We start from the raw sequence: 57,671 nt of genomic DNA on the forward strand, positions 1-57,671 counted from the left end.
AGCGCAAGCGTCCTCCTGCATCCTGCTGCAAAGCCCGAAAAATGGGCCAGGAAGCAGGAAGAAACGTCTGTGAAATTTTGTAAATCACTCGCCATGCTGGTCGCGCTGGCATGGTCGCTTGGCGGACCGGCGACGCCCGGAATGGCGCAAGCATGGCCGGCCCGGAACGTTACGATCGTGACGTCGTTCGCCGCGGGCAGCGTAACCGACTTGACCGCCCGGATCATCGCCGCCGCCTTGCAGGAAACGCTCGGTCGCACCTTCATTGTCGAAAACAAACCCGGCGCGGGCGGTATGATCGCCGCGCAGTACGTCGCGCATGCGGATCCCGACGGTTACACGCTGCTGCTGACGACCAACTCGACGCATTCGGCCATCAACGCGCTCTACAAGATGGTGCCGTACGATCCGATCAAGGATTTCACGCCGATCGCACGGGTCGGCAGCTTCCCGTCGGTGATCGTGGTCAATCCGTCGGTGAAAGTGAATACGATCCAGGAACTGGTGGCCTATGCCAAGGCCAATCCCGGCAAACTGTCCTACGGTCATGGCAACAGCACGGGTTATATTGTCGGCGAGGCTTTCAAGCATGAAGCAAGTCTGGACATTGTGCGCGTGGCCTACCGGAGCGTTCCGGCCGGTGTGACGGATTTGATCTCCGGGCACATTCCGATTCTGATTCTGGATATTAGCAGCGCGATGCCGCAGATCATCGAGAAGAGCATGCGTCCGCTTGCGGTGTTCACTAAAAAACGCAGTTCCGAATTGCCTGACATTCCCACGCTCGACGAAACCGTGATGCCGGGCTTCGATCTGTTGGCGTGGGTCGGCCTGTTCGGTCCCGCGAAGCTGCCGCCTGAAGTCCTGGCGATCCTGGAACGGGAACTCAAGATCGTATTGGCGAAACCGGAAACTCTGGAAAAATTCAGGAAGTCCGGAATCGAGCCATACTGGGGAGGCTCTGGCGAGTTCAAGGACTTTGTCGGGACCGAGCTCGTGAAGTGGACCACCGTCATCAAGGCGGCAGGGATTGAGCCGGAATAAACGCGCCCCTCAATTCTGTTCATGCCCCCACCGGATTCATCCATTGTACCGTTTCGCCGAACCGTAGAAGTTGGCGGCGAAAGATTTTGAGGCGAAAGATTCTGAGGGCTGACGATGACTGAGATTTTCGTGGCGCGTTCGGCGGACCTGCCGGAAGGAGCGCGTAACACGGTGGAGTACGAAGGCCGGCAGATCGGCGTCGTTCGCGCCAAGGACAAGCTGCACGCCTTTCTCAACATCTGCCCGCATCAGGGTGGTCCGGTCTGCGATGGATTGCTGATCCACCGCGTTGAGGAAATCATCGCGCCCGACAAGACCTATCAAGGCATGCGGTTCAGCGAAACCGATCTGCACATCGTCTGTCCGTGGCACGGCTGGGAATTCAACATCGAAACCGGAAAATGCGCCGGAGACGGCAAGCACGGTCTCAAGCGCTTCAAGACCGTGGAGCGGGATGGAGCGGTTTATGTCGTTGTCTGAACAGAACCTGTCGCGCCCGCGCAACCAGATCGATGCGCTTCCCGAAACCGCTCAAGGTCTGGTCGATACGGCGGAGCGGCTCGCAACATCGTTGAACAGCTTGACCGCAACCGGGCAGGCCGGCGCATTTCCGGACGAGACGATGCGTCAGTTGATGGCGGCATTGGTCAAGCTCTACGCCGCGAAGTTCGATGAAGGCCAGCGCCCGGCGCTGCTTGATGCCGGTGGCGATGTCAGCGCCACCGCGGTTCTGGTCGCCACGTCAGCGCTGATGAAAGCCTCAAATCTCGAAATCTTCGAACTCGGCATGTGGCAATCCTGGTCGGCGACGCGATAGTCAGAGGAAATTTTTATGCAATACCGTTCAAGCACGCCGGAGTTCGACCGCACCATCGAGGGTTTTCACACCGGCGAGCACCTGGTGAATGCAAGGCGGCAGGCCGATGCGCGAAAGCTCGACGATGTTCTGATCGTCGATGTCGATTGTCATCATTACGAGACTGATAATTTCGCAGAGATCATCGAATATATCGAAGACCCCGTCATCAAGCAGGGCGCTGTCAATACCTTCGCCTATAAAGGCTCCGCGGCAATCCTGATGGATCAGCCCGGCTATCAGGACATCGGCGGCCGCGTCTCGCGCTACCTCGAGCGCAAGCACGAGAAGATACCGAAGACCGCCAATCCGCGCGAAGTCGAACAAACCCTGCGCTGGATGAATGCGCTGAGCGTCGATTATGCCTGCCTGTTTCCGACGCCGATGCTGTTCATGGGGCTGCATCCTCAGGCCGAGGTCGAGGTCGCGATGGCGCGGGCCTATAACAGGTGGCTCACTGACAACGTGCTGCCGTCGAATCCCCGCCTGCGGTCGATGCTGTATCTGCCGTTCAACGATCCCGAAGCTACCTATCAGATGGTCAAGGAATATGGCCACAAGCCCGGTGTGATCGGCTTCATGGTGGTGTCGACGCGCTACAAGCCGGTCTACGACAACGCCTTCATGAAGACCTACGCGCTATTGGAAGAACTCGGATTGCCGCTGTCATTCCATGCCTCGTATAACTGGAACGATCAGCTGGTCTCGATGACCAATCGCTTCATCACGGCCCATGCGGTTGGGTTCACGTTCTTCAACGCCGTGCATTGCGCGAACTGGATCGTCAACGGACTGCCGGAACGGTTTCCCAAACTGAAAGTGATCTGGATCGAGTCAGGGCTGGCCTGGATTCCCTGGCTGATGCAGCGGCTCGACAATGATTACCGGATGCGAACCTCCGAGGCGCCCGCGCTCAAGAAGCTGCCCAGCGAGTATATGAGGGATATGTTCTACACCACCCAGCCGATGGAGATGGTGAACAACCACGAGGCGCTTGAGCTGACCTTCAAGATGATCAACGCCGATACGCAATTGCTGTATTCATCGGACTATCCGCACTGGGACATGGACCTGCCGAGCACGATCTGGGACTTGCCGTTCCTGAGCGAAAAATCCAAGCGAAACATCCTGGGCCTCAACGCCAAGCGGATATTCAACCTGGACGTTTCGGATCGTTTTCCTGACGCCAAGGGAAAGTCCGACGGCATGGTCGATACGTTCAAGCAGCAAGTGACCCCGGCCTGATGGCTTCGGGGTAAAGTAGCGAGCTAACTCAGGTCGCTCTGCAGGGCGTCGCTGACCCGCTTGACCAGCCAGTTCTTGAACACTTGAACCTTGCGCATGTCCGATGAGCGCGCCGGCCAGACCACATGATAGGCGAACATCGACCGCGCGCGAATCGAGAATGGCTCGATCAGCCGTCCGGCGGCGAGATCGGGCCCCACGACGCCGGAGCGGCCGAGCGTGACGCCGAGGCCGTCGATCGCCGCCTGCAGCGATGTGATCATGTAGTCGCAGGTGATCTCCGAGCGGAATTGCATCTCGTTGGTCTTTGCGGTCTCGAGCCAGAACGGCCATTCGTCGCGCAGGATCGTCGAAGCGGTCCGAATAATCGTATGCCGTTCGAGATCCCCGGGCGATTTCAGAGGCGGGCCAGCCGCCAGCAGTCCCGGGCTGCAGACCGGAAAAACTTCTTCGTCAGCCAGCCTCTCCGCCGTCATGCCGGCCCAGCCGCCCGCGCCGTGCCAGATCGCGACGTCGAAGTCGTGGTGGAAATTATTCTCGAACGCCTGAATGGTCCGCAGCTTCAGCGAAATCGCCGGATGCTGCGCGCGAAAATCATGCAGATGGGGCAATAACCGCTTGACCGCGAACAGGCCGAGGCACTGAACCGTCAGCATGTTCTCGTCGCTCTGGTCGGTCGCGCGGTCGGTGGCGGCGGAAATTTCCATGATCGCGTTGCGGACCGATCGCAAATAGATTTCGCCGGCCTCAGTCAGCGCAATCATGTTCGCATTGCGTACGAAAAGTTTGACCCGAAGCAGATCCTCCAGGTTCTTGATCTGGTGGCTGATCGCCGTCTGGGTCAAATTGAGTTCAATCGCGGCGCGGGTGAAACTCAAATGACGCGCTGCGGCCTCAAAGGCGCGCAGGCTCATCATGGAAGGCAGATGGTTTCGCATGAATCCGATGGAACAGGTTTTGCGCGCTGCAACATAACCGGCTGCAACATGACAATTTGAAACCATAAGCCAGAAAAGCGATCAGGATGGCAATGGCTTTCCGTGAGGCTTTCCGTCGCTCCGGCAACTGCGTTACCGCAATGTCCACGTAGCCGAACGCATCAGATGCAGCTTGTACGTGTCGCTTCACGCGCCGGTCATTCATGGATGTCTTGGCGAAATTCAAACGTCCAGTTCACGCCCGCAGGAGCAAAATCCAGGTTACCGCTTCCATTGAGCGCGCGAGGTACGATTTGCTCGATCACGACGTGGCCGAAGCCCCGCCGTTGCGGCGGCATAACGGGTGGTCCACCCTTTTCACGCCAATGGATTCGAACCTTGTCTTCCGCCTCGTCGATCTGCCAGCAGATCAGCACATCGCCCTGCTGTCCCGATAACGCGCCGTGCTTTGAAGCGTTGGTCGCCAGCTCGTGCAAGGCCAGGCCCAGATGTTGCGCGGCGTCGGGTTTCAGGATGACCGGGGGACCGGTTGCGTCGATCCGGCCTGCGTTGGTTTCGCCGAAGGGCCGCATCTGCGCTGCTACGAGATCGTGGAGCGAAGCGCCGTGCCAATGGTCCTTGACCAGCAGGTCATGACAATGCGCAAGCGCCTGCAGGCGCTCCGAAAAGCGCATCTGATACTGACGCACGTCACCCGCGTATTGCGCAGTCTGGTTGGCGACCGCCATGACGACCGCAAGCAGATTTTTACTGCGATGTGAAAGCTCATCGATGATGAACCGGATGTGCTCTTCGCGGCGCCGCTGCTCGCTGATATCGATGTGGGTTCCAATCCATCGGTAGACGTTCTGCGTCGCGTCGCGCAGTGGAATCGCCCGGGTCAGGAATGGACGATATTGCCCGTCCCTTCCGAGCAGTGGCAGTTCCATCTCCAGTGCCGTTCCGGTTCGAAGGGACTGCGCCCAGCGGTGGCGCGCATCCGGAAGCGAGGCAGCCGCGAGAAGCGCCTGCCAGTCATGTGCGCTGCCATCTCCGCTTGGCACGCCTGTATATTCGTACCAACCGCTATTGACCCAGAATATCCTCCCGTTGGCCTCCGCCATCCAAACCAGTTGCGGGATGGAATCGGCCAGGGTGTGAAATTGCAGTTCGCTTGCCCGAAGGGCCGCTTCGGCGCGCTTGCGTTCGGTAATCTCCTCGGCTGCGACATTGACACCCACAATCTCGCCAGCCGGATTCCGGACCGGGTGCCAGTAGGTGATCCACGCGCGGTCCTCGACTTGATCAGCGCGCTGCCCGGCGACCTCGATCCCGGTCACCGCTTCGCCGGTCGCCATGATGGAGCGGACAATCGCTTCGACAGACTCGGCCAACGCCGGGACGCACTCTCGCACGGTTCGTCCCAGATGCCCTTCGATGGAAATCCCGCATATTTCGGTGAGGTGCTGGTTGATGTGCACGTAGCGGCAGTCGGGAGACAGGAATGCGAGCCCGATTGGCGCAGTATCGTAGATAAGCTGCAACGCGGGCTGCTGGGTGAACGGCAGGCCGGGCAGGAGGGGTGGCTGATCCGCTTTCGCGCTACGGTCCGCCTCATCCGCCAACAGATGTCTCCCAATCCGCTGTGACATCGATCAGCCTACACGTTTTTTCCAGTCTCGACAGCGCCGGCTTGGAGGATTGCCCCTTTTGAATTCCGGGACGTGGTGGAATCGGCGTGGTGAATCGTGAGCGAAGAAAGTGCGCGCGGCACCGCTTCCGACGATGTCGTCATGGTCGCCGGAGGTTGGACACCGTAGGCGTGAAATTTGTTCACAATACAGCCGAAAGTATGCCTGAAATTCGGCGCCCTGACGTTTTGGAGCATCCCCATGGGCGACTGAAGGTAATGGCCGGCCGGTAAAATGATTTGCGGTGGAACAGATGCGCAGCAGTTATCCCGGAGGCCTGCTTCCTGAGGCTACTTCCCCGCCGCCGCATTCAGGATCGGAAGCAGCCGCGCGGCTTCGCTTCGCATCAGGTCGGCCAGCGGTTTGGGTCCGCGGCGGTCTGGTTCCGCGATCTCGGCGCCGAGCTCGGCAAACCGTTTCTGCACGCCTTCTTCGCTCAACCCCTTGTTCAAGGCGGCCACGTATTTTTCGATGATCGGCTTGGGGGTGCCGACCGGCGCGAACGCCGCATAATTCACGGCGAAGTCGAATTCGGGGAGACCCTGTTCATGAGAGGTCGGCACATCCGGCATCATCGGGCTGCGCTTTTTTGAAGCGATCGCCAGGGCCCTCACCGTGCCGGCGCGCACCTGCGCCAGATTGCCGAGCACCGGGTCGCATTCATAATCGATTTCACCGACCAGCATCGCGTTCAAGACGGGCGCTGTGCCGGTGAACGGGATCAAGGCCGGCTTGATGCCCATCGCCGAGTTGAGCAGCAGGCATCCGATATAGGAGACCGAACCGACCCCGGCGTGCCCGACATTGAGCTTGTTCGGGTTGGCCTTGGCATAGGCGACGAATTCGCTGAGAGTCTTGGCCGGGAACTCTTTGCGGACCACAAGCACTTCGGGATATTCGGCCGTCAGTCCGATCGGCTCAAAGTCCTTTTGCGGGTCGTAAGCGATGTCAGGGTAGAACGCCGGCGCCAGCGCATTGGTGCCGGTGTGGCCGAAAAAGATGGTGTAACCGTCGGCGGGCGCGCGCGCGGCGCGTTGGGCGCCAATCGTGCCGCCGGCGCCGTTGATATTTTCGACGATCACCCGCTGGCCAAGGTGGCGCGTGAAAATGTCGGCGACGATCCGGCCGGTAATATCGGCCGGGCCGCCCACGGCAAAGGGGACGATCATCGTGATCGGCCGAGCCGGAAAATCCTGCGCATGCGCCGGCGCGCCGGTGATGATGCTCGCCGTCAGAATGGCGGCTGCTACCCAATGTTTCGTCACGATCTTCTCCCTGACGTATTTTTCTGTGCGCGTGTTGTGCTCTCGCGCTGTGCGATGTCAAATTTCAGGTCTACCACGGGGGGACCTTCGTGTGTTCCGTTCAACCGGGCGACCAGCATCGCCGCGCTTTGGCGGCCGATCTCCTCGCGCGGAATGCGCAGCGTGGTAATGGTGGGTGCGACGTGGCTTAGCAAGTCGACGTCGTCGAAGCTCGCGATCGCGAGCCGGTCCGGCACCGCCCAGCCCCGGCGCTGGCATTCGAACAAGGCGCCGACCGCCATCACGTCCGCGGCAAAGAAAATGGCGTCGATGTCGGGCGCGCGCTCGATCAGTTGCACGACGGCGCTGACGCCGCCGGCAAAGCCCGGCTCCGATTCGGCGATGATGGCCGGGTCTTCGGGCAGCCCCAGCTCCTTCAGCGCAGCACGATAGCCGCGCCGCCGCTCGACGGAGCGCTCGTTGTCATGCACCGGCAACGTTACAAATCCGATCCGGCGATAGCCGAGGCTGCCTAGATGCATCACCATCGCCTTGGCCGCTTTGAAGCCTGAATAGCTGACGCACAGGTCGAGCGGCGTGCGTGTCAACTGGCCGATCTCGACGGTCGGAATGCCGGCGGCCTTCACCAGCGCCGTTGCCCGGGCGGTGTGCCTTGTGCTGTGCAGGATCAGCGCGCACACGCGCTGCCCGAGGAAGGCGGCGATGGCCGCCTCCTCGGCGGCGGAATCATGGCCGCTGCTGGCGATCAACAGATGCAGCCCGTGCTGGCTGAGCACGTCGGCGATCGCTTGCGCCATCTGGGCATACAAAGAATTGCTGATGCCCGGCACGATCAATCCGACAACGCGCGAGCGCTGCGACGACAGGCTGCCGGCGAGGCGGTTCGGCACGTATCCGGTGTGTTGCATCGCTGCCTGCACCCGGTCCCGCATCGCCTGGGAGACGGCGGCAGGGTCGCGCAATGCGCGCGACACCGTCATCGGCGAAACACCCGCCTGCGCTGCGACGTCCTCCATCCGCAAGGCATCGTTGTTGCGCTTGCGCCCGCGCCCCTGACGCATGAAGCCGTTCCCTCAATGACGATGTTGGCAACCAACTAAGATGGAAACCAGTGTTGGCCAACGCTATCGCGCTTTTTGTGGTAGCGCTACCAAATTTGGCTTGCTGAATGCCGCAGCCACGATAAAGTCCGCGCGCCGGCTCGCGGCAAGTGACCAATTAAGAACCAAGCAAGACAAGCAAGAACAAGAAGCAGGAAAGAGAACAAACTATGCCAGGTGATATCGGATTCGTCGGGTTGGGCCAGATGGGCAGCCGCATGTCGATGCGACTGCTGGATGCCGGTTACAGCCTCACGGTTTTCGACAGAGACGAGGCTGCGATGAAGCCGCTGGTGGCGCGCGGCGCCCGCCGTGCGGCGAGCGCGGCCGAAGTGGCGTCCGCCTCCGATACCGTGCTGGTCAGCCTTCCGACGCCGGATATCGTGCATCAGGTGGTATTCGGGCCCGGCGGTATCGTCGAGGGGAACCGGGCCAGCACGCTAATTGATCTGTCCACGACAGGCCCACGGATGTCCGGCGCTATCGCCGAGGAATTGTCGAAAGGCAAGCGGATCGCGCTGGTCGATGCTCCCGTTAGCGGCGGCACCGGCGGCGCGGAGAAGGGCACGCTCGCGGTGATGGCCGCGTGCGAAAAAGATGTCTTTGAGAGCGTTCAGCCGATCCTGAAAGTCTTCGGCAAGGTGTTCTTTTGCGGCGACAAGCCCGGCATGGGACAGACGCTGAAATTGGCCAACAACATGATCGCGGTTGCGGCGCTGGCGATTTCGTCCGAAGCGATGGCGATGGGCGTCAAGGCGGGGCTCGATCCGCAAACCATGATCGACGTCATCATGGTTTCCAGCGGCGGCAACGTCGCACTGCGCGATAAATTTCCAAAGGCTGTGCTGACCGGCACGTTCGATTTCGGTTTCGCCACCGGGCTTTCCTACAAGGATGTGCGGTTGTGTGTCGATGAGGCCGAGGCGATCGGCGTGCCGATGGTGGTCGGCGCGGCGGTGCGGCAATTGATGGCCGTCACCAACGCAACGTTTGGACCAACGAGCGACTTCACGTCGGTGGCGCGATTGCTGGAAACCTGGTCGGGGGTCGAAATCAGAAGCCGGAAATAGCCGGCGATGGGGCGCAAAACACCGTCAGAGTGTGACGCCCCTCAAAGCATAAAATAAAAGCTCGGGAGAGACGACAATGAGCGGCACGGATGTAGGCCGACGGCTGGATCGCTTGGCGATTTCACGCTTTCACTGGCGCGTGCTTGGCCTGATCGCGGCCGGCATGTTCTTCGATTCGTTCGATCTCTACCTCGCCGGCGGCGTGCTCGGCGCACTGGTACAGTCCGGCGAATCGAATCTCTCGCTCAATGCGTCGTTTATCTCGGCGACCTTCTTCGGCATGATGATCGGCGCCTGGTTCGCCGGCATTCTCGGTGACAGGTTCGGGCGCAAGTTTTCGTATCAGTTCAACCTGATGATATTCGGTCTCGCATCGCTCGCCGGCGCCGCCGCGCCGTCGATGACATGGCTGATTGCGGCGCGCTTTGTCATGGGGCTCGGGCTCGGCGCCGAGATCGTGGTCGGTTACGGCACGCTGAGCGAATTCATCCCCGCGCGCCATCGCGGACGCTTTGCAACCCTTTTGAACCTCATCATCAATTCCAGTCTGTTGATTTCCACGCTGATCGGCTGGGTCGTGATTCCGCAGTTCGGCTGGCGATGGATGTTCGTGATTGTCGCGGTGGGGGCGTTCATCGTCTGGTTCCTGAGGCGCGCGATGCCGGAATCGCCGCGCTGGCTCGCAAGCCAGGGGCGTATCGAGGAAGCAGACGCGATCGTGCGTCAGGCGGAGGCCGAGTCCGAAGTGTTCGAGGAAGCCGCCGCGCCGCCGGCCGGCGCCGAGACGCATTATGTGCTGCGCGACCTGTTCGGGCCGGCACTGCTGCGCCGCACCGTCGTGGCGACAGTCGTCACGGTCTGCCTGCTGACCTTCAATTTTACGTTCGTGAGCTGGGTGCCGACGTTCCTGGTCAAGCAAGGCCACGGCGTCGCCAATTCGCTCGGGCTTTCCGTGCTGATTTTCGCCGGCGGGCCGCTCGGCTCGCTGATTGGATTATTGCTGACCGAACGCATCGGCCGCCGCTGGGGCATTATCTGGTTTTCGCTGATCAGCATCGTCGTCAGCACAGCCTATGTCAGCGTGACGGATTCGGCCTGGGTCGCCGGACTCGGATTTTTCGTGACCTGCCTGATCTACGTGCTCTCGTCGCTGAGCATCGCTTGCTACGTGCCGGAACTGTTTCCCACGGAGGTGCGGCTGCGCGGCAGCGGCATCGCCAATGCGGCCGGGCGCGCGGTCAACATTGTCGTGCCCTATGTGGTCGCGGCCAGCTTCGACGGTTTTGGTCTTTACGGCGTGCTGGGATTGATCGTGATCGCGCTGCTGCTGCAAATCGTCGTTCTGCTGGTGGCGGGAATCGAGACCAAGCAGCGCTCGCTGGAGGAACTCGCGACCAGGAACGATACGGGTGGCTTGCCTGTGGTCGCGGCTATCGAGGCGCACACCCGGGCCTGAACTTGCCCGGCTGTGCGTCACGACGCCGTCAGGTTTTTGCAGCATGACAAAGGAAATTGCGGGCTAACCCGCTGGATAAAGGAGATCGTGGATGGCTGGAGAGCTTCTCGGATTCATCGGCGTTGGCCGCATGGGTGGTCCGATGTGCGGACGCTTGCTTGATGCCGGCTATTCGCTGTGCGTCTATGACCGGGACCCGAATGCGACCGCGCCGCTGGCGGCGCGTGGCGCACGGATCGCCAATTCGCCCGGCGAGGTCGCCTCGGCGGCCGAAATCGTGCTGATCAGCCTGCCGACCCCGGATATCGTCAAGGCGGTTGCGCTCGGCGAGAACGGCATCGCCCACGGCAATCGCGTCCGCACGCTGATCGATCTGTCGACCACCGGCCCGGGGGTCGCAACGATAGTCGCGCGGGGTTTAAGCGATCACAACATCACCTTCGTCGATGCGCCGGTCAGCGGCGGCATCACCGGCGCCAAGGCCGGCACGCTGGCCGTGATGGTGTCCTGTCCCAAGGACGTCTACGCGCCCAAGGTCGAACCGATCCTGAAACATTTCGGCAAGCTGTTTTACACCGGCGAGAAACCGGGCCTCGCGCAAACCGCCAAGCTGGTCAACAATCTGCTGGCCGCCGCGGCGCTGGTGATTTCGTCCGAAGGCATGGCGATGGGCGTCAAAGCTGGCCTCGATCCTAAAATCCTGCTCGACATCATCAACGTTTCCTCCGGCCGCAACAGCGCCACTCAGGATAAATTCCCGCGTTCGGTGCTGCCCGGCACCTTCGATTTCGGCTTCGCCACGGCGTTGTCCTTCAAGGACGTGCGGCTGTGTCTCGAGGAGGGCGAGGCGATGGGCGTTCCGATGATCATGGGTGCCGTGGTGCGCCAGATTCTGGCGCTGACGCAGGCCAAATACGGTCCGGATTCCGATTTCACCTCGATCGCCAAGCTTTCCGAAGAGTGGGCTGGCGTCCAGATCAGGGGATAGGCCGCCGCGGCGGCGCGCGCTTTCACAGCGAGCGGTGCGGCGATTTGCCCGCACTGGACCGCGCCGACGCAATAGAGGAGGCTAGAGGTCTCAAAGGCCGGAACGGGCGGAAAGCCTGACGGTCGCGACATCGGGAGGAACGAAATGAGCGATAGGGGCAGTAGTCTCGGCGCCGCCGCGAGGCCGCGTCGATGACATCGCAGATCATCGAGAACGTATTGCAGGCGCTGATGGCGGGGCTTCTGGCTGGCGCGATCTATGGCCTGATGTGCGTCGGTCTCGGGCTGATCTTCGGCGTGATGCGGGTCATCAATTTCGCCCAGGGCGATTTCATGATGCTCGGCATGTATGTCGCCTATTATCTGTTCCTGTCCGCGGGTATCCAGACTGCTTTCGGCAGTGTGATCGGCCCCTATGTGGCTATCCTTCTCTCTGCCCCGCTGCTGTTTTTGTTCGGCTACTGGATCCACAAGCTGCTGATTGCCCGCGTCACCGGGCGGCGCACCGCGCAGCTTGAGGGCGATGGCCATTTCGCTCAACTGATCCTGACGCTCGGCGTGGCGCTTGTGCTTCAAAATGGCGGCCTGATCGTGTTCGGCTCGGTGCTGGCCTCAATCCGCACGCCGCTGTCGGCGAGCGCCTGGGAAATCGGCCCGCTGTGGAATGACGACCTCGTCAGCGTCTTCATCAATAAGGCCCGCGGTATCGCTGCGCTGATCTCGATCGCCGCGATGATCGGGCTCACCGCGCTGATCACGCGGACCCGGATGGGCAAGGCATTGCGCGCGGCCGCCGATAATCCGGTCGCGGCGACCTATATGGGTATCGACATCGACAAGTCGCACCGTCTCGCCTTCGGGATCGGCGCCGCGGTGACGGCGGTGGCCGGCGGTCTGCTCGCCACCAATTATCCGTTCCATCCCTATATCGGCATCGACTATGTCATCGTGATGTATGCCGGCGTCGTGCTGGGCGGTATGGGCAGCATCACCGGCGCGTTCTGGGGCGGCATGACCATTGGCCTCGTGCAGCAGCTTTCGACGCTGGTGCTGCCGACGCAACTGCAGAACGCGGCGATCTTCGTCGTCTTTCTGCTGATTATTTTTCTGCGTCCGCAGGGATTCTTCGGCCACGTGGTGGAGCGAACCTGATGCCGATGCTGTTGCGCTCGCTTGCCCCGACATTGATTGCAGCGTTGATCTACGCTTGCCTGGCGCTGTTCGTCACCAATTCCTACTATCAGTTGACGCTGACCCTGGTGCTGGTCTGGGCCAGCTTCGGCCTGTCGTGGAATCTGCTGTCCGGCTACACCGGCCTCATCTCGTTCGGCCACGCCGCCTTCTTCGGGCTCGGCGCCTATACGACGGCGCTTGGGCAGATCTATTTCGACATCACGCCGTGGCTGTTGATTCCCGCTGCGGCCGTCATCGGCGGTGTCGCCGGCCTGTTGGTCGGCTTTCCCACCTTCCGGCTGCGCGGGCATTACTTCGCGCTGGCGATGCTGGCCTATCCGCTCGCGCTGCTCTACGTGTTCGAATGGCTCGGCTATCAGGAACTGACACTACCGATCAAGCGCGACAATCCGTTCGCTTACATGCAGTTTTCGGATCCGCGGGTCTACACGCTGGTGGCGCTGGTGATGCTGCTGATGATCGTTGCGATCACCCGTGCGGTGGAACGCTCGCGTTTCGGCATGGCGCTCGTCGCGATCAAGCAGAACGAAGCGGCCGCGGAGGCCGCCGGCATCGATACGCTGACCTGGAAGCTGCGCTCGATCGCGCTGTCCGGCGCGATCGCCGGCGCGGTCGGCGCCTTCTATGCGGTGGTGCTGCTGGTCGTGACGCCGCAGTCGGTGTTTGGCATGCTGGTGTCGGCGCAGGCGTTGACGGTCTCGATGTTCGGCGGCGTCGGCTCGGTCTGGGGGCCGTTGATCGGGGCGGCGGTATTGATCCCGGTCGCCGAAATTCTCAATGCCGAACTGAGCGCGCGGTTGCCGGGAATCCAGGGCGTCATTTTCGGCGTTGCGATCATCATTGTGATCCTGGTGGCGCCGGAAGGCGTGTTCTGGAAGGTCAGGGATCGCTGGATCAAGCGCCGCGCCGCTGCGGTCCCGGCACCGGTTGCCGAACCCGCAAGTGCGCCGCATGTCATTCCCTTCGTGGCTCCGGCGAAACCTGCCACGCGGCCCGACTGGCGCGATGGCAAGATATTGCTCTCGGTCAGGGGCCTGTCGAAATCCTTTGGCGGGTTGAAGGCCGTGCAGGACGTCGGCTTCGAGATTCGCGAGGGCATGATCCTCGGCATCATCGGACCCAACGGCGCCGGCAAGACCACGCTGTTTAATCTGCTGAATGGCTTTTCGCTGCCGAACGCCGGCGGGATTTGGCTCGACGGCGTCAACATGGTCGGGCGCAAGCCGCATGAGCTGTGTCAGGCCGGAGTCGGTCGCACTTTTCAGGTGATGCGACCGTTCGCTCGTATGTCCGTGCGCGACAATGTCCGTGTCGGCGCCTATGTGCGCGCCGCCAACGAGGAAGAAGCACGCACCTTCGCCGACGATGCGGTCGCGCGGGTCGGTTTGACGGCGGTCGCCGGCAAGGTCGCGGCAGAACTCACGACCAAGGAATTGCGGCTGATGGAGTTGGCGCGTGCGCTGGCGGGCAAGCCGCGGTTGCTGCTGCTCGACGAGACGCTGGCAGGCCTCGGCCATGGTGAAGCCGAAGAGGTCGTCGTGGTGGTGCAACGGCTGGCGCGCGAGGGCGTCACCATCGCCATCATCGAGCATACGATGCAGTCGATGGTCCGGCTGGTGGATCGCTTTCTGGTGCTCGATCACGGCGCGGTATTGGCCGATGGCGATCCAGCCAGCGTGACGCGCAATCCCCGGGTGATCGAAGCTTATCTGGGCAAGAAATGGGTGAACCGTGCTCAAGCTTGATGGCATCTGCGCGGGCTATTCGGTCGTCCCCGTGCTCAAGGACGTCTCGCTCACGGTCGAGGCCGGACAGTTCGTCGCGATTGTCGGGCCGAACGGCGCTGGCAAGACCACGCTATTCAAGACCATCTCGGGCATCGTGCAGCCGAGCGCAGGCACGATCATGTTCGAAGGCGTCGATCTCGCCGGCATCCCCGCAGCAAAGCGGCCGCATCTCGGCATCGCCCATGTGCCGGAAGGCCGTCAGGTGTTTCCGTCGCTCTCGGTGATGGAAAATCTCGAAATGGGCGCCTTCACCGATGCCGGCCGTCGCGCCTGGAAACAGAATCTCGAACGTATCTTCGCGCTGCTGCCGGTGCTGGCCGAGCGCCGCGACCAGTTCGCGGGCACGCTGTCCGGCGGCGAGCAGCAGATGGTGGCGATCGGCAGGGGTCTGGCTTCCGCGCCGAAATTATTAATGCTGGACGAACCCTCGATGGGCCTCGCGCCGGCGATCGCGGATTTTATTTTCGAGAAGCTGATCGAGATCCGCGCCGAGACCAAACTCACGATCCTGCTGGTAGAGCAGCGCGTCGCCGAAGCGCTTGATACCGCGGACCGCGGCTATGTGCTCGAAGCGGGCCGCGTGGTGCTCGAAGGCAACAACGCCACGCTGCGGGCCGACGACCGGATCCGGCAGGCCTATCTCGGAATGTGAATCTACCAAACAAAACCAACATCATCTGGAGGGAGACAATCATGAACGAGATTAGCAGACCGACCCTGACGCGACGCGCGATGCTGGCGGCCACCGCGGCAACGCTCACCATTCCCAAGGCCTACGCACAATCGCCTGCGGAGGTGAAGGTGGGATTGCTGGTGCCGTTGTCAGGACTTTACGCCCGGCCCGGCGCGGTCATGAAGATGGGCGGCGAGATGGCGGTCGATCACATCAACAAGGCCGGCGGCGTCAAGGCGCTCGGCGGCGCCAAGCTCAAACTGGTGCTGCTGGACTGCGGTGACACGGTGGAAAAGGCAAAGAACGCCGCGCAGCGCATGGTGGCGCAGGAGCCCGATCTGGTGGTGGCCAGCGCTGCCTATCTCTCCTCTTTCACGCTGGCGGTGACGGAAGTTACCGAGCGCGCGCAGTTGCCGGTGTTGACCCTGTCCTATTCCGATCTGATTACCGATCGCGGCTTCAAATATGTGTTCCAGACCTCGGCGACCGCGGCTTCGCAGGCGCGCCAGTCGCTACCGCTATTGATGAAGCTGGCGCAGAGCGCGTCAGGCAAGCTGCCGAAAACCGTGGCGATCATTACCGATAACACGGGTTCTTCCATCGCGTCGGCCAAGGCGATGCGTGAAGGCCTGCTCAAGGAGAACGGCCTCGACCTCGTGATGGACGAGACTTTCACGCCGCCACTGTCGGATGCGACGCCATTGATTCAGAAGGTGCGCGCCGTCAAGCCCGACCTCTTGTTCTTCCTGCCCACGGTGATCTCCGACGGCAAGCTGGTGCTCGAGAAAATGAACGAGTTCGGCCTCAGTCAGGGCCGTGTCCCCACCATCTCGTTCGGCATCGCGATTGCCGAGCCGGATATCCTGCAGACCATCAATCCGTCGCTGTTGCAGGGCGTCATCACCTGCGTCGGCAGTTGGGCGACCAAGGGCCACGAAGAGCTGATCGCCGAATTGAAGACCCGCTACAACGAACCCTGGATGACCCAGAACGCGATCTCCACCTATGGCGATATGTGGCTGATCAAGGACGCACTGGAAAAAGCCGGGAAGGCCGACAAGGCCGCAGTCGCGGAGGCGCTGCGCACCATGGACGGCGGGCCGTCCAAATACTATCCCGGCGGCATCCTCAAATTCGACGACAAGGGCCGTCGCGTCGATGCCGAAATGACCGTGGTGCAGTGGCAGAACGGAATCCCGGTCACGATCTTCCCGCAGAAGCTCGCGATGGCCGAGCCGCTCTGGCCGAAGCGTTAGCCCCGATCCGCCTGCTTTTCATGCAGACGATGCGGCTCATTCGCGTGGATTGCCTGCCCGCGTCAGGTCGCGGCCGGCTTTGCCTGTCGGTAACGGTTTGTGGCTAGTGATAGCACTGTTATGGGGTCTGGCTTGATTCGATGGGCCGGGCCTGAGTTCGGGCTGAGCGGTGCGATGACATGGTTTCCTCAGATGGGCAGGTCATGACTGCCGGTATGCGGGTGGGCTCGGATCGCTCGGTCGCGATGATGGTGTTCGCTCTGCTGGCGGTCGCGTCGCTCCTACCGGTGCTGCTGACGCCCATTCCGCCGATGGTCGATTATCTCAATCACCTCGCCCGCATGTACATTCTGAGCCGGAACGGCACGCCCGATGCCAACCCGTATTATGAGGTGGCCTGGGCGCTCTATCCCAATCTGGCGATGGATTTGCTGATCCCGCAGATCGCGCGGCTGATCAGCGTCGAAAATGCCACAAGGCTGTTTCTGCTGCTCAGCCAGTTGCTGATCGTCGGCGGCGCGCTGGCGCTGGAGCGGGTCGTGAAGGGACGCGTCCATCTTGCCGGCTTCGCGGCGCTGATGTTCCTCTATTGCCTGCCGTTCACCTGGGGTTTTGTGAATTTCGAATTCGGTCTCGGCGTCGCGCTCTGGGGCATCGCCGTCTATTTGATTTTCGTGGAGCGCGCATCGCCGCTGCGTTTTGCGCTCCACGCGGTTTTCGTCGCGGTATTGTTTACCGCACATTTCTTTGCGCTCGGCGTCTATGGCGCGACGCTGGGGTTCTATGAGCTGTGGCGCGCTCATGACCGGAAGGTGCCGTACCGCGAGGTGATATGGCGGCTTGTGCTGCTCGCCGTCCCGGCAGTGGCCCTGTTCGGGATCATGCAGATAACCGCGGGATCGATCGGCGGCGAAGGCACGACCTGGGCGTTTGAATTCAAGCCGATCTGGCTGTTTCGCATCATGAATGGCTACAATTTGCAGGTGTCGGCGGCCAGTGCGCTGGCGCTGATGGCCGCGCTGTTCGTCGCGGCGCGGCGCGGCTTCCTCAAATTGACGCCGGCCGGAGTGTGGCTCGGAAGCGGCTTTGTGCTGCTTTATCTCGCAATCCCCTCGAGCCTGCTCGGGACTTCATTCGCCGATCTGCGCGTGATCCCCGCCGCGGCCCTGATCCTTCCGGCGTTTGGCTCGCTGTCGTTGCCGGGCCGGCGATGGACCGTGGCGGCACTCGCTATTGTCTGCGCGGTCACATCGGCCAATCTCGCCGTCGTCTATGCGATCTGGCTGCCCTACCGCGCGGACTATGCTTCGATCATCGCGTCGTTCCACAAGATCGACCGCGGTTCGAAGGTGCTCGTCGGAGGCGGCGAGGGCGAGGACCCGCCATTCAACGACCTCACGCAATTTCCGATGTTTTATGCCGCGACGCTGGCGGTCCATTACGCCAATGCCTTTGTGCCCAATTTATTCACCGCGGTGGGCAAGCAGCCGGTGCAGGCGCGCGCCGCGGTCGAGCGCCTTGCGATCCCCTATGGCGGGCCAATGCCGATGCGCGTGCTTGCCGCGATTGCCGCGGGCCGAACATCGCCGGGCATTCCGCCGTTCATCCGCAACTGGACCCGGGATTACGACTACCTCTATGTAGTAGGGTCGCCGGGAGCGAATCCGTTGCCGGACCGGTTAGAGGAGCTGGACCGGTCCGCGCGTTTTGTTCTCTATAAGATCCGCCGCGCGCCTTAGCCGCACCGGAAACTGCCGAAACCGCGCCAAACCAAGCCTTCCTTAACGGTTGCGGCAAGGCCGCCTTAACTATCGGTGTCTAGACTTCCGCCCGTCCAACCCGGGTGGAACCTCTCTTATGGCGACCGATTCCCAGCCGATCAGCTACAGCATCGTGATTCCCGTGTTCAACGAGGAAGCCGTGCTGCCGGTGCTGCTGCGCCGGCTTGACCTGCTGCTCGCCCGGCTCGAAGAACCGGCGGAGGCGATCTTCGTCGATGACGGCAGCAAGGATTCCAGCCCGCTGGTGCTGCAGGACCTCGCCAGGCGCGACCCGCGGTTTCGCTATATCGGCCTGTCGCGTAATTTCGGTCATCAGGTCGCGATCACCGCGGGCATGGACGCCGCGCAGGGCAATGCCATCATCGTGATGGATGCCGACCTGCAGGATCCGCCCGAAATCGTCGAGCAGTTGATCGCGAAATGGAAGGAAGGCTACGACGTCGTCCATGCGCGCCGGCTGTCGCGCGCTGGCGAAAGCCCCTTCAAGCGCGCCACCGCCCATGTGTTCTACCGGCTGCTCGGCAGCATATCCTCGGTCGGCATAAGGGCCGATGTCGGTGACTTCCGCTTGATCGATCGCAAGGTGCTCGACGCGCTGCGCCAGATGCCGGAGCAGGATCGTTTCGTGCGCGGCATGGTCGCCTGGCTCGGCTTCCGCCAGACCGAAGTGACGTTCCATCGCCTGGAGCGCGCCGCCGGCGAAACCAAATATCCGTTGTTCAAGATGGTCCGGCTGGCTTTGAACGCGGCGCTCGGCTTTTCCGACGCGCCGCTGCGGCTGGCAATCTGGTGCGGCCTCGCGGTGTCGGGCCTGGCGGTGCTCTACGGCGGCTGGGTGATGCTGTTATGGCTGACCAACGACAGCCATCTGATCGCCGGCTGGTCTTCGACCATCGTGATCGTGTCGCTGTTGTGCGGCATGAACATGCTGATGACGGGTATTGTCGGATTGTATGTCGGCCGCATCCATGCCGAAGTGAAGCAGCGCCCGCTTTATGTGGTGCAAAAACGATTGGGCTTCGATCGCGAAGAGGCCGTGGCGGCGGGTCCCGCGATCCGCGCCGTGCACGAATAAGCGCGTCATGACCGAGCTCTTCGACAGCTATCGCAGCAACTATCGCGACGTCGTTCAGTCCTCGATCGACTTCTCGGGCCTGCCGCATAGTTTCTTCATGCGCGCCAAGGCCGATTTGTTGCGCGACTTGATCGCGCAGCGGCTCGGGGCGCAAAAGCCCGCGATGCTCGATGTCGGCTGTGGCGTCGGCAGTTTTCATCCCTTGTTGCGCAATATGGTCGGTAGCCTCAGCGGTATCGACGTGTCCTCGGATTGCATTACCCAGGCGCGCATCAATAACTCCGACGTCAACTACCCTGACTTCGACGGCAGGCGTTTTCCCTTCGTGGACGGCCGCTTCGATCTGGTGACCGCGATTTGCGTGATGCACCATGTCGCGCCCGCCGAATGGGCGTATTTCATGAGCGAGATGCGGCGCGTGGTGCGGCCCGGCGGGCTCATCTGCGTCATCGAGCACAATCCGCTCAATCCGCTGACGCGTCTTGCCGTATCGCGCTGTGAATTCGACCGCGACGCCGCCTTGCTCGGCGCCGGCACGGCGCGAAAATTGATGGCGGATGGCGGCTTGCGCGAGATCGGCGCGCGCTATTTCCTGCTGTTGCCCTCGGAGGCGAAGTCCGCGCGCCGCGTCGAAAATGCATTAAGTCGGGTGCCGCTCGGCGCGCAATATGCTGCTTTCGCTACCGTCTAAGCCATTTTCGGCTGAGTTGTTCTCGGCTGAATTGTTCCTGGCTGAATTATTCTCGGGCGCATCGCGCCGCTACGCCGTTGAATGAGGCCGACGATTTCGAGCATCCAGGACATTACCGGGATCGGTGCGCCCCACGGATCGGCTTATTCCGTCAATCCGGGCAAGACGTCGGCCGCGAACCGGCGGCTTGCGATTGGCATAGCCGCCGCGTGTGCAATTGTGGGTCTTGTGCTTCGTTACCTGGTTCGGGAGCACGCCACCAGCGACGCCGTCCAATTTCTGATCCCCTGGTACGCCTTCGCCCGGAATCACGGCATCGAGGCGCTGGGTGAAGCTTTCACCAACTACACGCCGCTCTACAGCTATCTTTTGTTGATCGCAGCCCAATTTGATGGGTTGGGCCAGCCACTCTCCCTGGTGAAGGCGATCTCAGTCGTCTTCGAACTTGGTTGTGCGATCATGGCGGCTCGGATCGTCTGGCAGGCGGCAAAAGTGCCATTACGCGCTGCGCTGGCCTTCTGCGGCGTCTGGCTGGCGCCGACGGTGCTGTTCAACGGCGCCGTGTGGGGACAGGCCGATTCGATCTGGACTTTCTTCACGCTGCTGTCGGTGTCGTTGTTCATGCAGGAGCGAAATGGCGTTCTGCCGTTCGCCGTGGCTTGCGCGGTGAAGGCCCAAGGCGTGTTCCTGGGGCCATTTGTGCTGGGCATGATGTTACGCCGCGGGATTCACTGGGTATGGCTCGCTGCTGTCCCCGTCGTTTATGTGGCCCTCGCTATTCCTGTTTTTCTCGCCGGCAGGCCGTTCGCCTCGGTGTTGCAGGTCTATATGGACCAGGCCGACACCTTTCATCGCCTCACCATGAATGCCCCGAACGTCTGGGTGTTGGCGGCGGGCGTACCGTATCCGGTCGGAATCGTCGTCGGCGTCGTGCTTGCCGCAGCGTGCGGGCTTGCGTTGTCGGTTTTCATTCTGCGTTCCAGACAAGAAGGCCCGGAATTCATCCTGTTGGCCGCGTGCGCCTCTCTCTTGTTCATGCCTTATTTGCTTCCGAAGATGCACGACCGCTACTTCTATGCGTTCGAACTCGCGTCCATCGCGCTGGCCTGTCTCAATCTGCGTTATCTGCCACTCGCGGTGATCGCGCAGGTCGACGGCCTGCTGTGCTATCTCGGGTTCGAGTATGAGATCGTCATGGGCGTGCTGCCGGCCGCGCTCTGCAACACCTTGCTTGGCTTCTATCTTGTGCTTGATCTTTGGCGTGGCGAGCGTGGATTTTGCGTACCGAAGATGGCCTGGCTCGGCTTCGCGGCGTCGATGGCGGGGCTGTTCTCCTATCTGCTCCTCGCCAATCCCGGCGTGGACGCGCCCCCGAGCTTCCTGCTTGTCATGAGTCTTGCCGCAGTCATGGCGCTTACGCTCATGAGCGAGTCACGTCGCGCCCGGGTTTCCGACGCCGTTTGATCCGATCGTTTGCTGGCCTATTTCTGCGGCGCATCGCGCCGCTTGTGCACCACTGCGACGCCATCGCTGTAGACGCGCTGCCAGTCCGGCAGCCGGTCAAGCATCGCGACCGCTGGCGTATTCGGCTCCAGTAGCGTCGCACCGAATTTGTACCGGTCGAGCAATTTGAGCAAATCGTCGAGGTCGGCCAGCGACAAATCGCGATTGTAGCGCTCGATGAATTGGCCGCCATACAATTCGCTGCGGCCGTCGATGAAAGTGGGAATGCCGGCGAAGATCAAATAGCCGCCGAACGAATAATCGTTGAGCACGGGGCCCGCCTTGGTAAGACCGGCGCTGGCCACGGCCGCCGCAGGTGTATTTCGCGGGGCCGGACGTATGTCGCGCACCAGCACGAGCGCGGTCGCCATGATCATCGCACCGAGTACCGCGAGGTTCATGCCTCGCGCCGAGTCGGCGGCGTCCTCGGCCCGTGCGCCGAGCTGCCGCGCCAGCGGTGCCGCGAGATAGAGCGGCGCCAGCATTGCCAGCAGGTCCGCATTGCGTACCTGCGCCAGCGCGAAGTGTATCAGGCCGATTACCACCAGCGCCCGCACCAACGGCAACGTCACCCCGCGCGACAGCGCGAAGATGCCCGCCAGCAGCAGCAACTCGAAGGCGCCGACATGGCCGAAGTCCTGCGGCCGCCATTCCCCGATCCAGCCGAGCGCCTGCCCGGCGCTGAGCGTCGTCAGCGGCATCAGCAGCGGCTCCGGTCCGTAGGGTGTCAGGCAGGACGCCACCAGCGCCAGCGCCGAGAACGGTAGCCAGCGCAATATCACGCGCGGCCATTCGCTACGCTTCTCGTTCAATAGTGACTCGAGCGCGGCGGGCCCAATCAGCCCCAGCCCCAGCACCACGCTACCGTGCAGGTTTGCCCACAGCACCAGCAAGGGAAGCGCCCAATAGGGCGGGGGTGCCCGACGATCCATGCCATGCACCAGCGCCGCGGCCCAGGCCATCATGACAGGCAGTGTCAGCATATGCGGCCGCGCCAGCAGATGCGGCGCCAGCAACACGATCGCCGCAACGACCATCAGCAGCGCCGGAGTCGGCGCCAATTCGCGCAACAAAAAACGCGTCAGCATGCCGATGGCGAGCGCGGCTGCGGCGGCCGCCAGCGCCACGACGCCGGACCAGCCGGCGAGCGTGAACGTCGTCGCATAGATGACTTCCGACAGCCATTCGAACGCGATCCAGGGCTCGCCGGGCATGGAAAAAGAAAAGGGATCGGTGGTCGGCACCGCGCCATGCGCGATGATCCAGCGCCCGACCGCGATATGGGAATAGGTATCGGGATCGTTGAGCAGCCGCGGCCCGAGCGTCAGCAGCAGGACATAGACGCCCGCGCCGGCCAGCCAGGGCAACGCCGCCTGCGCCGGGAACGGTTTAGCCGTGCTGCGGATGACCTCGTCGCTCATGGGCGGCGAAGGTAGAGCGGCAACATTAACCTTTCTTTACCGGGTGCCGCCCGCCGCCGGTGCTGATCGAATTATCCCGCTATTTCAATCGCATACGCGTTCAAAACAGGGCGCCATTTGCGGCTGGTCATCATATGACAGCGCTGCGTCCGGTATGGCCGGTCTCGCATGCAATCACGGCCATGGTGTTTTGGCTTGTCATGGCCTAAAGCACGCCCATCTCAATCACATCCCGGGCCGCGCGCAGTGTATCTGCCGGGCGCGTCAGCTTCGATCCCACCTGGGGTTCGAGGCGCAGTTCGGTATTCCCGGTAAAACACAAATAATAAGGTCGGCCATCTCGTGACATTCTTGACCACAAGCCCGCCGCTTGCCCGAGCCCTGGCGGAGCGCAACTATGATCAGCCGACGCAAGTGCAGACCGCCGTGCTCGCGGACAATGCTGTGGGCCGCGACCTCCTGGTTTCCGCGCAAACCGGCTCGGGCAAGACCGTGGCTTATGGATTGGCGATTGCGAAAGACCTTCTCGGCGATGCCGAGCGGTTCGAGCGGGGGGCCGCGCCACTCGCCTTGATCGTGGCGCCGACGCGTGAGCTCGCGTTGCAGGTCCATCGCGAACTGGAATGGCTTTATCAATATGCCGGCGCCCGTGTCGTTTCCTGTGTGGGCGGCATGGATCCGCGGCGCGAGCAGCGCGAGCTGGCCGAGGGTGCCCACATCGTGGTCGGCACGCCCGGACGGCTGTGCGATCATTTGCGGCGCGGCCGTCTTGACGTCTCGGAACTGAAAGCCGTGGTGCTCGACGAAGCCGACGAGATGCTCGACCTTGGTTTTCGCGAGGATATGGAAATCATCCTCAAGACCACGCCCGATACGCGCCGGACGCTGTTGTTCTCGGCGACACTGCCGCGTGGCATCGTCGCGCTGGCCAAGCAATACCAGCACGAGGCGTTTCGCGTCGAGGTCGCGGGCGATGAAGGCGGCCACGCCGATATCGAATATCGCGCCATTAGAATTGCCGCCGGCGATGTCGAGCATGCGGTGGTCAATGTGCTCAGGTTCTTTGAATCGCCCAGCACGATCGTGTTTTGCAACACGCGCGAGGCTGTGCGCCACTTGCAGGCGACGCTGCTGGAGCGCGGCTTCTCGGTGGTCGCACTGTCAGGCGAATTGACCCAGAACGAACGGACGACAGCGCTGCAGGCGCTGCGCGATGGACGCGCCCGGGTTTGCGTGGCGACCGACGTCGCGGCGCGCGGCATCGATTTGCCGAATCTCGGTCTTGTCGTTCATGCGGATCTGCCGAACGACGCCGAGGTGCTGCAACACCGCTCCGGCCGCACCGGGCGTGCGGGCCGCAAGGGCGTCAGTGTCCTCCTGGTAGTGCCGGCGCGCAGGCGGCGTGCGGAATTGCTGCTCAATCTCGCAGGGATCGATGCGGTCTGGGGCACGGCGCCGACCGCTGAAGAAATCCGCAAGCTCGATCAGGAGCGCATGCTGCAAGCGGATCTATTCGCGCAGGAAGCCACCGCCGAAGATCTGACCCTCGCGAAGATGTTGCTCGCCGAGCGCTCGCCCGAGGATGTCGCGGCCGCATTGGCGCGATTGTACCGGGCGCGGCTGCCATCGCCCGAGGACATTCTCGATCCCGGGCAACATTCCAGCCGATCGCGCGACGATCGCGGCCGGGACAAAGATGGCAGACCGCCACGCGGCGGCGACCGCGATGCCGGGCCGCGCGCGAAGACGGGAAAATCGTCGCCGCGTCACGTCATGGCCGAAGGCAGCGTGTGGTTTCGGGCTGCGATCGGACGGCGGAAAAACGCCGAAGCGCGCTGGCTATTGCCGATGATCTGCCGCCGCGGTGGTATCGACAAGCAGGACATCGGCGCGATCCGCATCATGGATACCACCACCGAGTTCGAAATCTCGCAGCGGGTCGTCGATTCCTTCACCGCCAAGATCAAGCGGCCCGACAAGGAAGACAATATCCGTATCGAACTGCTCGGCGATGCGCCGCAGGGGGAGTCACCCCAAAGTCAGTCGCCGCAGGAAAAGCGTCCGCACACGCGACGTGAAAATGAAGACACCGGCCGCGACGCGCGTCAGAGCGATGAATTCCGCGACGAGCGAAAGCCGAAGCACCACGGTAAGTCTCACAGCGACAAGCCGTATGAAGGCAAGCCCTACGCGGGCAAACCGCGCGACAACAAACCTTACGAGGGCAAATCTTTCGAAGGTAGGCCTCGCGATGACAGACCGCGCGATAGCAAGCCTTACGAAGGCAAACCCCACAGCGACAGTCGCGCGCGATTCGACAAGGACGCGGACCACAAGAAAAAGCGGCCCCCGCACCATGCCGGAGAGTCACGGTTTGCCGGCGCGCCTGCGGGAAAGCCCGGATTCAAAAAGAAAGCCAAGAAGAAACATCGCGGCTAAACCTAGCGCGGGATGGCATTAGGTTGAATCGGTCCACTTCACCTCTCCCCTTGTGGGAGAGGTCGGATCGCATCGTCAGATGCGATCCGGGTGAGGGGTTAAGCTCCATCGATAGACCGTAACCCCTCACCCCAACCCTCTCCCACAAGGGGAGAGGGGGCGCACCTTCGCTGCCGTTGCAGATCGATCTAATCTCATCCTGCTCTACAAAAACCGCGTCGGCCACATCATGGTGCGCCACATATGCGCGGACGGGCTGTTGTCGAGGCCGAGGCCTTCCTTTGGCTGCTTGAAATGCCGGCCGATGATATCCGTGAAGTCCTCCAGGTCGACCTTGGCATCGGGGTCGAATGAATAGAGGTCGTTGAGCGTGATCAGGCGGCCCGTCATATAGTATTTGTGAGCCCGCGCGCGTTTATATTCATCGACCACGTAAGGTTCGGGCTGAAAATCGGGACCGAACCATTTCGTGTAGGCTTCCGGATATTGGTAGCCGACGGATTCGTCCGGAAAGAAACGCAGCGCCTGATGGGCGCGCACCGCCCAGCTTATTTCCTCGTCCACATAAGGCTCGATCATTTGGGCGCCCCAATAGCCGTGGTCGCAGCGGATGAAACCCGACACCGCGACGTCGTGCAGCAGGCAGGCGAGGATGACCTTCTCGCTATGGCCGGCCTTTTTGGCGAGCGCGGCGCTCTGCAGTAAATGCGCGGTCGAGGTGAAACGGCTTTTGAAATAGTCGATCAGCGTGGGCTTGGCCGGCATTTTTGGAAGACGCCGGTCTTCCTTCATGACCAGGAATTTGCCGGGATTGCGCGCCAGCACCTCGCCGGTGTCATCGTTGGTCTTTCCGTCGGCGAGATTGAACAACGCCGACTTGATGACGATGCGCTCGAGCTCATGCGTCATGTGCTCTTCGAGCGCGTCGGCGCGTTCGGACAAAGTCATCGCATGCGCGTGATCATTCATCTCGACCTCCTCGCGGTACGGCGATCGGGGAACGTGCTACGGAATCTTCAGCCGAATCGAAGCTGTATCGCCGTGAAGACATTCTATCAGAATCATCGGACGGATTCGCGGCTTTCACGCAAGCTTGTCCCCGACGCCTGCATGTTTTGTAAGCAAGTAGAAATTTAATTTCGTTCAAAGGCGTCGACGCGAAAGAACCTCGCGTCTTATTTCTCCGCCAACCGCACCTCGACCGAGCCGATCGGCGCCAGCTCAAAACGATACGTCGCGTCTTCGGTTGGAAAGATCGTTTTAATCACGCTGCCGGTCATCACGATCTGGCCGGCTTTCAGCCCGACGCCGCGCGACGCCAGTTGCGTCGCCAGCCACGCGACCGAATTGAAGGGATGGCCAAGAATGTCGCGGCCGTGGCCTTCGCCGATTGCGCCACCATCCCTTGTCGCGCGTCCCAATACGCTTTCGAGATCGGGCCACGTTGTCGCGAATTCCGACAGCACGATGCCGGCGTTCCAGGAATTGTCCGCGACCAGCGAGCGCACATCGAGATGGGCATAGTCCGCGCTGCGATCGTCGACGAGTTCGATGGCGGCGCAGACGCCGTCGATGTGCGGCCGGATCGCTTCGGCGGTCAGCGGCGCGCTCGTGGCCGGGATATCCGATTTGATGCGGACCGCGATTTCGAATTCGAGGCCGAGACGCCCGAAATCCGAACGTTTGATGGTCGCGCCTGATCGGTGCAAGCGGCTTTTGAGCACGACACCCGCGATCGGATGGTCGATGCCGCAAAACGCCTGCATCGTCGCCGACGTCAGCCCGACCTTATAGCCGACGGGGGCGCCAAGCTCACGTTGCAGAAGCGCGACGTAGCGGTCCTGGATGTCGTAGGCGCCAGTGATCGCAGCGGGTGCGTCCGGCGGACTGAGCGTCTTGAATTGCCGATTGGCCTTGTGTTCAGCCAGCAACCAGTCGGCTGCACGCCGGGCCGCGATCTCTTCCATGGACGTTCTCCCTTTTGCGCGATCCTAACGCGCCCAGGGATTCGCGGCCATGATAATCTGTCGCGCGTCAATGCGCGCCGGCTCCGCTGGCGCCTTTCACTTTCCGGGTCAGCAACACGGCGATCGCGGAGACCACCAGCAACGCGCCGAGCACCACGAACGCATCGCTGAAACCCATCACCAGCGCCTGATGCTTGACGGCATTGCCGAGCGCCACGATTGCCCGCTGATGGGCGGCCGCGGGATCGGAAACGCCGTGGGACAAGAAATAGTCAGTCATCGCGGCGATCCGGTTGCGCACTTCCTCGCGGCCGAGCGTCACGGATTGTCCGATGATATTGGAATGAAACTGCTCGCGCTTGGTGATCACGGTCGCCAGTACGGCCGTTCCGATCGCGCCGCCGAGATTGCGCAACATATTGCTGATCCCGGAAGCCGCCGCGGCATCCTGCGGCGCGATGTCGCCTGTGGTCACCGAGGTCAGCGGCGTCAGTACCATGGCCTGGCCGATGGCACGCACGATATTGGGAATCCAGAACTGATCGCCAGCATAGTCCGGCGACATCGTCGTGTTCATGAAGCAACTGGCGGCAAAGATCATCAGGCCGACAAAAGCGATGTAACGGGTGTCGAAGCGCTTCATCAACTGCGGCACCAGCGGGATCAAAATGAGCTGCGGCAGTCCGGTCCATGCCAGCACCGAACCGATTTGTTCGGCGTTATAGCCTTGCGCCTCGCCGAGATAGGCCGGCAGCATATAGACCGAGCCGAACAGCGCGAAACCCAGCAACGTCATCGCGATCGTGCCGAAGCCAAAATTGCGTCCTTTCAGCAGACGTAGCTGGATCAGCGGCTTTTCGGCCGTCAGCTCGATCCAGACGAACAGGCTCAGGCTGACCACGGCTACGGCGGCAAGCCGCAGGATGAAGGGCGAGGCGAACCAGTCGTCCTTGTTGCCTTCCTCGAGCACGGTCTGCAATGCGGACAAGCCGATCGCCATGGTCGCGATGCCGGCCCAGTCGCCCTCCTTCAGAAGCTTGAGCTGCATCGGCTGGCGCTCCAGCGTCGCATAGAGCGCGGCCACCATTACGGCGGTCGGGATCACATTGACAAAGAAGATCGTCCGCCAGCCGTAATTCTCGGTCAGATAGCCGCCGATGGTCGGGCCGATCGCGGGCGCGAAAGTGACGGACAGCGCGAAGATCGCCAGTCCGACCGGCTGCTGGGCCTTCGGCAGCTTGGTTAGCACCAGCGTGAACGCCATCGGGATCAGCACGCCGCCGGCAAACCCCTGCAGGCCGCGCGTGGCGATCATCGACGGCAGATCGTGGGTGAACGAACAGGCGACTGAGAACACCGCGAACAGCGTCGCGCTCACCAGCATATAGATGCGGAAGGAAAATACCCGGCTCAGATAATCGGTGAGCGGGATCACGATGATCTCGCCAATCAGATACGACGTCGAGATCCACGATCCATTATCGACGCCGGTTCCGATGCCGCCTTCGATATTGAGCAGGGAGGCGTTGGTGATCTGGATGTTCAGGATCGCCATGAACGAACCGATCATGGCCGCGAGCACGGCGATCCAGGTCGTGAGGCTGGCGCGGTCCGGATCGGCCGCGGTTGGTTTAGATGTGGTGAGCGAGATCGGCTGCGCGGACATCGAGGCGGACGGGCTCTGAAGGGACATGGCACACTCCTGAAATCGTCGTGGGCGTTTTAGTGGCGGCGAGGCGGGCAGGGCTCGATGAGCGCGTCTCGATGCTGGGAATGACCGACATGCCCGGCCGAAGCTCAAGCGGCGATGGGCCGTTGCCGTCGAGCGCGATCCTGACGGGGATGCGCTGCACCACCTTGGTGAAATTGCCGGTGGCGTTGTCCGGCGGCAGCAAAGCGAATTCCTGGCCGCTGGCCGGCGCGATGCTGTCGACATGGCCGTGGACGATTTTGCCCGGGAAGGTGTCGACGGTGATGTCGACGGCCTGGCCTTCACGCACGTCGGTGAGCTGCGTTTCCTTGTAATTGGCCACCACATAGGCGCCCTCGACCGGCACCACCGACATCAATTGCGTACCGGCCTGCACGTACTGGCCGAGGCGCAGCGTGCGGTTGCCGACCACGCCATCGATCGGCGCTGTGATGGTGGTGTAGCCGAGATTGAGTCCGGCCTGATCTTCGACGGCTTCGGCGCGGGCGGCGGCGGCCTTGGTCTGGACGATCTCGGCGTTGAGCAGATCGACCTGCTTCAATGCGGAAGCGAGATTGGCGGTATCGCGCGCCAGCGTCGCGTTGGCGCCGGCGATGCGCGCTTGCGCCTGTTGCGCATTCTGCACGCTGCCCGAACCATTCGCGGCCAGATCCGTGTAGCGCTTGTTGTCCTGCGCGGCGAACGTCACATTGGCCTGATCGACCAAAATGGTCGCCTTGGCGGCGTCGATCACGGCCTGCTGGACTTCGAGCTGGGCCTGTTTGCTGGCGATCATCGCCTTGGCGGCGCCGACATCGGCCTTGGCCTGATCGAGCGCGACCCGGTAGTCGCGGTTGTCGATCCGCGCCAGCACCTGGCCGGCCTTGACGCGCTCATTGTCCCTGACCAGCACCTCCTGCAGATAGCCCGGAACCTTGGGCGCGATGGTGGTGCTGTCGGCCTTGACGTAGGCGTCGTCGGTGGAGACCAGATATTGGCCGACGGTCCAGTAATCCCAGCCATACCAGCTCGCGCCTGCCAGCACGGCAATCGCCGCTCCCGTCATTAAGAGCTTGCGAAAGTTGAACTTTTTGCTCGCTGCCGGCGGCGCGGCGGCGGTGGTCGCTTCGGCCCGGCTCAAAGGCGCTACGGCCTCGATGAAGTTGGCGGTCGGGACCGGCTGCTCGGCCCGGAACGAAGTGGAATGGACGGTCATGGCGGCTCTCCCAGTGGGTTTCTCCGACATGGAGAATTAGGAAACTTGACAATTTCCAAAATAGACCCGATATTGAAACTGTCAATAGGATGACTGGCATCATATAAAAGCATGGCTAGAGCGGAAACTTTCCCCGAGCGTCCGGGACGCGGCCGTCCTCAATTGCGGTCCGACGAGGAGACGCGAGCGATCATCTACGACGCCGCACGGCACGAATTCGCCGCCAACGGCTATGCCGCGACCAGCACCGAAACGGTGGCCCGCCGCGCCGGCATCTCCACCAAGACATTGTATCGGCTGGTCCCGAACAAGGCGGCGCTGTTCGAGTCGATGGTGTCCAATCGCCTGGACCAGCTTGCGCATGCACTCGACGTGACCTTGAGCGCCGGCGACGGAGCAGATATCGAAACCGCGCTCACCACCGCGCTGATGTTCTGCGCCGAAGTGTCGCTTGACCCTGAAGTCGTCGCGCTGCAGCGTTTCGTGCTGCAGGAATCCAGCCAGTTCTCGGATCTCGCCACGACGTTCTATCGCAACGGCGCCCTGCGCCTGATCGCGGCGCTCGCGGACTGGCTGCGGATCCAGATCCAGCGCGGCCGGCTCAAACTCGACGATCCCAATGAGGCCGCCGGCATTCTGATCGGCATGGTGGCGTCGGCGCCGCAACGCGCCGCGGTCTATGGCGGTGTGCCGCTGCCGTCGCGTTCGCAGATCGAGCGGCGGGTCAAATTCTGCGCTTCATTGTTCCTGAAAGGCTGCCGCGCACCGGATTAGTCCGTGAGTTTCACCCTGGCCGTTACCGAAAGACCAGGGCGCAATGCGTCGGCCATCTTCTGGCCGGGATCGAACCGGATGCGCACCGGGACTCGCTGAACGATCTTGGTGAAATTGCCGGTGCCGGGCTCGAATGGCAGCAGCGAGAAGCTCGACCCGGAGCCGGGCGCGAAACTCTCGACCGTTCCGTGCAGGGAAGGGCCGCGCAGGGCGTCGACATCGATCGTTGCATGTTGTCCAGGCAGCATGCGTGCGGTCTGGGTCTCCTTGAAGTTGGCCGTCACATACAGCGCATGAAGCGGCACCAAGGTGAGCAGCCGCGAGCCGGGCTGCACGTAATCGCCGACGCGGACCTGGCGATCGCCGACAACCCCGTCGATCGGCGCCTGAATGGTCGCATGACGCTGATCCTGCAGCGCCAGATTAAGTGCGGCTTTGGCCTGGGCAATCCGCGCTTGCGCAATTTGAACGGCGGCGAGGAGACTGGGGCGCCTGGCGTGCGCGACGTTGACGCCTTCCTGCGCCACGTCGAGATTCGCGTGCGCTCGGGCTGCGTCCTGTTCCGCCGATACTGCCGCCGCTGAAAATCGATCGGCGTCGCTGCGCGCGACCGCGCCGCCTGTCACCAGCGAATCGTAACGCCTGCGGTCCGCATCGGCGCGGGTGAATTGAGCCTGCGCCGATCGGATCGAGGTTTCGGCGGCTGCCACGTTGGCGGAGGCGAGTCGTTCTTCGGCATCCAGCGAAATCAGCGCGCCTTGCGCCGCGGCCTCGCCGCCCTCGGCATTGGCGAGATCGGCGCGCGCTGCTGCAACCCTGGCGTCGAATTCCTCGGGATCGATCCGCACCAGCACTTCGCCGGCCTTGACGGTCTGGTTATCCCTGACCAGCACTTCGGCAATCAGCCCCCGCACCTGGGGCGCAACGGCGGTGATATCGGCGCCGATATAGGCGTCATCGGTGCTTTCGCTCGAGGGAGGCAGCGCGATCCACACGGCCCCGCCGATGGCGACCGCGAGCGCAACCACCGACGCCATTACCGTGCGGCGCGACGGAAGAAATGACCTCCGCGGTTTCTGCGCCTCGATCGCGGCGGCGTTCGTTATCGCGTCCATTCAGGCACCCTTGCAATCACGCGCGTCATCACGCTTGCCTTCATTGAATGACCACCATAATATTATATACGAAATATAATCAAGGGGACCGCCGGGTGAAGCCTGCGAACATCAGTGAAAGCGTTGCGGCGCCGGTCAATCCTGTGGATTGGCCGACCGGCCGCAAGTTCCTGATTTTCGGCATCCTCGCTTTCGGCCAGTTCATGGCCTTGCTCGACATCCAGATCGTCGCGGCCTCGCTCAATGAAGTGCAGGCTGGTCTTTCGGCAGGGCCTGACGAAGTGAGCTGGGTGCAGACGGCGTACCTGATGGCCGAACTGGTGATGATCCCGTTTTCGGCGTTCCTGGCCCAGGCGATGTCGACGCGGTGGCTGTTTGCGACTTCCGCCGGCCTGTTCACGCTATCGAGCATCGCTTGCGGGCTGGCCTGGGATATCGGATCGATGTCCGCCTTTCGCGCAATTCAAGGCTTCGTCGGTGGCGCGATGGTGCCGAGCGTCTTTGCTGTCGGCTTCATGCTCTTTCAAGGCAAGCAACGCGCCTTGATTCCCGCGATCCTCGGCATGGTCTCCGTTTTGGCGCCGACGCTTGGGCCGACGGTCGGCGGCATTATTACCGATGCGATGAACTGGCGCTGGATCTTTTTCGTGAATGTGCCGCCGGGAATTATCGTGACAGTGCTCACGATCGCGTTCGTCAAGATCGACAGCGCTGATCCCGGCATGTTCGCGCGCATCGACTGGTCGCATCTTCTGGCGATGGCTGTGGCGCTCGGCGGCCTCGAATATGTTCTCGAGGAAGGGCCACGCAACGACTGGTTCGGCGATCCGGTGATCCTGATGTCGGCGTGGTTCTCGCTGGTCGCGTTCGTATTCTTCGTCGAGCGGTCGTTGTTTTCAAAGAACCCGATCGTTCGCGTGTCGCCGTTCCGCAATCCGACGTTTGCTTTTGCGTGCTTGTTCAATATCGTGATCGGATTCGGCATCTACGCCTCGACCTATCTGTTGCCGGTCTATCTCGGCCGCATCCGTGACTTCGACAGCCTGCAGATCGGCACCACGGTATTCGTGGTCGGAGTGGGTCAACTGTTCAGCACCGTCGTTTCCGCACGTTTGTCGCAAATCGTTGATCCGCGTTATCTGATCACGGTCGGCCTGACAGGCTTCGCCAGCAGCATGTGGATGACATCCTATCTCGGGTCCGATTGGGGTTTTGGGGAGCTCCTGGTGCCTCAGCTCGTGCGCGGACTGTTCGTGATGCTGTGCATCGTGCCATCCGTCACCATGGCGCTGTCGGGTTTTCAGGGGCCGGAATTGCGTTCTGCATCCGGGCTTTTCAACCTGATGCGCAATCTTGGCGGAGCGATCGGCATCGCCACGGTGAACACCTGGCTGCAGGACAATACCCGCATTCAGGCGCTGCGCTTCGGTGAAGCGCTGTCGCATTCCGGGCGGCCCGCCAGGGATGTGATGGCTGCGCTCGCGCGCCAACTCCACGCGATGACTCCCGACCCCGACCGCGCGCTGCTGATGGCGCAGGGATTGATCGGCCACATCGTCGCGCGCGAGTCGCTGACGATCGCGTTCAACGAAGTGTTCCGGCTGATGTCCTGGATGTTCTTTTTTGCCCTGGTGATGGTTCCGTTCTGCCGCCCCGCCAAGGGTCCTCCGCCGTCTCCCGCCGACTCCCACTGAGAGAGCCGAATGCGATTGCCTCTGATTATTCTCGCCGCAACTTCTCTCGCCGGCTGCGCCGTCGGACCGGACTTCGAGCAGCCGGACATGGCGCTCAGGCCGCGCTACATGAGCGCTGGTGTCATCGACACGCGGACAAAGGACGCCGATTGGTGGCGTGGATTTTACGATCCGGTGCTCGTAAGTTTGGTCGACAAAGCCATCGCCGGGAATACGGATCTGGCGAAAGCTTTCGCGCGCATCGAGCAATCGAGGGCCGCGGCGCGGGGCGCTGTGGCTGCGCTGCTCCCGAGCGCCGACGGAACAGGAAGCGCGACCGCCGTGCGGCAATCGCTCGATAGCCCCCTGGGTGCGGCCTCGCATATCCTCGGGCTTCCGCGCGACTACAATGAATATGCCTTGGGCGCTGAAGCGTCGTGGGAACTCGATGTGTTCGGAGGCTTAAGGCGCAGCAGCGAAGCGGCCCATGCGGATTTCGCCGCAAGCGAGGCGGATGCCGGGGCGATCGCCGTGTCCGTCGCCGCGGAAACCGCCGATGCGTATCTCACCTTGCGAGGGCTTCAGACCCGTCTTGCCATTGCCGACAATCAAGTAAAGACCGAGCAGGGCCTCGTCGGCGTGGTGCGGCAACGCTTCAACGAGGGTCTTGCGCCGGAGCGCGAGTTGAACCGTGCCGAGGCCGAACTCGAATCCGTCCGGTCAAGCACCGCGCCGTTGCGGGCGGCCATCGCTGCCCAGCTCAACCGCCTCGACGTGCTGGTCGGCGACGAGCCCGGCGCCAATCGCGCGTTGTTGGCGGGATCGAGGGCGATCCCCGCCGCGCCGCGTCCGGCAGGCAGCGCTGCACCCACCGACCTCCTGCGCCGCCGTCCGGATATCGTGGCTGCCGAGGCGCGTCTCGCTGCCAGCAATGCTCGCATCGGGGTGGCCATTGCCGATTATTATCCGCATGTCTCGCTTGCGGGTCTTGTCGGCAGCGCAAGTACGATGACGTCGAATCTTTTCACGGCCGGCGCCGTGCAGGCTTCCGGCGGCGCATCGGTACGATGGCGTCTGTTTGACTTCGGGCGCGTGGATGCCGAAGTGGCGCAAGCCAAGGGCCGCGATGCCGAAGCGCTGGCGGCGTGGCGCGGGGCGGCGCTGCATGCGGCCGAAGACGTCGAAACGGCGCTGGTTCGTCTCGCCGAAGCGCGCACGGAGCGTGCATCTCTGGTGCGTCAGATCGAACAATTGCGGAAGGCGCGCGACGAAACGCGGCGCGCCTATGCCGGCGGTGTCGCGGTGCTGATCGATGTATTCGATGCCGACCGGCAGGAACTGGCCGCCTCCGATCGGCTGGCGACGGTCAGGGCGAATGAAGCGCGTGCCGCCGTTGCAGCCTATCGTGCGCTCGGTGGCGGCTGGCAGCCGGGCACGATGCAGACGATAGCGGCGAACGGCGGACGGATATATTGAGGGAGGGGAGATGAGGTACAGCACCGATCATAAAGCGCAGACGCGCGAGCGGATTCTTCAGGCCGCCGCGGAAGCGATCCGCGGCCAGGGAATCGAGCGGGTCAGTGTCGCCGGCGTCATGGCGGCGGCCGATCTGACGATCGGTGGCTTCTACGCGCATTTCAAGTCAAAGGACGATCTGGTCGCCGAGGCGATCACCTACTCGTTCGACGAGCGTTACGCCGGCTTCCTGTCGAAGGTGAATGCGTCTGACGCGCAGGAGGCGCTGACCGCTTTCATCGACTATTATTTGTCGATCCGTCACAGCCAATCCGCCGGGCGCGGTTGTCCAATTCCAGCGTTGGCCGCGGAGGTGCCGCATATGTCACCCGAGGCCCGGGCTCGCTTTTCAGCCGGTGTCGCGCGTCTGGTCGGCGGGCTGACGACGTTGCTTGAACGCACCGACATCGCTGATCCGCAGATCCAGGCCAATTCGATCCTGGCGGAATTGGTCGGCGCGCTGGGATTGGCGCGCAGTGCGCAAAAGCCGGGCCACGCGAAAGCGGTGCTGGTTGCTTCGCAGCAAGCCCTGAAGCAACGCCTTGGGCTTGTTGCGGGCTAATCGGTATTTGGCGACAACCGGGTTACTGAACTTGTAGATCAAGGCCATTTTGACACAGTCAGCACGTCCGATGTGTGAACCCCTTCACACTTGTAATCTGCCGGCCGTCCTACACTTTCCTGATTAACGCTGGGGCTGTTCTCAGGAGTGGAGGAGGCTGAAATGCGTGAACCAAACCTTGAAAAATTGAACGCGCTGGTAGGAAAGCTGGTCGGCGACCTCGGCATCTCGCTTGGCGGCGCAAGCATACTGCTCGGCGATCGCCTCGGGCTTTACAAAGCGATGGCGGATGGCGCTGTGGTCACCTCGTCCGAGCTTGCCAAGAAGACCGGCCTGCGCGAGCGGTATGTGCGCGAATGGCTGTCCGGACAGGCCGCTTCCGGGTATATCGACTATCACCCCGAAAAAAATGCATTCTCGCTCTCGGCCGAGCAAGCCATGGCCTTCGCCGAAGAGGGATCGCCAGCTTTCTTTGCCGGCGCATTCGATGTCGTGCAATCCACCTATCTTGACGAACCCAAAATCATCGAAGCGTTTCGAACGGGAAAAGGTGTTGGTTGGCACGAGCATTCGAAGTGTCTTTTCTCGGGTACCGAACGCTTCTTCAGGCCGGGGTACAACGCCAATCTGGTTTCGAACTGGATTCCGATGCTCGAAGGCGTCGAAGCGAAACTGAAAGCCGGCGCCAGAGTGGCCGATGTCGGATGCGGCCACGGCGCCTCTACAATTGTGATGGCGCAAGCCTATCCCAATTCGGAGTTCTTCGGCTTCGATTACCACAAGCCTTCGATTGAACGCGCGAAGATCCTGGCGCAGGAAGCGGGAGTCGGAGACCGCATCACGTTCGCGCAGGCCAGTGCCAAGGATTTTCCGGCGAAAGACTACGATATGGTGGCGTTCTTCGATTGCCTGCATGACATGGGCGACCCCGTGGGGGCAGGCAAGCATGTCAAGGAAACGCTGGCCAAGGATGGGTCCTGGATGATCGTCGAGCCGTTTGCCCATGATAATCTCAAGGACAATCTCAATCCGGTCGGATGCATCTTCTATCACGCCTCGACGTTCATTTGCACACCGGCATCGCTCTCCCAGGAAGTGGGCCTGGGACTCGGCGCTCAGGCGGGTGAAAGCAGATTGCGTCAGGTCGCGACTGAAGCGGGTTTCAAGCGCTTCCGCCGCGCGACCGAGACGCCGTTCAACATGATCTTCGAAGTGCGTTCCTGACGATCATACCAATGGTGCGCATCAGTCCGGATGGTGTAGGGAATGCGGCTCCCAGAGCTTTGCATTCACTCCGGGCTGATACGCACGTTGGCACTTTTCGGACATCCGTGCCGTTGAGAATGTCTGCCCCGGTGTCGGCCGCTCGGCTCGACCGGTTGCGACAATTTGCCCCGTCAAGGACGAACCACGACGACCCACCGAGTGGTTACTGTGACGTCGCGCATGAGATACTCGCGATGAGCGCTGTCGGCTTTGCGCAGACCGTCCCGGACACGATTGCTCGCGCGCCGACACGTGGAGGCGCAGGAAGTTCATTGAACTTGCCGACAAGGCTGCGCTGCTTTGCAGGAGAGCGTCCGCCCTGTAAACCAGATGACACAACGCTCCGTTCGCATCTGGGTCCATGACAAAATTGCATCCTGAAACAAGGCGCTGACGGAGATCGAAGATGACCGGACCTGACGAGATCAAGCGCGACCGCTTCCGCAATCGACGCTGGCTTCTCCGCAGCGGGGCGCTGGCACTTCCATTCATTCTCGCGCTCAGGCCGGCGCGTGCAGTTGAGCGGGTTGGCTCGGTCGAAGAGATCACCGGCGAGGCGTTCGCCGAGATCGAATCGGTCCGCCGTGCGCTTGGCCGGGCCGCGCCGGTTTTTCTCAGCGAGGAAATTGTGACCGGCGTCGCGTCCCGGCTGGGAATGCGGCTCGGCCGCGAGACGACGGTGAGGCTCGGCGAACAAGCGCGGCTGAAGATCGACCGGTATGTTGTCAATGCCGGCGGTGAGATGACGTTGCGCTCGGGACCTTTGCTGTTCGATGGACCGCCGCACCGTGCGAGAGTGCAAATTCGCAGTCCTTTCGCATTGATCGCGGTGCGCGGCACGCGATTTTTCGCGGGGCCGAGCAACGACCGCTTTGGCGTATTCGTCGCGCGCGGGTCGGTGGCGGTGACCGCAGCAGGTGAGCAAGTGATCCTGCGCCAAGGCGAGGGCACGGACATTGCCGCGCCCGGCGCGCCGCCGACTCCGGTCAAACGATGGGGGGCCGAGCGCATCCGCGCCGCGCTCGCAAGCGTCAGCTAAATGTTGTGAGGCCCGCCGGGTTCACATCAGACCGGCAATGCCGGCAAACCAAAGGACTTTTCACTGTTGTCGCAAACAAGTTCGTTCGGCGTGATCTCGCGGCGGCATCCCGATGGGTAGGATGCGTCGAGCCTTGCAGCAGCGCCTGCCGGTTGCGGCTGGGCTGGCGACCCTGACCGTCTTTCTGGCGGCAACCATCCTGCTTCCGAAGACCATGCGCGAAACGTTGCGCGACAGCGCCTTCGACCTCGTGCTCGCTGGCGACCAACAACTGCGCAGGCCCGTCACACCCGATCTGAAGGTGATCGTTGTCGACATCGATCGGGCGTCGATCGGTGCATTGGGCGCCTGGCCGTGGCCCCGGGCGACGATGGCACGGCTCGTCGAGGCGGTGGCGAGCGGACGGCCGGCTGCAATCGCAATCGACGTGCTGTTCGCCGAGCCCGACGAACGCTCGCCGGCGGCGCTCGCCCGCCGGCTCGGATCGGTGACCGGTCACGCCGAGATCAGCGCGCTGGGAGAAAGCTTGCCGGACGGGGACAGACTGCTGGCGCAAGCGATCGGCCGCGTCCCCGTCGCCCTTGGCTTTGTGCTGGACCCCGATCGCGCCCACGCATTGCCGGGAGCAACGATCGTAAGCCGCGAGTTGCTGCCGTTTGACGATTTGTGGCAGGCCGCGGGCGCGATCGGACCAGTGCCGCCGCTCGCGGCCGCGGCGCGCGGGCTCGGCGCGCTCTCATTGCCTGGCAGCATGGATGGCGCGATCCGTCAGGTTCCGCTCTTCGTCGCTGTCGGCCGCGTATTGATGCCGGGTCTCGCTGCCGAGGCGCTGCGCCTCGCAACCAGTGCCTCTAGCTATCTCATCGAAGGCGAGCCCGCGACGCTGCTGGTCGGCGGCCGGCCGGTGGCGCTGTCGCGTGATGGACTGCTCCGGCTGGCGCCAGTGCCACCATGGCGACACGTCGCTCGCACACTATCCGCGGTCGATGTCCTGGAGGGACAGGCCGACCGGGGTCGGCTGAAAGATGCACTGGTCCTGCTCGGTGGTTCCGCGCCCGAGCTTAACGGCTTGCGCGAAACGCCCGCGGACCCGCTGACACCGTCAGTGCAAATCCAGGCCGATGCGGTCGAGCAGATGGTCGCCGGCCGCGCGCCGCGGATGCTGGCTGCCGCGCCCATCGCGCAGCCGCTGACGGTTCTGGCAATCGGGGCGCTCGCGGTCGCGCTTGGCGCCGCCTTGTCTCCGGCCGCCGGCACCGCGATATTGAGCGGTGCGATCGCGCTGCTATGGATCGCCGCGATCGCCGCGTCCGTGCTTGCGGATCGTCTCGTCGACCCGCTGACGCCTACCCTTGCGGCCGCAATGGTGTTCGCCGTGACGGCCGGCACCGCATATTCGTCGACGCGCAGGCGCGAAGCGTTGGTGCGCCATCGGCTCGAACAGCAACTTCCGCCGGCGGTCGTCCGCCGCATCATCGAGCGACCGGACCTTGTCAAGCTCACTGGCGAGCGGCGTGAGGTCACCTCGCTGTTCACCGACATCGAGGATTTCACCGCTACGATGCATCGCGCCGGTCCCGAGGAACTTGTCACAACGCTCGACCAGTATTTCGAGGGCGTTGCCGGCATCGTGATCGAGCACGGTGGCATGCTCGACAAGATCATTGGAGATGGCGTGCTCGCTCTCTTTAACGCACCGCTGGACCTTGAGGGTCATCCACAACGCGCCGTCGAATGCGCGATCGCGATCCAGGCCTGGAGCGAGGGCTTTCGCCGGCGCGCCCCTTTCGCGGCCATCGAACTCGGCCGCACGCGGATAGGGATCGAGACCGGGCTTGCCGTTGTCGGCGATGTCGGCATTCAATCCAGGCTCGACTACACGGCTCATGGCAACGCCGTAAATATGGCGGCGCGGCTCGAGGCCAGCAACAAGGAACTCGGTTCGGCAATCTGCGTCGGGCCGGATGCTGCTGCGCGATGCGACGCTGCACTGCTTCGCCCGCTGGGGCGGCTGGCGGTCCGCGGGCGCGAGGAGCCGATCGCTGTCTTTGAGCCGTGGCCGAGCGACGCTTCACCCTCCTGGCGCGCTGCATATCTGGCGGCCTACGCCATGTCCGACGGTGATGCGCCGGGCGCTGCTTTGCTGTTGCAGAAGCTGATGGCCGAACGTCCGGCGGATCTTGCGGTGCGCCGGCTCGCCGAGCGACTGACCTCGATACGCAAATCGGGCTTGCCGTCGCCGGCGAAGTGATCGAACGAAGCGACCGCGACTGTCGCTTCTAACCGGGGCAAAAATCAAGCCGCATTTGCGTCAACAAAATTGGCTATTGTGCCGGTCTTGCGTAACAGTACGATCGCTTACAAATTTGCGCGGCGAGCGCCGCGGCGCGGTCAGGGAGTATGTCAATGGAATATCGACGTTTGGGCCGGTCGGGACTGATGGTGCCGGCCTTGAGCCTGGGAACGGGCACCTTTGGCGGTGTCGGCCGCCTGGCTGCATGGGGCTCTACCGATGCGACCGAAGCGCGGCGCCTTCTGGATATCTGTCTCGATGCCGGCGTCTCGATGTTCGATACCGCCGACGTCTATTCGCTGGGTGAATCGGAGCGCGTTCTTGGCCAGGCCATCAAGGGCCGCCGCGACAAGCTTTTGATCTCGACCAAAGCGACATTCCGTTTCGGCGATGGGCCGAACGACATCGGCTCGTCACGGCAACATTTGCTCGCGGCCGTCGATGGGGCACTCGGCCGGCTCGGCACCGACTACATCGACTTGTTTCAGCTTCATGGATTCGATGCGCTCACGCCTCCTGAAGAAGTGCTTGCGACCCTCGACACGCTCGTGCGCGCCGGCAAGATCCGCTACGTCGGCGTTTCCAATTTTTCGGGCTGGCACCTGATGAAGTCGCTTGCCGTCGCGGACAAGCATGGCTTCCCGCGCTACGTTGCCAATCAAACCTATTATTCGTTGATCGGCCGCGATTATGAGTGGGAATTGATGCCGCTGGGTCTCGATCAAGGGGTTGGCGCCGTGGTGTGGTCGCCGCTTGGCTGGGGCCGCCTCACCGGGAAAATTCGTCGGGGTCAACCGACGCCTGAAGTCAGCCGGCTGCATCAGACCGCGAGCTTTGGGCCGCCGGTGCCGGACGAGCAGGTCTATCGCGTTGTCGACGCCATCGATGAAGTCGCGAAGGAAAACGGGAAAAGCGTATCGCAAATCGCCTTGAACTGGCTGTTGCATCGGCCCACCGTTTCAACGCTGGTGATCGGCGCGCGCAATGAGGCGCAGTTGCGGGAAAATCTCGGCGCGGTCGGTTGGTCCTTGACCAAAGAGCAGATCGACAGACTGGATGCCGCAAGCGCGGTCACGCTGCCTTACCCCTACTGGCATCAGCGCGGGACTTTCAGCGATCGCAATCCGCCGCCGGTTTAGTGGCTTCAAATGGCGCCTTGATTTACCCGACGGGCAAATCAAGGCGCACGTCCGCCAAATCAAAGTCCAGCCCTTTCCATAAAAATATTCTGATTTTCCGAAATGGCAAATCAGTCTATATCCCTTGGCCATCCCGTCCCGCAAGAGGGGCGCTTCGCGGTCGTCACGGACGTTGGAACGGGATGCGGTGGACGCGGCAATGTCACATGACGAATGACATGGCCGCGGACGGTGAAGTCGTGTGGTCCTGACGCCTCGACGCTGGCGTCAAGTTCTTGAGAAGCAAGCTTCTCAGGGATGACGGTGGCAAAAGAGCCCGATCGCCGGGGAGAGTACGAAGGAACCCGTTAAAACCATTGCGCGGGGAATGCCGGGTGTTTCCGGTGTGACCTGACTAACGCGTGTGCTTTTTGCTTTCTACCCTCGCACACGCGAGCGGCGGGCGCACCGAGCGCCCGGCATTCCCTGCACCCTCTGTTTGGGAGGGTGGGAAGTTGATAGCAAAACTCGGGCGGTTTACGCCGCGAGAATGCGGAATGCTGCTTGAAAATTGAATTCGTTTTCTTCTCCCCTCCCTCCGCGCGCGTCAGCGCGTGGCGGGGAGGGGTCGGGGGTGGGGGGTCTATCGGCAAATTCACTGACACGGCGCGCGTACAAACATCACTTGTCATGCCGGGACTTGATCCGGGCATCCATCAATCTTCGCAAGAAGTTCTCACGAAAAGGATGGATTGCCGGGTCATAGGCGAGCGGAAGCGACGCCGTCCTTCAGACGGCTATGCCCGGCAATGACGAACGATAGAAGCTGCGCGCATTTCTCCGAGTTGAATCCGTCGGCACAACGTGCGAGGTCAACTATCATCCTCCTTCCAGACCCATCGCCAATGACCATATCCTCCGTCACACCCTCTCACATCCGCCGCGCGCTATTGCTGCGCGATGAAATCGCGCTGCTCGATCTGCGCCATGAAGCCGCCTTTGCCACCGGACATCCGCTGTTCGCGGCCAATATGGCGGCGGGGCGGATTGAGCTCGAGGCCGGGACACGGCTGCCGCGCAAGGGTGTGCCGATTGTTCTGTATGATGCGGGTGAAGGTCTCGTCCTGCAGGCGGCCGATCGCCTTGCGGCTTTGGGATACACCAATGTCCGTCAGCTCGATGGCGGGCTTCAAGCCTGGAAGAGCGCGGGCTATGAGCTGTTCCAGGACGTGAACTCCTACGCCAAGGCGTTTGGCGAGCTAGTGGAGTCGCGCCGGCATACGCCGTCGTTAGCGGCGGAAGAGGTCGCTGCGCTGATTTCGAGCAAGGCGAATATCGCTGTGCTCGATGTGCGTCGGTTCGACGAATATGCGACCATGAACATTCCGGGCTCGGTCAGCGTGCCCGGCGCGGAACTGGTGCTTCGCGCCGGCCGCGTCGCGCCGGATCCCGAGACCACCATCATCGTGAATTGCGCGGGCCGCACCCGCTCGATCATCGGCACCCAGTCGCTGATCAATGCCGGTGTCACCAACAAAGTGGTAGCGCTGCGCAACGGCACGATCGGCTGGACTCTCGCCAATCAAAATCTTGAGCATGGCGCCGGCCGCCACGGCGGGATCGGCCTGTCCGAAGGCGCGAAAACCAATGCCCGCGAAGTCGCCTATCGCGCCGGCGTCAAACATATCGGCTTGGATGAAATTGTGGCGCTGGAGGCGCAGATCCATCGCACGCTTTACCGTTTCGACGTGCGCGACGCCGAGGAATATGCAGCCGGCCACATCGCCGGTTTCCGTCACTATCCGGGCGGGCAACTGGTTCAGGAAGTCGATATGGCCGCACCCGTGCGCGGCGCGCGCATGCTTCTGACCGATAATATGGGCGTCCGCGCCGACATGACGGCGTCATGGCTCGCGCAAATGGGCTGGGAAGTGTACGTGCTCGACGGCGGCTATGACGGCACGCTTGAAATCAGTCCGCCGAAAGTATTGCCGAAACCCGATCCGGCCCATCGCTATCGCCGCCCCTATGAAGGCACGGATGTGGATACCGGCGCGATGCAGGCTTATCTCGATTGGGAATATGGCCTGGTCGACCAACTCCGCCGCGACGCCAGCCACGGCTTCTTTGTAATTTGATGCCGACGGGTTTGATGGATCATTGCTGGTCTGCCTGTGGCCTCATGGTTCGAGACGCGCGAAGACGCGCTCCTCACCATGAGGGTTTTCCGTCCTCAGACTAGCTCAGGCCTCATCCTGAGGAGGCGCGAAGCGCCGTCTCGAAGGATGGACGCAGGCGAAGTAGAAATTGCAAGGGTATCCAAATCGTAAGAGTAGCAAACCAAAGAAAGTATCAAACCATGACGATCGAGAAAATTCAGCCGGACGCCTTGTTCAAGCGTAATGTCGGCGGACACGTATTGTACTCCCATGTCGTCGTCGCCTCCGGCGAAAAACTGGTTTTCGTTTCCGGGCAGTTGGCGCGTAACAACAAGGGCGAAATCGTCGGCCCCCGCGATATGCGCGCGCAAATCAGGCAGGTCGGTGAAAACCTCAAAAACGCGCTCGAAGCCGCCGGCGCCACGCTCAACGATCTGGTCAAGACCACAACCTACGTGACCGACATCGACGAATTCTTCAAGCATGTCGACATCAGGCACGACTATCTCGGCGTTGGTCTGCCGGCGAGCACAACCGTTGAGGTGCGCCGGCTGTCGCATCCCGATCTCTTGGTCGAAATCGAAGGCATGGCCGTCCTGAAAACGTGAATGGCTCTTCTCAAGAGCGAAGACATGTCCGATAGTTCCAATGCTTTGAAAGTGCGGGCCGTGATCGGCCCTCACGGATTGCCTGGCCGATTGAGGGAAAACCGATGACGTCGTTCTCCGACACAATTTCACGCCGCGCCTGGATGCTGGGTGCCGCAGGCGCCGTGATTGCGTCTCCCTTCATTTCCCGCTCGCCGGCATCGGCCGCCGGGGTGCCCAATATCCGCTATGCGACCGGCGGCGGCATCGGCCCGAACGAGATGGAAACCATCATCTTCCTGGATCATCTCAAGCAGAACGTGCTGAAGAATTACGGCAAGGCCTACACGCTCGAGATGACTTTTACGCGCGGCACGCCGGAAGCCGCGGCCTTGCTGGCGGCGGGGCAGGCCGATGTCGCGACGCTGTCAGGGCCGGCCTTTGCTACCGTGATCGTCAAGGACGCCGTGCCGGCCGGGTTGACCATCATCTCGGATAATTACCAGGACGGGCATGCTGGTAACGCGACCAACAGCTTCATGGTGCTGAAGGACTCGCCGATCAAGACCGTGACCGATCTCAAAGGCAAGAAGATTGGCATCAATGCCTTTGCTTCTGCGGTCGATCTCGCCCTGCGGGTGATGCTCAAGAAGAACGGTATCGACCCGCGGCGTGATGTCGAGATCGTGGAGATCGCTTTCCCGAATATCGCCTCGGCGATACGCGAAAAGCGGATCGACTGTGGCGTGCTTGTCATTCCCTTCCTCGCGGTGGAGAGCCCCAAGGGCGATCTGCGGCCGGTATTCACCGGCGGCGATGCGTTCGGCGGGCCGTCCTCGGTGATCTTTCAGGTCACGACCAATACGTTCCTGAAAGAAAACCCCGACGCGGTGCGTGGCTTCCTGGCCGATTACGTCGATGGCCTTCGCTGGTTCTATGATCGCGCCAACCGCGAACTGGCGATCCAGATCGTGTCGGACTTCACAAAATCTCCGAAGGAGGTGTTGAATTCCTACTTCGCGACCGATCGCGATTATTACCGCGATCCCAGCGGCTGCGTTTCGGCGCAGACGATTCAGAAACCGCTGGACGCGATGTTCGAAGAGAAACTGATCGGCCGCAGCGTCGACGTAACAAAGTATCTCAATCTCAGTTTCCTGCCGAAACCATGCGCGCTGTGACCGACGAGAAAGCTATCGTCCCGAAAATTCAGATACAGGCGGTCTCCAAATCCTATCCCGGCGATAAAAATCCGGTGCTGGCGCTGAGGACCGTCGACCTCTCGATCAATGAAGGCGAGTTCGTCTCGATCGTCGGGCCCTCCGGTTGCGGCAAGAGCACCTTGCTCTACGTGCTCGGCGGCTTTCTGGAAGCCGACGGCAAGGTTCTGGTCGATGGCAAGGCGATCCAGGGTCCCGGCACCGACCGCGGCGTCGTGTTTCAGGAATATGCGCTGTTTCCCTGGCTCACGGTGCGCAACAACATCCTTTACGGGTTGGAGCGCGGCGCGCTGGCGCCGGAGGAACGGGCGCGCATCGCGGACCGGCTGATCGGCGTCATCGGCCTAAAAGGTTTCGAGGATCGCTATCCCCGCGAATTGTCCGGCGGCATGAAGCAGCGCGTTGCGATTGCGCGAACGCTGGCCTGCGATCCCGCGATCCTGCTGCTCGATGAACCTTTCGGCGCACTCGACGCGCAAACCCGCGAGGTGATGCAGGACGAATTGTTGCGGATATGGCTTGAGACCCGCAAGACGGTCCTGATGATTACGCATGACGTCAATGAGGCGGTTTATCTCTCCAACCGCATCTGCGTGATGTCGGCCCGGCCGGGACAGATCGTCGAGGAGTTCAAGATCGATCTCGACCGCACGATTCCGCGCGAGCGACTTTTCACGTCAGATGCTTTCAACAAGACGCGCAACGAAGTCTGGATTTCGGTCCGGCAGCAGGCGCTGGCCGCGGAAAAGCTGAATGCAAGGGTCTGATCGCTTCGCGGCGTTCCGTTCGCCGGTCGGCCGGATGGTTCCGCTGGTCGCGATGGGCCTGATCTGGCAAGCGGTCAGCGCGACAAAACTGATCGATCCGTCCTTCCTGCCGTCACCGCTGCGGATCGGCCATGCGATGGTCGATCTGCTGACCGGTCGCGAAATCTGCGACAATCTTTTCGTTACGCTGGCGCGTGCGGCGATCGGCCTCGCGCTCGGCTCCGCGGCCGGGGTATGGCTCGGCCTGATGATGGCGCGTTCACCAAAATTTCGCGCCTACGCGGCTCCGATCGTCGGCGGCACTTACTCCTTGCCGAAATCGGCACTCATCCCGCTGTTCATCCTGTGGTTCGGAATCGGCACCGCGACCACGGTGTGCGCGGTGTTTCTCTCCTGCCTGCTGCCGATGGTGGTGAATACGTTTCAGGGTGTGGCCTCGACCCCGCGCGTGTTGGTCTGGGGCGCGCAGGCGCTGGGCGCCCGTCCGCGCGAGATGCTGTGGCAGGTATTTTTGCCGCACGCGCTGCCGGATATTCTCACCGGCCTGCGGGTCGCGCTGGGATTCTCGTTCGTGCTGGCGATCTCGTCGGAAATGATCGCCTCGACCAACGGCATCGGAAAACTGATCTTCATGTACGGCGAGAACGGCGCCTACGACTACATGTTCGCCGCCATCGCTTGCGTCGTCGTCGTAGCCTTTGTGATCGACCGGTTGTTGCTGTTGCTGACTCAAAAATGCCTGCGCTGGCACGAATCGGCGACGGAACGAGGCCCGGCATGAGCAGGGTCGAATAATGGAGAGAGAGCCCAGCAAGCGTGCGTTGCAGATCCGCTCCGTGATCTCGGTCCTTGTGATCGTCGTGCTCTGGGAAACCGCCGCGCGGGCGGGGCTGGCGTCGCCGCTGTTTCTGCCGGCGTTCACGGCAGTGATGGCGGAATGGTGGACGGTGTGTGCCGACGGTTCGCTGCCGGCAGATCTCCTGACCAGCCTGTTTCGTGCGTTTGCCGGATTGTTCGCTGCGACGCTCATTGGCGTCGGGCTCGGCATTGCGATGGCACGCAGCCGGCTGGTGCATTGGATATTCGATCCGGTGATCGCGCTGGCGTTTCCGTCGCCGAAGATCGCGTTCCTGCCGATCTTCATTCTGTGGTTCGGCATCTACAGCACCTCGAAGATACTGCTGGTCGCCTTTGCCTGTGTTTTTCCGATCGTGATCGGAACCTATGCGGCTGCTTCTGCGATTAACCGGGTCTGGATCTGGTCGGCGTATTCGCTGGGAACGTCTAATCTCACATTATTGTTTCGTATCGTGCTGCCGGCGGCGTGGCCGCGGATATTTGCGGCCTTGCGGGTCGCGCTGCCGGTATCGTTGATCACGACCTTTACCGCGGAGATGGTCGGCGGCGGCGGCGGGATGGGCGCGGCGCTGATGTATTCGCAACGCTTCTTCGAAAGCCCGACGGTGTTCGCTTACATCCTGACCATGCTGGTGGTCGGCCTGCTGCTCGATGCGATAATGCTGCGGATTCAAACGGCGTTTCCGGCCTGGCACAGCAATGCCTGACGCTCCGGCGGCCCCGACGGCGCGCGTCCTATTCGGCCTTGATCTTGGCGGCCTCGATCACCTTGGCCCATTTCTCCATCTCGAACTTCATTTGCGTGGTGAATTCCTCCGGCGTGCTGCCGATGGGGTCGAGACCGAGCGTAGCGAGTTTCTCCTTCATATCCGGCATCGCCAGGATATCGACGATTTCGCGCTGAAGCAGCATGACGATGTCCTTGGGCGTGCCGGCGGGAACGAGCGCGCCGATCCAGGCGTCGCCGTCGAGGCCGGGATAACCGGCTTCGCCGATAGTCGGCAAATCAGGAAGCGCCGGCGAGCGGTTCTTGCTCATGACCGCGAGCGCCCGCAATTTGCCGTCCTTGATCAGCGGTACCGCCGCCGACAACGCGGCGAAGGCAATCGGCGTATCGCCGGCGGCCGCCGATATCATGCTCGGGCCGCTGCCGCCGTAGGGAACGTGCACAAGGTCGAGGCCCAGCACGACACGAAATTGTTCGCCGAGCAGATGCGACGGCGTACCAAATCCCGGCGAAGCGAAGCTGAATTTGCCGGGCGTCTGCTTGATCAGCGCGACAAGCTCCTTGACGGTGGTGGCCGGCACCGAAGGATTGACCACCATCGCGGAGGGAAAGCCGACCGCGAGCGTGACGGAATCGAAGTCCTGCAGCACGCGATAGGGCACCTTGGGATACAGATTCGGATTGATCACGTAGCTGTTCACCGTGATCAGAACCGTGTAGCCATCCGCCGCGGTTCTCGCGGCTTGTCCGGTGCCGATATTGCCGCCCGCGCCGGCGATATCCTCGACATAGAATTGCTGGCCCAGCCGCTCCGAGAGTTTTTGCGCGATGAAACGCGCGCAAACGTCAGTAGGACCGCCCGGCGAATACGGAACGATCATCCGCACCGGGCGCGCCGGATAGGATTGCGCGCGCGCAATCGCCGGCAGAAATGGAAGGACAACAGCACCTGCCGCGCGGTGCAGAAATTGACGGCGTAGAATCTTCTTCATGTCCCTTCAGGTAGCACAAACCATGCCAAAGTCTGTGCTTCCTTTGGGGGCGAGCGCCGCTATGCCGCACTCCGCGTGGGTTCGCCATGCCGCTCCATCGCGAATGCGACCGCGGCATCGGCATGCAGCAATGTCGAGTCGAACGCCGGCAATGCGAAATGCTGAGGACCAATCAGGAGGCCTATTTCCGTGCATCCGAGAATGACACTGTCGGCGCCGGCCGCTTGCGCAGTTGCAATGATCTCCAGATAACGCTGCCGGGAGGATTCTCGTACTACGCCGCAGCACAATTCGTTGAAGATGATGTCGTGCACGGCGGTCCGGTCCTCCGCGTCAGGCACCAGGGGAGCAAGCCCATGCCTGTCACGCAATCGCGAGAGGTAGAAATCCTGTTCCATCGTATAGCGCGTCGCGAGCAGCAACGGCCGGCGGTAGCCGGCGGAGGCCACGGCCTGCCCGGTGACATCCGTAATGTGCAGCAGCGGTATCGATATCGCGTCCTGCACGGTGTCGGCCAGCTTGTGCATGGTGTTGGTGCAGATCAACACGCAATCTGCGCCCGCGGTCTCGAGGTTGCGTGCCAGCGTGGCGAGAACCGTCCCGGCCTGATCCCAGGCATCGGCCTTCTGCAATTCGACGATGCTTTCGAAGTCGACGGAATGCATGATCACCTTGGCGGAACGCAAACCGCCGAGGCGATCGCGGACGTTCTCGTTGAGGCGCCGGTAGTAGACTGCGGTGCTTTCCCAGCTCATGCCGCCCAACAACCCGATCGTGCGCATGTCATTCGTCCTTGGTGGTGCGAGAGTGAGATGAATGTACCAGCTTCTTGCCACAAATCTAATGAAAATTGCTTCATATTCGTATTTTTGAGTTATATTTTGCGTATATATAGGAATATGAGGCATAAAAATCAGGCTTTGGTGGATTTTTGGGCGATGCATGTCTAAATTTGGGTGGAGATGTCCGAGGCTTTTTCCTCGGCGCCTGACGAGATTGGTATCGATTTTGTGCTACTCCAGCGCAGCGGCACGCAATGATTTAAGAGGACTGGATCCTTTCCGATGACTTCATCTCCGCGGCGATTGATCGTCGGATTAACCGGGGCTTCCGGCGCCATCTATGGCGTCAGGTTGTTGCGCCTGTTGCAGCCGACCGACATCGAAGCGCATCTCGTGATCAGCCGCTCGGCGCGGATCGCGCTGACGCAGGAGCTCGATATCAATATCGCAGAGGTAACGGCGCTGGCCGATGTCGTGCATCAGATCGACAATATCGGGGCATCCATTTCCAGCGGGTCGTTCCGGACGCTCGGCATGGTGGTTGCGCCCTGTTCGATGCGAAGCCTCTCCGAGATCGCCACCGGCGTGACCTCCTCGCTGCTGACGCGCGCGGCCGATGTCGTCCTCAAGGAACGGCGGCGGCTGGTGCTGATGGTGCGAGAAGCCCCGCTCCATCTCGGTCATCTGCGTTCGATGATGGCGGTCACCGAAATGGGCGCGATCGTCTATCCGCCGGTGCCGGCCTTCTATGCGCGCCCGGAAAGCCTGGAGCAGATGGTTGATCACACCCTGGGCCGGGTGCTCGACCTGTTTGAGATCGAGACTGCGGCGGTCAGTCGCTGGGGTGGATTGAATTCGATCAAGAATTCGGATTCATGACTCAGTCCCGCTCCGACGTTGAGGTTGAAAGCTGGGCCTTCGCCCTGCATCTCTACACCCAGCCCGGGATAGCCGATGCCTGCCTGAAACTGCAGGACGAGGCCGGTGTCGATGTCATGATGTCGCTCATGATCGTTTTCGCCGCGGCCCGGCATCGTGTGTTGCTGACGCCTTCCGAGATCAGGGAATTGGACGGTGCCTGCCAGCCCTGGCGCGAACAGATCGTGCATCCGCTGCGGGCTATCCGCACCCGGTTGAAGAGCGGACCATCGCCCGCGCCGGGCAGTGCGACAGAGCCGTTCAGATCGACAATCAAGGCCGCCGAGCTCGCCGCCGAGCGGCTGCAAAACCAACTGCTGGCGGAACGCTTGCCGCTGCGAGCGCCGGAGCGGGACAACGTCACGGCTGATGATTTGCGTTCGGTTCTCCGCAGCGTGGTGACGCTCGCGCTTGAAAAGCGCCCGGGCAAGTCACTTTCGGATCTGCTGCCGGCGATCGATCTGATCGTCGGCGCCGCGATGCAGGAAAGCTGACAAAAGCTGGCGTACCGGGGTTACGACTTGCCTTCCTTGGCATTCCGCGCCGCCGCTTCGCTGTTGATTGCGAACTGCAGCGGCAAGGCTGTCGTGAATTTGATCTGCTCCATCGCGAAGCTCGAACTGACATCGCCCAGCTCGATTTTCTCGATCAACCGTTTGTACACCGCGTCGTAGCCGGCGATATCAGGCACCACGGCACGCAGCAGGTAATCGACGTCGCCGCTCATGCGGTAGAACTCGACGATTTCCGGGATCGACATCACGATCGCGGAGAACTTCTTGACCCAGGCCGCGTTGTGCTGATTGGTGCGGATGGCGATGAAGACGGTGACGCCGACTTGCAGTTTCACCGGATCCAGCAAGGCGACGCGCTTGCGAATGACGCCTTCTTCCTCGAGTTTTTGGATACGACGCCAGCAGGGAGTCGGAGATAGCCCCACCTTTTCAGCGATTTCAGCCACCTTCAGTGTCGCATCCTCCTGCAGGATTTGCAGAAGCGTGAAGTCGAGATCGTCCATGCGTACCCCCGTCCCCCGAAACCTGATGTCAAAGATTTGGTAACACAAATGCAGAGTTTGACATATCAAGCCCGTCGTCGCGGGGATAAAAATTGCTAGGATAGTGAGGATTTTGCGATTCCATGCCTTCATTCTGTTCGTTCTGGAAATATGCCTTGATATGGCGCGCGGTCTCGGCAAAATACATTCAGCCCCCGGGGTAGGAAAGCTCAGGGGGTCTGAGGGCGGGTTGGTTTCGCGACGGGCAGAAAACCCGGTGTTGAAGTCATCCGGCAAAAGGGAAGAGCATGAGCTGTCTCGACGAGGTGCGGTGACGCTGCTAACTGCCGCCTAACGTCGGGCTTGAGGAATCGCATGCGTTTGCGCCGTTCAGGGCGCAGGCGCAACCAACAGGAACATAATATGTCAGAAACGATGAGAGCGCTGGTTCTGCGCCAGCATGGCGGGTTGGAAAATCTTTCGGTGGTCAAGGATCACCCCAAGCCGACAGCGAAGGCTGGGGCCGTCGTCATCCGCGTGCGCGCCTCGTCGTTCAATTATCATGACGTATTTACCGTGCAGGGGATGCCCGGCATCAAGGTGCCGCTGCCGGTCGTCATCGGTCTCGATATGGCAGGCGAGATCGTCGAAATCGGCGAGGGCGTTTCCGGCTGGAAGGTCGGGAGCCGTGTACTGGTCAATCCGCTGAACAAGAAAAAGGGCCTGATGGGCGAAATGCTCGACGGCGGCATGGCGGAATATTGCCTGGTCGAGGCCGATCAGCTCATCGCGATGCCCGATGGCGTCAGCTTCGAGGAAGCGGCGTCCCTGCCGGTGGCCTACGGTACCGCGCATCGCATGCTGATCACCCACAACACCATCCGCAAGGGCGACCGCGTCCTCATCCTCGGCGCCAGCGGCGGCGTCGGCACCGGCTGCGTGATCCTGAGCAAGCTGCTCGGCGCCGAAGTCATTGCCTGCGCCAGCAGTGCCGAGAAGATGGAAAAGCTCAAGGCGATGGGCGCCGATGAGGCGATCAATTACAAGGAAGTCGACTTCTCGAAATGGGCCATCGAAAAATATGGCAAGCCGCAGCGGCGCACCTATGAAGGTGGCGTTGATGTCGTGATCAATTTCACCGGCGGCGACACCTGGGTGCCGTCGCTGCGCTGTCTCAAGCGCGGCGGGAGCCTGCTGGTGTGCGGCGCCACCGCGGGGCATGATCCGAAGGAAGATCTGCGCTATGTCTGGAGCTTCGAGCTCAAGATAATCGGCTCGAACAGCTTTTATGAAGAAAATCTGACAGATCTGATGAAGATGATCGTCGAGAACAAGATCAAGCCTGTGATCGACGAGGTCCTGACGCTCGATCAGGCCGCGGAAGGTTTGCGTCTGATCAGGGATCGTGAAGTTATCGGCAAAGTTGTCGTGGTGCCGTGATCAATGAAGTAAGTTCATGGTACCGTCCTGCGAACCTATACTCTCTACAGAAGACGCGGACCAGGAAGAGGTGATTTGATGAGTGAAGTCCCCAGCGTCGAAGACGTCCAGAAGCTGATCTCGCGTGGTCCGTTTCATCAATGGCTTGGATTGAAAGTCGTCGCGGTCGGTAGCGGCACCATCGAGTTGACGGCGACCTCGCGAGAGGAATGGGTGGTCAATCCCGATCGCGGCTATATCCATGGAGGCATCCTGGCGACGCTGGTCGATCTCACCGCGGACTGGGCCATGGTCTCCAAAACCGGGCGCGGCGTTCCGACCATCGATCTTCGGGTCGACTATCATCGCGCGGCGATGCCTGGCGTGCTGACGGTGCGCGGCGAGATCGTGAATTTCGGCCGGCAGTTCTCGGTCGCGGAAGCCAAGGTGTTCGATCATGAGGGACGTCTTTTGGCCAGCGGGCGCGGAACCTATCTGACAGCTCCGCCGGCCTGATAGAGATTTCCGTGGTGTCCAAAGCTCCTGCGTTCATAAATCTGGGATCGCTGACCTCGACGGATCGCGATCTCGACAAGATCGCCATCATCGATCTGGGCACCGGAGAAGAGCGCCGTTTCAGCTACCGGGATTTCGAAGCGCAGGCCAATGCGGTGGCCCGGGCGCTCACGGCGCGTGGTCTCGTGCGCGGCGACCGGGTTGCTATCCTCTCGGCCAACCGCTTTGAATATCTCACGACCGTGCACGGCATCATGCGCGCCGGCTTCGTGGCGGTCCCGGTCAATTTCAAATTTCCGGCGGCTACGATCGACTACATCATTCATGACTCTGGCGCCAAGCTGGTGTTCTGCGATGTCCAGCGGTTCGACAACGCGCCAAAGGATTTGCCGCGCATTCGATTCGACGGCGACAACAGCGATTTCGCCAGCTTTATTCAGCCAGGGCCGTTCACCGCGCTGGTGGCGAAGCCCGGCGAATCCGCGATGTTTCTCTATACGTCGGGCTCGACCGGTCGTCCCAAGGGCGTCGTGCTTTCGCACCAAAGCCATATCTGGGTGGTCGAGCAGCGCATGGCCGCGCAGGATATGTCGCGCCACCGTTTTCTGGTCGCCGCACCGCTCTATCACATGAATGCGCTGGCCATGAGCCAGTTGGCGCATGCGGCCAGCGCGACGGTGATCCTGCTGCCGCAGTTCACCACACAGCTCTATTTGCACGCCATTGAGACCTATCATTGCACATGGCTCACGGCGGTGCCGCCGATGATCGCAATGATGCTGAACGACAAGGAAAGACTTGCTGCGACGGATCTTTCCAGCGTCGAGTTCCTGCGCATGGGATCGGCGCCCGTCAGCCACAGTCTGCTGGAAGCGATCCACCGCACGCTACCGTCTGCGGCTGTGACCAATGCGTACGGCACGACCGAGGCTGGTCCCGTCGTGTTCGGACCGCACCCCCAAAAATTGCCACAACCGGAAATGTCGGTCGGTTATCCCCACCCCAACGTGCAGCTGCGGCTGATCGGCGAGGATGGAAAGCCCGCCAACACCGGTGTGCTGGAGATGAAAAGCCCGGCGATCATGACCGGCTATCACAACCGCCCGGACATCAAGCCTCCCATCACGCCTGACGGATTCTATATCACCGGCGATGTGTTCCGCCGCGACGAGAACGATTTCTATTTCTTCGTCGGCCGAACCGACGATATGTTCGTCAGCGGTGGTGAAAACATCTTCCCGGGCGAAGTCGAGAAGATGCTGGAAACGCATCCCGACGTGATCCAGGCCTGCGTGGTGCCTGTCCCCGATGACATCAAGGGCACCAAGCCCGTGGCTTTCGTGGTCGCGCACATAGGCAGCGATCTCACGGAAAGCGCCTTGAAAGAATATGCCCTCAAAAATGCCCCCGCCTACCAGCATCCGCGCTCGATCTGGTTTGTCGATAGCCTTCCTCTGGCTTCGACCAACAAAGTTGATCGCAATGCCTTACGCGAATTGGCTGCCGAAAAGTTGATGAGCGGCAAGGCTCACGCGGCACAATCCTTGAATGAGAGCACGACGGCACGGAGATAGAGTCGAATGGACGAGACGTTCCGCGGGTTCCTCGATCAATTACGCCAGGCTGGCGAAATGGTCGATTTTCGTCAACCGATCGACATCCGTCACATCGCGACTCTGGTCGACCAGTCCGACAAGGCGTTGTTCTTCCACAAGGTCATTGGCTATGACATGCCGGTCGTCTCGGGCATTATCCGCACCCGCGAACGCGCCATGATGTCGATGGGCGCAACCGAATACCTGCAGATCGAAGAGCGGCTGAAAAAGGGACTCAACAATCCAATTCCGCCCGAGCGCGTCGCGAGTTCGCCGACCCGCGAGCTCGTCATGAAAGGCGATGACGTCGATCTGTACAAACTGCCGATCCCGATGTCCTCGATTTATGACGGCGGTCCAATGATTACCGCCGGGGTCGTCATTGCCAGGGATCCCGAATACGGGATGAACACCGGTATCTATCGCTTCATGGTCAAGGAAAAGAACCTGACCGGCATCGATATCGTGACGCCCAACAACATGCGGCTGTTCGTGCAGCGTGCCCTGGAAGCAAAACGTCCTTTGCCGATTTCGATCAGCATCGGCACACATCCGATCGAACTGCTCGGCGCGGGTTTCAAGGCGCCGCTCGGTACCGACGAGATGGCGATCGCTGGGGGCATTCGCGGACGGCCGGTCCAACTGGCCGCCTGCGAGACCGTCGATGTTCCCTATCTGGCGGATGCTGAAATCGTGCTGGAAGCGGAGGTGTTGCCGACAGGCTGGACCCAGCCGGAAGGCCGTTTCGGCGAATTCACCTGGCTGATGGGTGGCCTGCACTGGAATCCTATCGTGCGGGTGAAAGCCGTGTCGATGCGCCGCGATGCGGTCTATTACTCGCTGCATATGCCTTGGGAGAACACTTGGCTGATGGCGCCGACGCGTTATGCCGCGATCCGGCAGGCGTTGCGCACCGCGAGCGTCGTGGTCAAGGACATCAACATGACGATGGGCGGCGTCACGTTCTGGCATGCGGTGATCTCGATCAAGAAGCAGGCCGGCGATGGCAAGAACGCGCTATTGGCCGCGTTGTCGGTGATGGACATCAAGCATGTTGTCGTCGTCGATGACGATATCGACGTGTTTAATCCCGTCGAAGTCGAATGGGCGATCGCGACCCGCGTCCAGGGCGACCGCGACATCATGATTGTCAGCAATGCGCGAGGCAAACCTCTGGACCCCAGCCTCGCGCCGACGCCGCACGGTATCGTGCCGACCACCGCCAAGGTGGGTATCGACGCAACCATCGCCGAGGGAATTCCCAAGGAGCGCTACGAGCGCATCACCTACGCCTACGCCGACACGGCCAAGATATCGGACTACGTTGGCGGCAAGGCCGACCTTGAGGCCAAGAAGGCATCTTCTGATGTGATCGCCAAATTGGCGGAAGAGATCGCCGCCGTCATCGAGAAGACGCCGCTGTATTTCACTGATGTCGCCGAGCGCTTCTCGAACTATGAGTTCAACGCGGTGGCCCGGGCGATCGGTCTTCTGCATGAAAAGGAAAGATTATGGCAGGACCCCAAAGGCTGCCTCTGCCTTCGCAATTCAGCCTTCGCCGCCAAGTTACCGAACTGATGCTGGTGCGGGCATGAACGGATTAAGGACACGATTGAATTTCCGTCTGGTCGCCGTCGCGTTTTGCGTAGGGAGTATGATGGCGGCGTTCACCGCAACGTCGCGTGCGGAGACGTCGCTTCGCATTGCCTCGGCCCAGGTGTCGATTGCGTCGATCCCCGTGGTGGTCGCGATCCAGCAAAAGCTGTTTCAGGCGGAAGGGATCAGCGCCGAGATCGTCGATTTCGACGGAGGCGGGCCGGCGGTGCAGGCGTTGGCGGGCGGCGGCGTCGATCTGTGCATCTGTGCCGGCGATCATGCGCTGAGGCTGGCCAGTCGCGGATTGGGGGGCGCGGTTCTGGTCGCCCTGCTCGACAAGCATCCTTATTCGCTGCTGGCGCCGGTCGCCTCCCCCGCAACCGATCTGAAAAGCCTGCGCGGCAAGCCGGTCGGAATCACGTCGCCCGGCAGCCTCACCGACAACACGCTTCGCTTCATGATCCGCAAGGCCGGCTTCAATCCGGACAGCGATTACGAGATTATCGCCGCGGGAACCGGCGGGTCGATGCGTGCCGCGCTCGACACCGGCTCCGTCGCCGCCGGCATGTTCACGACGCCCGATGTCCAGGCCTACATGGCCACCGGAAAATACAAATTCGTCGCGGATTTCCGCGACCTCGATTACATGGCGCTCGATCTCGTTGTCGTTGGTAGCTGGTTGAAAGCGAACGATGCCACCGCGCATGCGGTGGCGCGCGCCGTGGTCAAGGCCGAGAAGTTGATCCAGACCGATCAGGCCGTTGTGCAGGCTGCGGTTCACGAGCGGTTTCCCACGCTGTCGCCGGATCTCGTCGTGACCGTTGCCAAGGACGCAGCCGCGCGCAGCCTGTCGCATGAC

Annotated in this window: 50 protein-coding genes (1 of these 50 running past the window's edge); 37 read left to right on the forward strand and 13 right to left on the reverse strand. The window is 61.8% G+C overall.

Going from position 1 to position 57,671, the window contains the following annotated elements:
- Positions 1 to 69 precede the first annotated feature (69 nt).
- The 4 genes from HB676_RS18855 to HB676_RS18870 all read left to right on the forward strand — a co-directional run bounded on the left by HB676_RS18855 (position 70) and on the right by HB676_RS18870 (position 3,145).
- On the forward strand, positions 70 to 1,044 hold the full coding sequence (locus HB676_RS18855; protein ID WP_213739385.1) for a tripartite tricarboxylate transporter substrate binding protein: 975 nt from the start codon (positions 70 to 72) through the stop codon (positions 1,042 to 1,044).
- Positions 1,045 to 1,158: 114 nt separating this feature from the next.
- Positions 1,159 to 1,524: a Rieske (2Fe-2S) protein gene (locus tag HB676_RS18860; protein WP_213739387.1), complete on the forward strand. Its 366-nt coding sequence runs from the start codon at positions 1,159 to 1,161 to the stop codon at positions 1,522 to 1,524.
- Positions 1,511 to 1,861: a hypothetical protein gene (locus HB676_RS18865; RefSeq protein ID WP_213739388.1), complete on the forward strand. Its 351-nt coding sequence runs from the start codon at positions 1,511 to 1,513 to the stop codon at positions 1,859 to 1,861. Before HB676_RS18860 ends, HB676_RS18865 begins: the two co-directional genes overlap by 14 nt.
- A 15-nt stretch (positions 1,862 to 1,876) precedes the next feature.
- A complete protein-coding gene (locus HB676_RS18870; protein ID WP_213739390.1) occupies positions 1,877 to 3,145 on the forward strand; it encodes an amidohydrolase family protein in 1,269 nt (422 codons plus the stop codon).
- 23 nt (positions 3,146 to 3,168) lie between these two features.
- Here HB676_RS18870 and gcvA read toward each other — a convergent pair whose 3' ends face one another.
- The 4 genes from gcvA to HB676_RS18890 all read right to left on the reverse strand — a co-directional run bounded on the left by gcvA (position 3,169) and on the right by HB676_RS18890 (position 8,079).
- Positions 3,169 to 4,083: a transcriptional regulator GcvA gene (gene gcvA / locus HB676_RS18875; RefSeq protein ID WP_213739391.1), complete on the reverse strand. Its 915-nt coding sequence runs from the start codon at positions 4,081 to 4,083 to the stop codon at positions 3,169 to 3,171.
- Between the two features lie 197 nt (positions 4,084 to 4,280).
- Entirely contained in the window at positions 4,281 to 5,687 is a 1,407-nt protein-coding gene (locus tag HB676_RS18880) for a PAS domain-containing protein (RefSeq protein WP_249780326.1), read from the reverse strand.
- A 356-nt stretch (positions 5,688 to 6,043) separates the two neighbouring features.
- Entirely contained in the window at positions 6,044 to 7,018 is a 975-nt protein-coding gene (locus tag HB676_RS18885) for a tripartite tricarboxylate transporter substrate-binding protein (protein ID WP_346347376.1), read from the reverse strand.
- Positions 7,015 to 8,079, reverse strand: a complete 1,065-nt coding sequence (locus HB676_RS18890; protein WP_213739393.1) for a LacI family DNA-binding transcriptional regulator — start codon at positions 8,077 to 8,079, stop codon at positions 7,015 to 7,017. The genes HB676_RS18885 and HB676_RS18890 overlap by 4 nt, the downstream gene beginning before the upstream one ends.
- 209 nt (positions 8,080 to 8,288) lie before the next feature.
- On the opposite strand from HB676_RS18890, the gene HB676_RS18895 reads away from it, so the two are divergent.
- The 11 genes from HB676_RS18895 (at position 8,289) to HB676_RS18945 (ending at position 21,552) form a co-directional block, all read left to right on the forward strand.
- Positions 8,289 to 9,188: an NAD(P)-dependent oxidoreductase gene (locus HB676_RS18895; RefSeq protein ID WP_213739394.1), complete on the forward strand. Its 900-nt coding sequence runs from the start codon at positions 8,289 to 8,291 to the stop codon at positions 9,186 to 9,188.
- A gap of 76 nt (positions 9,189 to 9,264) precedes the next feature.
- Complete coding sequence (locus HB676_RS18900; RefSeq protein WP_213739395.1) at positions 9,265 to 10,644, forward strand: MFS transporter; 1,380 nt, start codon at positions 9,265 to 9,267, stop codon at positions 10,642 to 10,644.
- 91 nt (positions 10,645 to 10,735) lie between these two features.
- Entirely contained in the window at positions 10,736 to 11,632 is an 897-nt protein-coding gene (locus HB676_RS18905) for an NAD(P)-dependent oxidoreductase (RefSeq protein WP_213739396.1), read from the forward strand.
- Positions 11,633 to 11,823: 191 nt separating this feature from the next.
- On the forward strand, positions 11,824 to 12,783 hold the full coding sequence (locus tag HB676_RS18910; protein WP_218625771.1) for a branched-chain amino acid ABC transporter permease: 960 nt from the start codon (positions 11,824 to 11,826) through the stop codon (positions 12,781 to 12,783).
- Complete coding sequence (locus tag HB676_RS18915; RefSeq protein WP_213739397.1) at positions 12,783 to 14,570, forward strand: branched-chain amino acid ABC transporter ATP-binding protein/permease; 1,788 nt, start codon at positions 12,783 to 12,785, stop codon at positions 14,568 to 14,570. Before HB676_RS18910 ends, HB676_RS18915 begins: the two co-directional genes overlap by 1 nt.
- A complete protein-coding gene (locus HB676_RS18920) occupies positions 14,557 to 15,264 on the forward strand; it encodes an ATP-binding cassette domain-containing protein (RefSeq protein ID WP_213739399.1) in 708 nt (235 codons plus the stop codon). Before HB676_RS18915 ends, HB676_RS18920 begins: the two co-directional genes overlap by 14 nt.
- A gap of 41 nt (positions 15,265 to 15,305) precedes the next feature.
- Complete coding sequence (locus tag HB676_RS18925) at positions 15,306 to 16,541, forward strand: ABC transporter substrate-binding protein (protein ID WP_213739401.1); 1,236 nt, start codon at positions 15,306 to 15,308, stop codon at positions 16,539 to 16,541.
- A gap of 203 nt (positions 16,542 to 16,744) precedes the next feature.
- Positions 16,745 to 18,280 (forward strand): hypothetical protein, encoded by a 1,536-nt coding sequence (locus tag HB676_RS18930; RefSeq protein WP_249780327.1) that lies wholly within the window; start codon positions 16,745 to 16,747, stop codon positions 18,278 to 18,280.
- A gap of 118 nt (positions 18,281 to 18,398) precedes the next feature.
- Positions 18,399 to 19,397: a glycosyltransferase family 2 protein gene (locus HB676_RS18935; protein WP_213739404.1), complete on the forward strand. Its 999-nt coding sequence runs from the start codon at positions 18,399 to 18,401 to the stop codon at positions 19,395 to 19,397.
- Positions 19,398 to 19,404: 7 nt separating this feature from the next.
- Positions 19,405 to 20,088: a class I SAM-dependent methyltransferase gene (locus tag HB676_RS18940; RefSeq protein WP_213739405.1), complete on the forward strand. Its 684-nt coding sequence runs from the start codon at positions 19,405 to 19,407 to the stop codon at positions 20,086 to 20,088.
- Positions 20,089 to 20,169: 81 nt separating this feature from the next.
- Positions 20,170 to 21,552 carry a hypothetical protein gene (locus HB676_RS18945; protein WP_213739406.1) on the forward strand — a complete coding sequence of 461 codons (1,383 nt, stop codon included), beginning with the start codon at positions 20,170 to 20,172 and terminating at the stop codon, positions 21,550 to 21,552.
- Positions 21,553 to 21,569: 17 nt separating this feature from the next.
- Here the strand turns inward: HB676_RS18945 and HB676_RS18950 are convergent, their stop codons facing one another.
- Positions 21,570 to 23,012: a hypothetical protein gene (locus HB676_RS18950; RefSeq protein WP_213739408.1), complete on the reverse strand. Its 1,443-nt coding sequence runs from the start codon at positions 23,010 to 23,012 to the stop codon at positions 21,570 to 21,572.
- Between the two features lie 342 nt (positions 23,013 to 23,354).
- Here HB676_RS18950 and HB676_RS18955 point away from each other — a divergent pair, with 342 nt between their 5' ends.
- Entirely contained in the window at positions 23,355 to 25,451 is a 2,097-nt protein-coding gene (locus tag HB676_RS18955; RefSeq protein WP_213739409.1) for a DEAD/DEAH box helicase, read from the forward strand.
- A 204-nt stretch (positions 25,452 to 25,655) separates the two neighbouring features.
- Here the strand turns inward: HB676_RS18955 and HB676_RS18960 are convergent, their stop codons facing one another.
- The 4 genes from HB676_RS18960 to HB676_RS18975 all read right to left on the reverse strand — a co-directional run bounded on the left by HB676_RS18960 (position 25,656) and on the right by HB676_RS18975 (position 30,324).
- Positions 25,656 to 26,420: an HD domain-containing protein gene (locus HB676_RS18960; RefSeq protein WP_213739410.1), complete on the reverse strand. Its 765-nt coding sequence runs from the start codon at positions 26,418 to 26,420 to the stop codon at positions 25,656 to 25,658.
- Between the two features lie 206 nt (positions 26,421 to 26,626).
- Positions 26,627 to 27,418 carry a fumarylacetoacetate hydrolase family protein gene (locus tag HB676_RS18965; protein ID WP_213739411.1) on the reverse strand — a complete coding sequence of 264 codons (792 nt, stop codon included), beginning with the start codon at positions 27,416 to 27,418 and terminating at the stop codon, positions 26,627 to 26,629.
- A 67-nt stretch (positions 27,419 to 27,485) separates the two neighbouring features.
- Positions 27,486 to 29,084, reverse strand: coding sequence for a DHA2 family efflux MFS transporter permease subunit (locus tag HB676_RS18970; RefSeq protein WP_213739570.1), 1,599 nt, complete (start codon positions 29,082 to 29,084; stop codon positions 27,486 to 27,488).
- Entirely contained in the window at positions 29,050 to 30,324 is a 1,275-nt protein-coding gene (locus HB676_RS18975) for an HlyD family secretion protein (protein WP_213739412.1), read from the reverse strand. Before HB676_RS18975 ends, HB676_RS18970 begins: the two co-directional genes overlap by 35 nt.
- A 111-nt stretch (positions 30,325 to 30,435) precedes the next feature.
- Between HB676_RS18975 and HB676_RS18980 the strand changes: the two genes are divergently transcribed.
- Positions 30,436 to 31,098: a TetR/AcrR family transcriptional regulator gene (locus HB676_RS18980; RefSeq protein ID WP_213739413.1), complete on the forward strand. Its 663-nt coding sequence runs from the start codon at positions 30,436 to 30,438 to the stop codon at positions 31,096 to 31,098.
- Here HB676_RS18980 and HB676_RS18985 read toward each other — a convergent pair.
- The gene (locus HB676_RS18985; RefSeq protein ID WP_213739414.1) at positions 31,095 to 32,213 is read right to left on the reverse strand and encodes an HlyD family secretion protein; all 1,119 of its coding nucleotides are present in this window, start codon (positions 32,211 to 32,213) and stop codon (positions 31,095 to 31,097) included. The two genes, HB676_RS18980 and HB676_RS18985, sit on opposite strands and share 4 nt — an antisense overlap.
- Positions 32,214 to 32,308: 95 nt before the next feature.
- Between HB676_RS18985 and HB676_RS18990 the strand changes: the two genes are divergently transcribed.
- The 13 genes from HB676_RS18990 to HB676_RS19050 all read left to right on the forward strand — a co-directional run bounded on the left by HB676_RS18990 (position 32,309) and on the right by HB676_RS19050 (position 47,977).
- Positions 32,309 to 33,907: a DHA2 family efflux MFS transporter permease subunit gene (locus tag HB676_RS18990; protein ID WP_213739415.1), complete on the forward strand. Its 1,599-nt coding sequence runs from the start codon at positions 32,309 to 32,311 to the stop codon at positions 33,905 to 33,907.
- 9 nt (positions 33,908 to 33,916) lie between these two features.
- On the forward strand, positions 33,917 to 35,362 hold the full coding sequence (locus HB676_RS18995; RefSeq protein ID WP_213739416.1) for an efflux transporter outer membrane subunit: 1,446 nt from the start codon (positions 33,917 to 33,919) through the stop codon (positions 35,360 to 35,362).
- A gap of 10 nt (positions 35,363 to 35,372) precedes the next feature.
- The gene (locus HB676_RS19000) at positions 35,373 to 35,963 is read left to right on the forward strand and encodes a TetR/AcrR family transcriptional regulator (RefSeq protein WP_213739418.1); all 591 of its coding nucleotides are present in this window, start codon (positions 35,373 to 35,375) and stop codon (positions 35,961 to 35,963) included.
- A gap of 162 nt (positions 35,964 to 36,125) precedes the next feature.
- Positions 36,126 to 37,187: a class I SAM-dependent methyltransferase gene (locus HB676_RS19005; RefSeq protein WP_213739420.1), complete on the forward strand. Its 1,062-nt coding sequence runs from the start codon at positions 36,126 to 36,128 to the stop codon at positions 37,185 to 37,187.
- A gap of 448 nt (positions 37,188 to 37,635) precedes the next feature.
- Positions 37,636 to 38,268, forward strand: coding sequence for a FecR family protein (locus HB676_RS19010; protein WP_213739421.1), 633 nt, complete (start codon positions 37,636 to 37,638; stop codon positions 38,266 to 38,268).
- Between the two features lie 112 nt (positions 38,269 to 38,380).
- Complete coding sequence (locus tag HB676_RS19015; protein ID WP_213739423.1) at positions 38,381 to 40,519, forward strand: adenylate/guanylate cyclase domain-containing protein; 2,139 nt, start codon at positions 38,381 to 38,383, stop codon at positions 40,517 to 40,519.
- A 155-nt stretch (positions 40,520 to 40,674) separates the two neighbouring features.
- The gene (locus HB676_RS19020; protein WP_213739425.1) at positions 40,675 to 41,700 is read left to right on the forward strand and encodes an aldo/keto reductase; all 1,026 of its coding nucleotides are present in this window, start codon (positions 40,675 to 40,677) and stop codon (positions 41,698 to 41,700) included.
- Between the two features lie 884 nt (positions 41,701 to 42,584).
- Positions 42,585 to 43,817 (forward strand): rhodanese-like domain-containing protein, encoded by a 1,233-nt coding sequence (locus HB676_RS19025; RefSeq protein ID WP_213739426.1) that lies wholly within the window; start codon positions 42,585 to 42,587, stop codon positions 43,815 to 43,817.
- A 221-nt stretch (positions 43,818 to 44,038) separates the two neighbouring features.
- Entirely contained in the window at positions 44,039 to 44,446 is a 408-nt protein-coding gene (locus tag HB676_RS19030) for a RidA family protein (RefSeq protein WP_213739427.1), read from the forward strand.
- A gap of 104 nt (positions 44,447 to 44,550) precedes the next feature.
- Positions 44,551 to 45,606: an ABC transporter substrate-binding protein gene (locus HB676_RS19035; protein WP_213739429.1), complete on the forward strand. Its 1,056-nt coding sequence runs from the start codon at positions 44,551 to 44,553 to the stop codon at positions 45,604 to 45,606.
- Complete coding sequence (locus HB676_RS19040) at positions 45,594 to 46,412, forward strand: ABC transporter ATP-binding protein (protein ID WP_213739430.1); 819 nt, start codon at positions 45,594 to 45,596, stop codon at positions 46,410 to 46,412. The genes HB676_RS19035 and HB676_RS19040 overlap by 13 nt, the downstream gene beginning before the upstream one ends.
- A complete protein-coding gene (locus HB676_RS19045; protein ID WP_213739431.1) occupies positions 46,399 to 47,193 on the forward strand; it encodes an ABC transporter permease in 795 nt (264 codons plus the stop codon). The genes HB676_RS19040 and HB676_RS19045 overlap by 14 nt, the downstream gene beginning before the upstream one ends.
- Before the next feature lie 13 nt (positions 47,194 to 47,206).
- Positions 47,207 to 47,977 carry an ABC transporter permease gene (locus HB676_RS19050; RefSeq protein WP_213739432.1) on the forward strand — a complete coding sequence of 257 codons (771 nt, stop codon included), beginning with the start codon at positions 47,207 to 47,209 and terminating at the stop codon, positions 47,975 to 47,977.
- 28 nt (positions 47,978 to 48,005) lie between these two features.
- On the opposite strand, the gene HB676_RS19055 is transcribed toward HB676_RS19050, so the two are convergent.
- Entirely contained in the window at positions 48,006 to 48,989 is a 984-nt protein-coding gene (locus HB676_RS19055; RefSeq protein WP_213739434.1) for a tripartite tricarboxylate transporter substrate binding protein, read from the reverse strand.
- 59 nt (positions 48,990 to 49,048) lie between these two features.
- Positions 49,049 to 49,771, reverse strand: a complete 723-nt coding sequence (locus tag HB676_RS19060; RefSeq protein WP_213739436.1) for an aspartate/glutamate racemase family protein — start codon at positions 49,769 to 49,771, stop codon at positions 49,049 to 49,051.
- A gap of 282 nt (positions 49,772 to 50,053) precedes the next feature.
- Here HB676_RS19060 and HB676_RS19065 point away from each other — a divergent pair, with 282 nt between their 5' ends.
- Both HB676_RS19065 and HB676_RS19070 read left to right on the forward strand, forming a co-directional pair.
- The gene (locus HB676_RS19065; protein WP_213739437.1) at positions 50,054 to 50,650 is read left to right on the forward strand and encodes a UbiX family flavin prenyltransferase; all 597 of its coding nucleotides are present in this window, start codon (positions 50,054 to 50,056) and stop codon (positions 50,648 to 50,650) included.
- Positions 50,647 to 51,183 (forward strand): TIGR02444 family protein, encoded by a 537-nt coding sequence (locus HB676_RS19070; RefSeq protein WP_213739439.1) that lies wholly within the window; start codon positions 50,647 to 50,649, stop codon positions 51,181 to 51,183. The genes HB676_RS19065 and HB676_RS19070 overlap by 4 nt, the downstream gene beginning before the upstream one ends.
- 20 nt (positions 51,184 to 51,203) lie before the next feature.
- Here HB676_RS19070 and HB676_RS19075 read toward each other — a convergent pair whose 3' ends face one another.
- Complete coding sequence (locus HB676_RS19075; protein WP_213739440.1) at positions 51,204 to 51,707, reverse strand: Lrp/AsnC family transcriptional regulator; 504 nt, start codon at positions 51,705 to 51,707, stop codon at positions 51,204 to 51,206.
- Positions 51,708 to 52,109: 402 nt separating this feature from the next.
- On the opposite strand from HB676_RS19075, the gene HB676_RS19080 reads away from it, so the two are divergent.
- The 5 genes from HB676_RS19080 to HB676_RS19100 form a co-directional block, all read left to right on the forward strand.
- Complete coding sequence (locus HB676_RS19080; RefSeq protein ID WP_249780329.1) at positions 52,110 to 53,126, forward strand: zinc-binding dehydrogenase; 1,017 nt, start codon at positions 52,110 to 52,112, stop codon at positions 53,124 to 53,126.
- A 78-nt stretch (positions 53,127 to 53,204) separates the two neighbouring features.
- Complete coding sequence (locus HB676_RS19085; protein WP_213739441.1) at positions 53,205 to 53,621, forward strand: PaaI family thioesterase; 417 nt, start codon at positions 53,205 to 53,207, stop codon at positions 53,619 to 53,621.
- A gap of 14 nt (positions 53,622 to 53,635) precedes the next feature.
- Positions 53,636 to 55,195 carry an AMP-binding protein gene (locus tag HB676_RS19090; protein ID WP_213739443.1) on the forward strand — a complete coding sequence of 520 codons (1,560 nt, stop codon included), beginning with the start codon at positions 53,636 to 53,638 and terminating at the stop codon, positions 55,193 to 55,195.
- A gap of 6 nt (positions 55,196 to 55,201) precedes the next feature.
- Complete coding sequence (locus tag HB676_RS19095) at positions 55,202 to 56,794, forward strand: UbiD family decarboxylase (RefSeq protein WP_213739444.1); 1,593 nt, start codon at positions 55,202 to 55,204, stop codon at positions 56,792 to 56,794.
- A 79-nt stretch (positions 56,795 to 56,873) separates the two neighbouring features.
- Positions 56,874 to 57,671, forward strand: the 5' portion of a protein-coding gene (locus tag HB676_RS19100; RefSeq protein ID WP_213739446.1) for an ABC transporter substrate-binding protein. Its footprint extends 114 nt past the window's final position; the window shows 798 of its 912 coding nt (coding positions 1–798); the start codon lies at positions 56,874 to 56,876; its stop codon lies beyond the right edge, outside the window.

The sequence above is a fragment of the Bradyrhizobium sp. dw_411 genome (genome assembly GCF_018449695.1).
GTDB lineage: Bacteria > Pseudomonadota > Alphaproteobacteria > Rhizobiales > Xanthobacteraceae > Bradyrhizobium.

Coding starts and splice junctions, on each gene's coding strand:
- HB676_RS19065 (WP_213739437.1), top strand. CDS start 50,054: ATGACTTCATCTCCGCGGCGATTGATCGTCGGATTAACCGGGGCTTCC.
- gcvA (WP_213739391.1), bottom strand. CDS start 4,083: ATGCGAAACCATCTGCCTTCCATGATGAGCCTGCGCGCCTTTGAGGCC.
- HB676_RS18940 (WP_213739405.1), top strand. CDS start 19,405: ATGACCGAGCTCTTCGACAGCTATCGCAGCAACTATCGCGACGTCGTT.
- HB676_RS18945 (WP_213739406.1), top strand. CDS start 20,170: ATGAGGCCGACGATTTCGAGCATCCAGGACATTACCGGGATCGGTGCG.
- HB676_RS18915 (WP_213739397.1), top strand. CDS start 12,783: ATGCCGATGCTGTTGCGCTCGCTTGCCCCGACATTGATTGCAGCGTTG.
- HB676_RS18910 (WP_218625771.1), top strand. CDS start 11,824: ATGACATCGCAGATCATCGAGAACGTATTGCAGGCGCTGATGGCGGGG.
- HB676_RS18960 (WP_213739410.1), bottom strand. CDS start 26,420: ATGAATGATCACGCGCATGCGATGACTTTGTCCGAACGCGCCGACGCG.
- HB676_RS19010 (WP_213739421.1), top strand. CDS start 37,636: ATGACCGGACCTGACGAGATCAAGCGCGACCGCTTCCGCAATCGACGC.
- HB676_RS18965 (WP_213739411.1), bottom strand. CDS start 27,418: ATGGAAGAGATCGCGGCCCGGCGTGCAGCCGACTGGTTGCTGGCTGAA.
- HB676_RS18890 (WP_213739393.1), bottom strand. CDS start 8,079: ATGCGTCAGGGGCGCGGGCGCAAGCGCAACAACGATGCCTTGCGGATG.
- HB676_RS19055 (WP_213739434.1), bottom strand. CDS start 48,989: ATGAAGAAGATTCTACGCCGTCAATTTCTGCACCGCGCGGCAGGTGCT.
- HB676_RS18900 (WP_213739395.1), top strand. CDS start 9,265: ATGAGCGGCACGGATGTAGGCCGACGGCTGGATCGCTTGGCGATTTCA.
- HB676_RS18950 (WP_213739408.1), bottom strand. CDS start 23,012: ATGAGCGACGAGGTCATCCGCAGCACGGCTAAACCGTTCCCGGCGCAG.
- HB676_RS19095 (WP_213739444.1), top strand. CDS start 55,202: ATGGACGAGACGTTCCGCGGGTTCCTCGATCAATTACGCCAGGCTGGC.
- HB676_RS19030 (WP_213739427.1), top strand. CDS start 44,039: ATGACGATCGAGAAAATTCAGCCGGACGCCTTGTTCAAGCGTAATGTC.
- HB676_RS18930 (WP_249780327.1), top strand. CDS start 16,745: ATGACTGCCGGTATGCGGGTGGGCTCGGATCGCTCGGTCGCGATGATG.
- HB676_RS18925 (WP_213739401.1), top strand. CDS start 15,306: ATGAACGAGATTAGCAGACCGACCCTGACGCGACGCGCGATGCTGGCG.
- HB676_RS18870 (WP_213739390.1), top strand. CDS start 1,877: ATGCAATACCGTTCAAGCACGCCGGAGTTCGACCGCACCATCGAGGGT.
- HB676_RS19035 (WP_213739429.1), top strand. CDS start 44,551: ATGACGTCGTTCTCCGACACAATTTCACGCCGCGCCTGGATGCTGGGT.
- HB676_RS18905 (WP_213739396.1), top strand. CDS start 10,736: ATGGCTGGAGAGCTTCTCGGATTCATCGGCGTTGGCCGCATGGGTGGT.
- HB676_RS19085 (WP_213739441.1), top strand. CDS start 53,205: ATGAGTGAAGTCCCCAGCGTCGAAGACGTCCAGAAGCTGATCTCGCGT.
- HB676_RS18995 (WP_213739416.1), top strand. CDS start 33,917: ATGCGATTGCCTCTGATTATTCTCGCCGCAACTTCTCTCGCCGGCTGC.
- HB676_RS18975 (WP_213739412.1), bottom strand. CDS start 30,324: ATGACCGTCCATTCCACTTCGTTCCGGGCCGAGCAGCCGGTCCCGACC.
- HB676_RS19075 (WP_213739440.1), bottom strand. CDS start 51,707: ATGGACGATCTCGACTTCACGCTTCTGCAAATCCTGCAGGAGGATGCG.
- HB676_RS19070 (WP_213739439.1), top strand. CDS start 50,647: ATGACTCAGTCCCGCTCCGACGTTGAGGTTGAAAGCTGGGCCTTCGCC.
- HB676_RS18985 (WP_213739414.1), bottom strand. CDS start 32,213: ATGGACGCGATAACGAACGCCGCCGCGATCGAGGCGCAGAAACCGCGG.
- HB676_RS18895 (WP_213739394.1), top strand. CDS start 8,289: ATGCCAGGTGATATCGGATTCGTCGGGTTGGGCCAGATGGGCAGCCGC.
- HB676_RS18860 (WP_213739387.1), top strand. CDS start 1,159: ATGACTGAGATTTTCGTGGCGCGTTCGGCGGACCTGCCGGAAGGAGCG.
- HB676_RS19025 (WP_213739426.1), top strand. CDS start 42,585: ATGACCATATCCTCCGTCACACCCTCTCACATCCGCCGCGCGCTATTG.
- HB676_RS18970 (WP_213739570.1), bottom strand. CDS start 29,084: ATGTCCGCGCAGCCGATCTCGCTCACCACATCTAAACCAACCGCGGCC.
- HB676_RS19020 (WP_213739425.1), top strand. CDS start 40,675: ATGGAATATCGACGTTTGGGCCGGTCGGGACTGATGGTGCCGGCCTTG.
- HB676_RS19060 (WP_213739436.1), bottom strand. CDS start 49,771: ATGCGCACGATCGGGTTGTTGGGCGGCATGAGCTGGGAAAGCACCGCA.
- HB676_RS19050 (WP_213739432.1), top strand. CDS start 47,207: ATGGAGAGAGAGCCCAGCAAGCGTGCGTTGCAGATCCGCTCCGTGATC.
- HB676_RS18935 (WP_213739404.1), top strand. CDS start 18,399: ATGGCGACCGATTCCCAGCCGATCAGCTACAGCATCGTGATTCCCGTG.
- HB676_RS18980 (WP_213739413.1), top strand. CDS start 30,436: ATGGCTAGAGCGGAAACTTTCCCCGAGCGTCCGGGACGCGGCCGTCCT.
- HB676_RS18865 (WP_213739388.1), top strand. CDS start 1,511: ATGTCGTTGTCTGAACAGAACCTGTCGCGCCCGCGCAACCAGATCGAT.
- HB676_RS19015 (WP_213739423.1), top strand. CDS start 38,381: ATGGGTAGGATGCGTCGAGCCTTGCAGCAGCGCCTGCCGGTTGCGGCT.
- HB676_RS19045 (WP_213739431.1), top strand. CDS start 46,399: ATGCAAGGGTCTGATCGCTTCGCGGCGTTCCGTTCGCCGGTCGGCCGG.
- HB676_RS19080 (WP_249780329.1), top strand. CDS start 52,110: ATGTCAGAAACGATGAGAGCGCTGGTTCTGCGCCAGCATGGCGGGTTG.
- HB676_RS19005 (WP_213739420.1), top strand. CDS start 36,126: ATGCGTGAACCAAACCTTGAAAAATTGAACGCGCTGGTAGGAAAGCTG.
- HB676_RS19040 (WP_213739430.1), top strand. CDS start 45,594: ATGCGCGCTGTGACCGACGAGAAAGCTATCGTCCCGAAAATTCAGATA.
- HB676_RS19000 (WP_213739418.1), top strand. CDS start 35,373: ATGAGGTACAGCACCGATCATAAAGCGCAGACGCGCGAGCGGATTCTT.